The organism is Cupriavidus sp. (assembly GCF_057315035.1).
The window spans coordinates 1-49,480 of sequence record NZ_DBHKYV010000054.1 but is presented as its reverse complement, the minus strand read 5'-3'; the positions used below and the strand labels follow the sequence as shown (position 1 = coordinate 49,480).

Sequence of the window (49,480 nt, the reverse complement as noted above, 5' to 3'; positions counted from 1 at the left end):
ATTTGGTAAGCAGATTGAAGCAGGTGGTCTTGCCCGCGCCGTTCGGTCCGATCAATGCGTGGATCGAACCGCGACGCACCTGCAGATCCACACCGTCAACCGCCGTAAAGCCCTTGAAGGACTTTGACAGTCGCTGTGTTTGAAGAATGAAGTCCGACATGGCTGTTAGAAACTCAAACCGGAGAAAAAGGTGCCCCTCGCTCGCCAAGTGGGCAAGCGTGGACAGACCGCATAAGAAAACGGGGCGATGCACGACCGGACGCGGCCGTGCACGACGATTTCGTCTTAGCCCTTGAGCGGACAGGCGCTCTTTTCCAGAGGCTCGAAGGCCTTGTCCTTCGGGATGACCTTGCGGATCTTGAGCAGATCCCACTCGCCCTTCGATTCGGCCGGCTTCTTTGCCTCGGCCAAGTACATGTCGTGTGCCATCAGCCCATTGGCCAGGATCCGACCATCCTTGGCAAAAAAGTCGTTGACAGGTGTGGCACGCATCTTTGCCATCACCTTGTCGGCGTCCGCACTGCCAACCGCCTGTACCGCCTTCAAGTAATGCGTCACGGCCGAATACATGCCTGCCTGTACCATCGTCGGCATCATCTTGGTCTGAGCGAAGAATTTCTTGCCGAAGGCTCGGGTCTCGTCGTTGTAGTCCCAATAGAAGGCCGTCGTGAACTGCAATCCCTGCGCCGCCTTCAGCCCCATACCCTTCAGGTCGCTATCGAAGATCAGCAGGGGCGCGACCACTTGCTTGCCAGTCAGTCCGAACTCGGCGGCCTGGCGCACGGCGTTCTGGGTATCACGCCCCGCGTTCGCCAGCGCCACGACCTGGGCCTTGGACGCCTGGGCCTGCAGCAGGAACGAGGCGAAGTCCGATGCCGAGAGCGGATGGCGAACCTTTCCTACAACCTTGCCGCCCGACTGCTCGACCACGCTCGCGGCATTTGATTCGAGCGAATGGCCAAACGCATAGTCGGCAGTGATGAAGAACCAGTCTTTCTTCCCTTCTTCCAGGATGGCCCGCGCCGTGCCGTTGGCCAGGGCATACGTGTTGTAGACGTAGTGGACGCCATATGGCGAACACTGTTTTCCGGTCAACTCCGTCGTGGCAGATCCCGCGAAGATGGTTACCTTCTTCTTGCTCTCGCCGAGCTTCTGCAGCGCCAACGCCGATGCCGAGTCGGTTGACTCGATGATCATTTCGACGTTGTTCCTGTCGTACCACTCACGGGCGCGCGTGGATGCGATGTCGACCTTGCTCTGATAGTCCGCAGTAAGGACTTCGATGGGCCGATCCAGTACCTTTCCACCAAAGTCCTGAACAGCCATCTTGACGGCGGCTACCCCGCCAGGACCGCCAATACCTGAGTAGACGCCAGTCATGTCCACAAGCGCCCCAATGCGGAATGGCTCGGCTGCCAACGACTGTTGCCAGCACGCAGCGAATGCGATTGCGGCGCCGAATTGCAGTACGGGTGTTCGCATTGAATGTCTCCAGTTGATCGTTATCGTGAAGGACAGCGCGCGACGACACGCGCTGTCCATACGAGACACTCTGCAACTTCAATGCCAAGCCCTGAAACCCGCAAGCTGTCGAAGAATAGTGGCGATTCCTGTGTCTTTGCAGGTCTGACGAAGACACAGCCGACTACACACATGTCGTCGCCAAAGACACTTGACGAGGATTACTGAAGGGCGGCTACCGCGCCTACGCGCCGACAATCAAGCGCGCCGTTGGCCTGATCAATGAAACCCGTCAAACGCCTGCCGCACGCATTCCGCGAATCTGCTGGCGAGGAAGTTCAGTGGAAAATGGTCTGATGTCACGGCAAAGCTGCGGAACATGACCTCGTGCGAGAAAGGGATCTCGCTGACCGCGGCAAGACCCAACGCGCGGCTTACGATCGGACTGACAATCGACAGCCCAAGACCTTTTCCGACCATCTTGCAGATGGTGGTCGCGTAAGGCGTCTCGATAGCGAGCACCCTGACTCCGGCCGGAAAGTGGCTGTCGATCTCGCGCCGGTTCGCGCTTTCCGCCGGCAGCGAGATAAAGTGCTCGCCAGCGAAGTCTGCGGGTTCCAGGATGGTTTTGCTCGCCAGCCGATGCGAACGCGGCACGATGCCGACCCCGCGCGCCACATTGATTTCCGCAAACTGCAGGCTCGCCAAATCCGTCCGGACCGAGCAGAAGCCGATATCGCAGAACCCGGTAGCGGTCCATTTGGCGACGACTTCCGATCTCCCCGTATTCACCAGCACCGGGAGATCGGGAAAGTGCTGCCGGAAAATCGCCAAGGCATCGGGCAATACGCTTTCCGCAATCGAACCGACCACCCCCACGCGCAGTAACCCCGTGCCGCGCTGCCGAATCGAGTTGGCGCTTTCGTCGAGCGATTCCAGCCCCATGAATGCCCGTTCAACGTCTGCATAAAACGCTTCGGCCTCGGCGGTCGGGAGCAGTTTGGTCCCCACGCGTTGGAACAACTGGAAGCCCACCTTGTGCTCCAGCAGTCCGATCCATCGGCTGATATTGGGCTGGGAGGTGTGAAGCAGCCCCGCTGCCGTGGTCATGGAACGCGACATCATCACGGCGCGGAAGGCCTCGATCTCCTTGAAATTCATCGCGCAGCTCCTGAAAGATGCGGATTGTGGCACGCGTACCGATCGACCTGCACGCCGCAGCAACCCATATCAGAATTGTATAAGAAGCTGCGAGTCCATGATTTGACGTATGGGTTGCAAGAAACCAAACTCGATTCAGGTTTTATCAATGTGAGTTTGATCATGGAATCGAAAGTCAGCCGCCGCCTCAAGCAGCCCCCCGCGCAAGAGGTCATCCAATACATTTTTCAACCCCGTACCACGCGCGAATTCTTCAACAAGAATTTCGATGTGCTGACGCAAATTAATCTTGCCCATCTGGTGATGCTGGATCAGCAGGAGATTCTCGATGAAACTACTACGTCGACGCTTGCCAACGCGCTCCTTAAAATCCGGCAAGACGGCCCCGAAGTCGTGGAACTCGATCCGGCGCGTGAAGACGCCTATTTCAACTACGAAGCGCACCTGATCCGGCTGGTCGGCCAGAACCTTGGTGGCCGCCTGCATACGGCCCGCAGCCGCAACGATATTGGCGCGACCAATGACCGCATTCGCGCACGCGGCTACGTGATGCGGATTTGCACCGCGCTCGTGGCGCTATGCGATGGCGCACTGGACCAGGCTGAGGCCTATGCCAGCCACGTCATGCCGGGCTATACCCATATGCAGGCCGCCCAACCCATCACCTACGGCTACTACTTCTCGGCGTTGGTCGACGCGTGGTCCCGCGACATCGACCGGCTGCTGCATGTTCTGGAAACGCTCGACGGCTGCCCAATGGGCGCTTGCGCACTGGCAGGCACGTCGTTTCCGATCGATCGGACCCTGACCAGTAACCTGCTGGGCTTTAGCCGACCGCTTGGCAACGCGCTGGATAGCGTCGCATCGCGTGACTTTGCGCTTGAGCTCAGCGCGGCGCTTTCAATCATGATGATCACGTGCAGCCGCATGGTGCAGGACTTTTATATCTGGTCGACGCCCGAGTTCGGTTTCCTGACGTTCCCGGACAGCATCGCCGGCACGTCGAGCATCATGCCGCAGAAGAAGAATCCGGTCGTGCTCGAATACCTGCGCGGCAAGACCGCGCACCTGATTGGCCTTACGTCCGCCGCGTTGACCACGGTAAAGTCCACGCACTTCACGCATTCCGGTGACAGCAGCCGCGAAAGCACCCGTACCTGCTGGGAGAGTTGCGAAGAGGCACTGAAATGCCTGGAACTGATGGCGCTGCTTGTGCGGGACGTGCAGCCGGAACGCGAACGCATGGCCTCGCACGCGGCCAATGACTTCTCCGCCGTGACCGACCTGGCCGACCTCCTGGTACGTCAAGCCGATCTTTCATTCCGCGATGCGCACCATATCATCGGCGCCGTGGTACGTCGCGCGCTCGACGAGGGCTTGCCGGCCATCGCCATCACGACCGCCATGATCGACGACGCGACAGAACAGCAAGTCGGACGCCGGGCCAACCTGCCAGCCGACGACGTTGCAAAATGCCTGGATCCGATCTGCAATGTCAATGGACGCCAGTCGTACGGCGCGCCTGCCCCGCAAAGCGTACGCGAACGGCTCGATGCACAGCGATCCGCGCTCCAGGTGCGTTCGGAAACCCTGCAAACCACTGAGAGCCGTATCCGCGACGCGGCTGCGTTGCTCGAGGCGCATACCCGGTCAATCGCCGCCACCGGGCACGCGCAACAAGCCTTGGCCCAAGCCAGCTGACAACGAAAAGGAGGAGACCATGTTCAAGTTCACCGCCGTGTTGGTCGCGGCCATGGCGTGCTGCTCCGTCGTCAGCGCACACGAATATCCCGACAAACCCGTGTCTCTGGTTGTGCCTTTCGCGCCCGGTGGCACCGTCAATCTCACGGCGCGATTGCTAAGCGCACGCATGGCGCAGTTGCTTGGTCAACCTGTAGTCGTGGACAACAAGCCCGGCGCCGGTGGCGCCATTGGGGCGGGATTCGTCGCCAAGGCCCGCGCCGACGGCTACACATTGCTGTACGCGACGATGGGCAGTCAGGTCATTCAACCGCTGATATCCCGCAGCCTGAGTTTCTCGCCATCGAAGGATTTCACGCCAATCGCACTGTTTGCCACGGTGCCCAATGTGCTGGCGGTCTCCGCCAATACCCCGGCGAAGAACATCGCCGAACTGATCCAGTATGCGAAGGCGAATCCGGGCAAGCTCAATATGGGATCGGCGGGCCAGGGATCCGTCAACCATATGATTGGCGAGCTGTTCATGCTGCGCACCGGCATCAAATTTACCCATGTGCCATACAAGGGCGCCGGGCCGGCCACCACCGATCTGCTTGCCGGACAGATCCAGGTTCTCTTTGCCAATCTTCCCGGGCTGCAGCCCTATGTGAAATCGGGGAAGGTCAAGCTGCTTGGTGTCGCCAGTCGACAAAGGAACCCAGCGATCCCCGACGTGCCGACCTTCGCGGAACTTGGCATCAAGGATGCTGAGACCGAGTCGTGGTCAGCGCTGATGGCGCCCGCCGGTACCAACCCGGAGGTCATCAGGAAACTGCAGGACACAGTCAGGTCCATCGCCACGGACCCCGCCATGGTCAGGCAGTTGAACGCGCAAGGCGCGCAACCGTTCTATGGCAACGCGCAGAACCTTGACAAGGTGATAGCCGACGACACGCGGCGCTGGGCCGAGGTCGTCAAGCACGCCAACATCCAATTGGAATAAGGACGCGGGAGCGGCTGCCTATGCGGCATTTGACTTGCGGTAGCGATGTGCCCACTATAGAAGTTGAAGTCAACTTCAAGTCAAGGGTGCTCTGATGGATATTGCCGAAGTCGCCAAAAGCACGGGCGTGCCTGCGTCGACACTACGCTACTACGAGAAGATGGGGCTGATCGCATCACTGAACCCACAGGGCACCCGGCGCCGGTTTGCCGACAACGTGGTGGATCAACTGGCGTTGATCTCACTGGGTCAGGCGGCGGGGCTTTCGCTTGATGAGATCCGGTCGATGTTCTCGTCTAACGGGCAGCCGAACATCGACCGGCAGATGCTGCTGGACAAGGCTGACGAGATCGACGCGCTGATCAAGCGGCTGCGGGCGATGAGCCACGGGCTGCGGCATGCAGCGGCTTGCCCAGCGCCAAGCCATGCCGAATGCCCGACCTTCCGGAAACTGCTCAAGGCCGCAGCGTCCGGCGCCATTGGCAAAGGTCTGGTCAATGTGGAGTTGAAGCGACGGGTTAGGTAGTGCCTGGTTCCGGTCGTGTTATGCCAGGCTGTCCGGGCCCTCGGCCGCCACCACAGTTATTTCCACGCGTAGCCCATCCGTGGCCAGTGCTGCCTCGACAGTGGTGCGGACAGGCGCCTCCGCATGGTGGTCGGCTAGCCACCCCTCCCATACAGCGTTCATCTGCGGAAAATCGCTGATGTCGCGCAAATAGACTGTTGCAGAGAGAAGCCGGCCAGGACTGCTTCCCGCTTCGGCAAGCAGCGCGTGCACGCGTGACAGGACCTCACTTGTTTGCGCGGCGATATCGCCGGTGGCCGACGGACTTCCCTTGGCAGTTTGCCCGCACAGATATACCAGTCCGCCATGACGAACGATCTTGCTCAGGCGGGAATTGGTATGGTGCCTATGAATTGCTGTCACGACTTGTGTACCTTCTGTGATGGTTGATTGGGAGCACTCGCAAGAGCCGCAAGCGAGCCGAGACTTATCGGTTTGATCGGCGCACGAATGCGATAGGCGCCGACCTCATCCGGCGTACGGTGTTGGGTGTTCGCGAGTATCTGGGTCACCGTGATGCCGCACATGCGGCCCTGGCACGGGCCCATACCGCAGCGACTAAAGAACTTGGTCTGGTTTGGCCCTTCACAGCCCAACTTCACCATTTCACGCACACGTCCCGCGGTGACTTCCTCGCAGCGGCAGACAATCGTCTCGTCGGGACACTCGATAAGCCATTCCGGAGGTCGATAGAGTGCATCGAGGAATGGGCGAACGCGCTGTTGATGCCGTAGCGCATGCCGCCAGGACTTCGCGAGCTTTTCGCCCTCTTCCACATCCAGTTTGCCGATTGCCACCGCAGCCCCTATCGCCGCGATAGCGCCACTGGCTTCCGCAGCCAAGGCGCCCGAGATTGCCGCGCCGTCGCCGGCCATTCGAAGGCCCGGCAGCGACGTCTCGCCCCATACGTCAACAGTTGGATGCCACGCCAGTTGCTCGTCGCTCCATGTGTGGTCCACGCGCAAGAGTCTGCTTATCTGCGTATTGGGCACCACGCCGTGATGCAGCAAGACAACATCGGCATCGATGTGTTGCGCCCTGCCACCTTCGACGAACGACACCGCTCGCGCACGTTGACCGTTTTCTGTGGCTTCGATGCGCACATCCTTCGCATGCCTGGCCATCCGCACGCCCGCACGGCGCAGTTTCCACAGCATCCGCAAACCCTTGCCGAGAATTTTCGGACATGTAGCAGCGCTCGCCAGATGCTTCAATGCGCGATGCCGGTTTTCAGCTGGGCTGGTCTCGACGATGCCGGCAATCGCTGCCCCGCCATCCAGCAGCTGGCAGGCCACCAAGAGCAGCAACGGGCCGCTTCCCACCAGCACAACCTTACCGTCAGGCACTTGCGATGCCGTCTTGATAGCAATCTGCGCCGCGCCAGCATTCAGTACGCCAGGCAGCGTCCATCCGGGTATAGGCGAGGGCCGTTCCATTGCTCCCGTAGCAACCAGCAACTGGGGTGCGCGTACGCTGAACGACTGTCCTGACTGCTGCGCGGTAACCGTCAGGTCGTGCGCCACATCCCAGACCAGGGTGCCATGGCGTGCTTCCGCACCGGACTTTGCAAAGCGCTCCGCCAAGGCCTCACCGTGGCGATAGTCCGGACCGAGCAACGCCTTTACCGTGCGGGGCGCTACCGTGACATTCCGATATATCTGGCCTCCGGCGCGAGGCTGTTCATCGAGCACCACAACCCGCAGGCCATACTCTGCAGCGACTACCGCCGCAGACATCCCCGCGGGACCGCTACCAACAATGACGAGGTCATGGGTGAACGCCTCGTTGCTACGCTTCTGATCGATCGAGTGGACGTTGTTCATGCTGCCGTCTCCACGCGCCGTGCGCCTGACGGTAGTCTCACTTGCATCCCTTCACGTACCTCGGCCATGCAGGACTGCACGTTCTGGGCGCCGTCCACCTCCACTACGCAGTCGAAACATGCGCCCATCAGGCATAGCGGAGCGCGTGGTGCTCCGGATACTGCCGTCTTCCGGAACGGTACGACGCCTGCAGCAAGCAATGCCGTCGCCAGCGTCTGCCCCACGCGTGCATATACCTCTTGCCCTTCCACGTAGATGACTACCGTCGCTTGCAGCTCAGTGGGCGCTAGCTTGATTGACTTGAACATCGAAACGCCTTGCCTTGAAATCCCGAACTTGAACCGGTTCGGTGCCGGTACGTATCCATTCCGCGAGGGGCCCGGCATGTGCCGGTGCCAGCGTGATGCCGCTGTGGCAGGTCACGACGAAAGCCCCCGGGCATTCGATGGACTCGTCATAGATCGGATAGCCATCTGGCGTCATGACGCGCAGCGCGCCCCAGGTACGAACCAGGTTGACATTGGCCAGCATCGGGAAGCTGCGCACCGCGCGCGCCGCAATCCGGGCCAGCTCCGGCAACGTGGTGCCATCGTCCATCCCGACTTCTTCCTTCGAATCGCCGATCTGCACTACGCCCTCACCCGTTTGCCGCACGTAATGGCACGGATAGCGCAGAAAGGGTGAGACCCGTTCGCTAACCAGCAGTTGGCCTCGTACCGGCCTCACCGGCGCGCTGAGTCCCACCTGGGGAGCCAGTTCCCGGTTCGCCAGCCCTGCGGCGAGTACCACGCGCGACGCCAAGAACGTACGGTCGCCAGCCACTACTCGAAACTCCCCACCACGCCACTCGATTTTCTCGACTGTCACACCGGTGACCAGCTGGCCGCCAAGAGCCCGGTAGCCCTGAACCAACGCCCGCAACGTACGCAACGGGCTGACATGACCGTCGAGCTCGCAGTAGATTGCACCCACCACGTCCGGTCCGGCCTCCGGGATCAGCCGGCGCAAGCCTGCTTGATCGAGGACTTCGTATGGATAGTTGATGCCGAGTTGCGCGCCCAATGCGGCGAGCTTGCCGGCGGACTCGGCAAGCTGCTTCTCATCGAAGCTCATGCTTATGCCGCCTGGCTGCTGTAGTTCGACATCGATTCCGGTTAGGTCTTGCAGTTCCGTGGCGAGTGATCGCCACGCCCGCGCCGCCTGCATGGTCCAACGTGCATAGGCGGGACGCGTGATCCCCTTGTTCTGAACCCAGACCAGACCAAAATTGCCTCGCGATGCACGAAAGGCGTCATCACTGCCGTCGAGCACACACACCGCGTCTCCGCTGCGGGCGAGCCCATATGCCACGGACAAGCCCACCACGCCTCCGCCGATAACAAGCGTGTCGATATGATCGGTACCCATGACCTATTCCGCCTTGATATTGCGCTCGCGGACAATCTTCTCGAACTTGTCGGCCTCGCTGCGAATGAATGCAGCCACCTCGGCGGGACTCTTTCCCGCATCGGGCTCGATACCGAGCTTGATGAGCTTCTCGCGGAAATCAGGCGCTGCCACCACTTCGCGAATCGCGGTGTTTAACCGGTTGACGATGGGCGCTGGCGTGCCGGCTGGCGCTTGAATCGATTCCCAAGCCACAAGTTCGAAGCCCGGCACGCCAGACTCCGCGATGGTGGGGACATCGGGCACAGCCGACACACGCTTCTTGCTCGACACCGCAATGGCACGGAGCTTCCCTTCCTTCACCAGATTGATGGACGATGCAACCGTCGGCATCATCATCGTCACCTGCCCGCTCATCAGGTCTATCAGCGCCGGGCCGCTTCCCTTGTAAGGCACGTGGATCATGCTGATGCCAGTCCTGGACAACAGCAGTTCCGATGCCAGATGTCCCGCGCTTCCTGGTCCATAGCTTGCATAGGGAAGCTTGCCTGGCTGCGCCTTTGCCATCGAGACCAACTCGGGAATTGATTTGACAGGAACGCTGGCCGGCGTAACCAGCCACAATGGAATGATGCCGAGCAGCGCCACTGGGGCGAAGTCCTTGTAGATGTCGTAGTTCAGCTTCTGAAGCGCCGGATTAATGGCGAACGACGAAGAAACAGACAAGAGCGTGTAGCCGTCCGCAGGCTGGCTCTTCACATACTGGGTCGCAATGATGGAGTTGGCGCCCGCCCTGTTCTCCACCACGATCTGTTGACCCAGCTTCACGCTCAACGCCGCGCCCAGCAGCCGTGCGGTGGCATCCGAGGATCCACCAGGAGGAAACCCGACTACCAGCTTGATCGGGCGGTTCGGGTATGACTGCGTCGGCTCCTGCGCACTCACCGGGAAGCAAGCAAGCAGCGACAACGCGATGAGACCAGCCGATGCCGGCGCGCTGCCCAGGTGGATACGAGACTTCGGCGGCAGCAGGGTCTTGCCATGTTTGAGTTTGAGGGGCATGTTTGTCCGTTTCTCCATACCCTGGTTTGCCGCTAACATGTGCGTCCAGGGTGAATGAATCTTAGAAGCGCTGCCCCTGCATAACAATTCATTCTTTTCAGGCTGCTTATTCCCGAAAGTTATGTATGAAGAAGACCGTCAATCTGCGACAAGTTGAATCCTTCTACTCCGTGATGCGCACGGGTACCGTGGTTGGAGCAGCGCAACTCATGAACGTGACACAACCGGCGGTCAGCAAGGCAATCGGCCTGCTTGAGATGCGCATCGGGTACAAGCTCTTCGAGCGCAGGGGGCGCAAGCTAGTGGCGACGCCCGAAGCCGAGGCGCTATACCGTGAAGTCGAGCCGATCTATGGCAGCCTAGACAGGATTTCGCAGATTGCTGAAGACATCCGTAACCAGCGCGCGGGAGCGCTGCGCATTGCAACACTGCCTTCGATCTCGCAATGGCTTGTGCCAAGGGCCATCACCCGTTTTCTGTCGACCCGGCCCAATGTATCCGTCTACATCGAGAGCCTGCCATCGCGACAGGTGGCGGATCTTGTTGCCACACGTCAGTTCGACGTCGGTTTGATCGAACTGCCACTGTCGCGGCCCGCCATCGCGACGGAGCCACTGGATCCCAGTCCGGCAGTCGCGATACTGCCAGTCGGCCACCGACTCGCCTCGAAGCGGGTGATTTCGGTCAAGGATCTTGCCAACGAGCGGCTGATCCTGCTGTCGCAGCACAGTTTCCTGCGCCACCAGATCGACGACGCGTTCTCGAATGCCGGCGTTGCGGCAAACGTCATTGTCGATACCCCCCATTCACTCGTGGCTTGCGGACTCGTAGCGGCAGGGGCCGGCATCACGCTGGTGTCGCGATGGGCTGCGGAGCTGTTCTCAGGGCACGACGTCGTGGTGCGTCCGTTAAAGGAAGAGCTCGCTTCGCGGTACGCGATCATCTTTCCGAGTCCCGGCCCTCGACTTCTTCTGGCGGAAGCCTTTACCAAGGACTTGAGGGAAGAAATCAGACACGCGAAGCGGCGTTAGAAGCTTTGATCTTGCTTCCGACGAAGTAAAACGGAGACCACAGCGCGCCGCCCCATAGTTTTCTGCAGAAAACGAATTGGCGACCGCGCCGAATGTCTGAATGGGTGCTCATGGCAAGAAGCGCAAACGCAGTAAGCTGGCAAGCGCTACTCATCCAGCTTGATCTTGGCCTGGCTAATCGCCCTGCCCCAGCCGTCGTAAGAGGCCCGCATCACCAGCGAGAATTTTTCCCGATCTGCGGCGCCGCCTGCTTCAAAGCCGTAGCCTTCGACCTGTGTCCGTACGTCCTGACGCGCCCGAATCCGATTCAATTCAGCCGCCAGTCTCTCAACTATTGCCACTGGCGTTCCTGCCCTTACGAACATGCCGATGAATCCTTCGACGTCGAGCCCCGGAATGCCCAATTCGGAGAAGGTTGGGACCGCAGGCATCGACGCAACGCGATGCTTCATGCTCGCGACCCCAAGGACCTTCAGCTTGCCTTGACCCACATATTGATTGACGAGATTGCCTGAGAGCCAGCCGGAGGAGAGGCGACCGCTCAACAGGTCCGGCATCAAAGGTACCTCTCCTCGATACGCCACGTGGTTCAGGGTAATGCCCGTCGCCTGCGCGAGCAATTCGCTGTAGAAGTGCGCCCCACTCCCTTGACCATGCGAGCCAATGCTCAAGGGCGGTTGCGATTGACGCGCGCGCTCGATGAACTCCTTCAGGTTGCTGACCTGCAATGCCCCAGGCACACAAAGATAGGTCGCAGGAGCCGCCACTTGCGTCAGCGGCATGAACTCCCGAAACGGGTCGTAGCGCAGTTTCGGATATAGAAGCGGCACGCGCACCAGTTCGGTACTTGTCATGAGCACGGCGTACCCATCCGCAGGTGCCGACTGAATGGCAGCGATTCCAATTGTCTGGTTCGCCCCAGGCCGGTTCTCAACCACCACTGATTGCTTGAGTGCGTTCCTCAAATGCTCTGCATAGATGCGCGCTACGGCATCAATCGAACTCCCCGCACTGGAGGGAACTACGATCTTCAACGGCTTGTTCGGCCAGGCTTCATTCTGCGCGGCAGCAATTCGGCTAAGTCCAATAGTTGGTGCAAGCGCGAACGCAGCAAGCGCGCGACGGCGAGACAAGGGCATCGTAGGTTCCTGTGGAAAACGCTAAGTTGGTAGCAGAACTAAAACTTCGTTGCTAAGATAGTATGGTTGAACCATAGAACAAATCATGAAAAACCCTTTGATGCTGTGTCAGGGGGATTGAAAAGGAGACAAGCTATGAGCGTGTTCGACGGGCTGCGGGTTCTCGACGTGGCGAGCTACGTTGCGGGACCAGCCGCAGCAACTATTCTTGGAGATTTCGGAGCGGAGGTCATCAAGGTTGAGCCACCGGGACAAGGCGACGGATATCGTAAGACTTCCGCGTTACCAAACCTGCCGAAGAGCGAGCACAACTACGCTTGGGATGTGGTTTCGAGAAACAAGCTGGGGTTGGCGCTAGACCTAAGCAAACCAGCAGGCAAGATAGTGTTGGAGCGGCTTGTACGGAACGCGGACGTGCTTATCACCAACTACCCCGTCGCCGTCCGCGCAAAGCTTGGGCTGGACGCTCAGGCGCTGTTGAAGGTCAATCCACGCCTGATCTTCGCTTCGGTTTCCGGATATGGCGAAACCGGCCCGGAAGCACATCGACTGGGATTCGATGCAACCGCCTACTTTGCGCGATCCGGCCTCACAGATATCACCCGCTCCCATGAAAACGCCGCGCCCAACGCACCTGCGATGGCACAAGGGGACCACCCCACTGCGACTACGCTTTTTGGCGCCATTGTCACGGCCTTGTACCAGCGTGAGCGGACTGGCGAGGGCAGCATCGTCAGTACCTCACTACTGGCCAACGGCATCTGGTCGAACGCTGCGATGGTGCAGGCTGTACTGGCAGGCGCCGAAATTCGCTATCGATTCCCCCGAGATGCGCCACGCAGCGCGCTTTCCAATTTCTACCGGTGTGCAGACGATCGGTGGCTTTCGATCGCCATGGTGTCGGAAGAGAAACTTTGGCCGTTGATGATTGGCCTGATGGAACTTCCGGAGCTCGGCGCTGACCCGCGTTATTCCACTACCGCAGCGAGGCGAGAAAACTCGCGGACACTTACCGCGACGTTCGATGAGGTTTTCGTGCGCCATAGCGCCGCGGAGTGGCAACGACGGTTCGAGGCCGGCGGATTCACAGTTTCAGTAGTCGCACGCATGGCTGACCTCGCAAACGATGAGCAGGCGGTGCATGCAGGCGCCCTTGTGCCGGCAGAAGGAATGGGCGGGACTGACAGAACCGTCGACAGCCCGTTCCGCATTGTCGGCGTAGAAAAGGTGCAGCCGTCGGGGGCGCATGGCGTTGGCCAGCACAGCCGAAACGTACTTCGCAAGAACGGATACACCGACGACGAAATCGACGCCCTGGTCGCTCAAGGGATAGTAGAACAGCAGCAATCACCAACTCCCCAAATGAGTTGACCTTGCTCCGGCTACTCACAATCGATGCTGCACCAATCGGTCAGCCCCGAGAACATCAAGGCATTATCGCCAATCCTGAAGACTCATACATGTCCCTCCTTACCCTACTCCAGAACAGGTTGTCGCTTCCGGCAGTCTGCTCCCCAATGTTCATCATTTCCAACCCTGACCTTGTGATTGCCCAGTGCAAGGCCGGCGTGGTCGGTTCCTTTCCTGCGCTCAATGCTCGGCCCGCGCCGCAGTTGGGTGAATGGCTAGACCGAATCACCACGGAGCTGGCCGAGCATGACGCAAAGCATCCAGACCGCCCGGCGGCGCCGTTTGCAGTCAACCAGATCGTGCATAAGTCCAATGATCGCCTGGAGCACGACCTGGAGCAATGCGTGCGCTACAAGGTGCCAATCGTCATCACCTCGCTAGGCGCGCGAACCGAAATCAACGACGCGGTGCACTCCTATGGCGGCATTGTGTTGCACGACGTGATTAACAACAGTTTTGCCCGCAAGGCTGTCGAAAAGGGCGCTGACGGGCTGGTTGCAGTTGCAGCCGGCGCCGGCGGCCACGCCGGAACGCAGTCGCCTTTCGCACTACTGCATGAAATCCGCGAATGGTTCGATGGGCCGCTACTGTTGTCAGGCGCCATTGCAAGCGGAGACGCAATTCTGGCAGCACAAGCCGCGGGCGCCGACCTTGCCTATATCGGCTCGGCATTCATCGCCACCAACGAAGCAAACGCTCAGGAAGCCTACAAGCAGATGATTCTTGAGAGCGGCGCGGAGGACATTGTGTACTCCAACCTCTTCACTGGCGTGCATGGCAACTACCTACGCGGAAGCATCGAGCGTGCCGGACTAGATCCACTGGCTCTGGCGCAGTCTGATCCATCAAAGATGAACTTCAACTCAGGCGGCAACGTAAAAGCGTGGAAAGACGTCTGGGGCGCGGGCCAAGGCGTGGGTGCCATAAAGCGCGTCGTACCGGTTGCGGAATTGGTGCGCCGCTTTACCGAGGAGTACGCATTGGCTCACCGCCGCCTGGACTTGATCGGCACGGCAGGGGCATCTGTCATGCGCACGGCCGACATCGCCTGACCCTGGGTCCTACTGTTCTGGGCTGTGGCACCGCCGCCGGAGGCGCCGCAGCCCGGGCGCGGGCGACGGTAAGCCTCATTCAGGATTGCGGTACCGCACTACTCCATGCGGATATGGAAGTCCCTGACGGTGCGCTCCCAGCGCGGCAGATCCCGCGCTATTGTCTTGCCAAAATCAGCGGGCCCCGCCGCCACCAACTGAAACGCCCAGTCGCTCTCCACTCGCTTTGCGAACTGAGGTGTACGCATGACCTCCTGGACGGCTGTGGCGAAACGATCGACGATGGCCTGCGGCGTGCCAGCAGGTGCCACGATTCCGACGTACCCCGCAAGGGACGGTCCGGGGATGCCCACCTCGGCAAATGTTGGGACGTCCGGAACAAGGGAGTGCCGCTGTGGACCACAAACGGCCAGAGGCCGAATGCGGCCGGAAGTAACTTGAGCCCGATAGTTGGCCACGGTCACGAAGGCGGTGTCAATCGTCCCGCTCATAACGTCCATCATCGCAGGAGCCTCGCCTTTGTATGGCACCCGCGTGAGCTGCACCTTCGACGTGTCCTGAATCATCGCTGCGTAGATATCGACGCTCGACGCAGGGCCCCACGTACCAACACTGAGCTTTCCCGGTTGAGCACGGTACGCATTCAGGACTTCGCGTACGTCCTTGCCCGGCAACGCCGTTCGGCCAATCCAGAGCGCTGGCGTGTTGATCATATGCGCTACCGGCACGAAGCTGTTCAAAGGATCGTAGTTCGGCTTGGGATGAGCCACCGCGTTAATTGCTAGCGCTGTAGTGGTGATCAGCAGCGTATATCCATCGGCGGGCGCGCGCGCAACCTGCTGCGTCGCCAGCAGCGTAGCCGCACCGGGCCGATTCTCTACCACCACTGGCTGTCCGAGCTTCACACCGACTGCTTCCGCGACCTGTCGCGACATGGCATCGACGGTCCCTCCAGGAGGGAATGGGACCACCAGCGTAATCGGCTTACGAGGGTACGCCGTGCTTTGCGCCAGGGTGCGCAATGGCAGCACGGCAGAAAGCGCCCCGCCAGCAAGGCTAGCAAGCACGCGGCGGCGTACAACGTCTGAAGCTTGGTTCATGCGTTCCTCTCCGAAGGGTAAACCCCAGAGGGCGTCCCCCTGAGTTATCGGCAAGAATACATAGGTTCAACCATTTAATCTTTGGAAGAAACCCTATGCGAGCGCTGCGAGTTCACTCTTACGACTCTGACAACGAGATAGTCGTGGACGACATTCCGATACCCCAGCCCGAAGGCGGAGAGATTCGTGTGCGGGTGCAGGTCTGCGGCATCTCCTACGTGGATCTACTGCTCGCAAAGGGTCACTATCAACTTCGTCCTCCGCTGCCCTTCATTGCAGGAATTGAATTCAGTGGCGTGGTGGATGCCATCGGGCCTGACACGCAAACCTCGCTGAAGCCAGGCGACCCAGTGTGTGGCGTGCGTCAGGGCGCGTGGGCCGATTTCATCTGCGTACCAGCAAACAGGGTTCACGCTTTACGCGAGGGCGTGAACGCAGCAGAAGCCGCTGTCACCACTTCTGCATACAGCACCGCCCTCTACGCACTGAGAGAAAGAGGCTCGCTACGTGCGGGAGAAACCCTGTTGGTACTTGGCGCATCTGGCGGCGTAGGTCACGCGACGGTCCAGCTTGGACGTTGGATGGGAGCGCGAGTCGTGGCAGGAGCATCGACGCAAGTCAAGCGAGATGCAGCCTTGGCGGCAGGCGCACACGAGGCCATCGACACCTCTACCGATTGGAAAGAGGTATTGAAGAAATCGGTTGCTCCGCATGGGGTAGATGTGTGCTTCGATCCAGTAGGCGGTGCGGCAACAGAGACCGCCTTCCGCACGCTGGGCTGGGAGGGGCGGCACCTCATGATTGGCTTCGCCAGTGGCGAAATCCCTTCAATCAGAACAAATCTCCCTATCGTAAAGGGCGCATCGCTGGTCGGAGTAGACGTTCGCCAATTTGGCGAGAAGCGGCCGGAGAAGGCCGTCGCACTCCAGCGGGAATGCGTTGCATTGCTAAACGAAGGTGCGATCCGCCCAAGCATTCGAGCGTCGCTCCCTATCGAACGATTCGCTGACGCGGTCGAAATGGCATCGCAGCGCAGCGCGTGCGGCCGTGTCGTGTTTACTTTCTGACTGGAGAATCCGGTGTCACACTCCTACGCTTACGTTCAGCCAGGCCTGCTGCAATTCGATGGAAAACACGTTCTGGTGGTCGGCGGAACCAGCGGCATTGGCAATGGCATCGCGCATGCATTTCGCACAGCCGGTGCCGACGTGCATGTCTGGGGATCGCGTGCACGCGCCGAAGACTATCGCCCTGAGGACGGGTCGGATCTGGAGGGCCTGCACTTCTCCAATGTCGACGTGTCCGACGCAAATGCCATAGCACGCTGGCGAGCGCCCTTCGATCGACTCGACGTGCTTGTTCTTTCGCAGGGCATTGTCGAATACGGCCGAGCCGAATTCGTAGACGAAACATTCCGACGAGTAGTCGAGGTGAACCTCAATAGCGTCATGAATTGCTGCATGCACTTTCGGGAAGCATTAGCCGCCACTGCCGGCTGCGTCGTCGTGGTCAGTTCAATCTCCGGCTACAAGGCGTCCGTTGGCAATCCTGCTTACGCTGCATCCAAGGCCGGCGCCATCTCGCTGACTCGCACGCTTGGCGCCGCCTGGGCGCCGGATGGGATTCGCGTAAATGGCATTGCGCCCGGTTTGGTGGATACCAAGCTCACCAAGGTGACAACACAGAATCCGCAACGCCTCCAGTCCACACTGCAGCGTATCCCCAGTGGCCGGATGGGCACGCCGCAGGATATAGCCGGCGTCGCCCTGTTCCTGGCTTCCCCACTTGCCAGTTATATCAACGGCCACACCATCCCCGTGGATGGCGGCTTGCATGCATGACGGGCCACTAGCGTCGCACTTGCATTCTCGTCGCATATCGCACGGACAACCATGAAGCAATTCTCAAACCCGGCTGCTGCGTGATCTGCCGGAGTGCTCCGGCACACCCGAAAGGCTTTGCGAAGCCGCCTCTAAACCGAAAGAAAGGACCACCATGGCTTGGGACTTCGAAACAGATTCTGACTACCAACAACTGCTCGACTGGGCAGACACATTTGTACGCGAGGAAGTCGAACCGCTGGAACATGTGCTAACGAGCCCGTATGCGGTGCAGGATCCAATGCGTAACCGCCTGATGAAGCCCCTGCAGCAAAAGGTCAAGGATCAGGGTCTTTGGGCTTGCCATCTAGGCCCAGAATTGGGTGGACCTGGATTCGGCCAGGTCAAGCTGGCACTTCTGAATGAGATTCTTGGCCGCTCTTCATATGCACCGACAGTGTTTGGATGCCAGGCGCCTGACTCGGGTAACGCCGAGATCCTGGCCCACTATGGCACGCCGGAGCAAAAGCGCCAGTTTCTTGAACCTTTATTGAGCAATGACATCGTCTCCTGCTTCGCGATGACGGAGCCGCACGGTGGCTCGGACCCGACGCTAATTCGCACGACGGCTGAACGAGATGGCGACGAGTGGGTGCTCAACGGCCAGAAGTGGTTCGCCTCCACCTCCAACTACGCTGCGTTCTTCATCACGATAGCGGTCACCGATCCCGATGCTCCCCCCCACAGTCGCTTGTCAGCGTTCATCGTGCCGGCGGAGACCCCGGGTCTCGAACACGTTCGAGACGTGCATCTCGCCGGCCGGAGACCAGAAGGCCACGCGCACGGGTACATCGCCTTCAATAACCTGCGGATTCCTGCAGACTGCATGCTGGGCAATCGCGGCGAAGCCTTCAAGGTTGCCCAGACGCGGCTGGGTGGTGGACGAATCCACCACGCCATGCGCACCATCGGCGAGGCTCGCAAAGCGCTAGACATGATTTGCGAACGAGCAGTATCGCGATCGTCCCGCCGTGGCACTTTGGCTGACAAGCAATTGGTGCAAGCCATGGTGGCCGACTCATGGATCCAGCTTGAACAGTTCCGGCTGCTGGTACTTCGCACGGCTTGGCTCATCGATAAGCACAATGACTACAAGCTGGTTCGCAAGGATATCTCCGCTGTAAAGGCGGCCATGCCAAAGGTCCTGCACGACATCGTGTCGCGCGCAATTCAAGTGCACGGGTCACTCGGCGTCAGCAACGAAATGCCCTTCTTTGACCAACTCGTCGCGTCATATGTGATGGGTCTGGCGGACGGACCTACGGAAGTTCATCAAATTACGCTCGCCAAGGAGTTGCTGGCTGCCGTGACGCCGGCCGACGAGATATTCCCGAGCCAGCATCTTCCGACTCTGCGTGACAAGGCACGCGAGCGATATCACGAGGCGCTCCAGTCATGACCCTTCTCTCCGAAAGCAACGAACTTGCGGCGCTGCTCGACCTCGGGCGGTTACGTGACTGGATGGACAGCTGCGGCATCGGCCGCGGCGACCTGGAGCAACCTCAACTGCTTACCGGAGGAACCCAGAATATCCTGTTGCGCTTCGAGCGGGATGGCCAGGCTTACGTGTTGCGCCGTCCGCCTCAGCATCCTCGACCGGACAGCGACATTGCAATGATGCGGGAAGCCAGGGTGCTCGGCGCGCTGGCGGGGACCGCGGTACCGCATCCGGAACTGATTGGGGTATGCGATGACCCCGAGATACTTGGCACAACGTTCTTCGTTATGCGTGCCATCGACGGCTTCAATGCCGGAACCAGCGGATTGCCACCGTTGCATTCTTCACACCGCGACATCAGGCATCGCATGGGCTTGGCAATGGTCGAGGCGATAGCGGCACTCGGGAACCTCGATCCCAATGCGCTTGGATTGCAGGACTTTGGACGACCGAGCGGCTTCCTGCAGCGTCAAGTGGATCGCTGGCGGCGGCAACTCGACAGCTATGAGAAGCATCGGGGCTGGCCAGGCATGGCATGCCTGCCAGCAGTGGAGCCAATCGCTCAATGGCTACGTGCGCAGCAGCCCGCGGAGACTGTGCCGGGCATTCTGCACGGCGACTTTCACCTGTCCAATGTGATGTTCCGACGGGACAGCGGCGAAGTGGCGGCGGTGGTGGACTGGGAGATGTCCACCATTGGCGACCCGCTACTCGACCTGGGCTGGCTACTCGCTACCTGGCCAAGACCCGATGGCTCGAACCACATAACAAACAATATTGCTCCGTGGGGTGGTTTTGCAGTCGAAGCCGAACTTGTCGAACGCTACAGCCAGAAGAGCAACCGTAAGCTGGATGCCTTACGGTGGTACGCCGTGCTCGCTTGCTACAAGCTCGCAATCGTGTTGGAAGGCACGCATGCCCGTGCCTGCGCCGGGCTAGCTCCGGTCGCCACGGGCGAGAAGCTTCACAAAGCGGCCTGCGGGTTGCTGCTGCGTGCCACCGACTGGATCGAGCGATGAAGAGCGCGTTTGCCCTGCCTATCCAGTAGTTCCTGTCGCCGGCGGGGCTGCATGACGCCCCCAAGGCGCATCCTCCTGCTCCCAATTGGGCATTGATAGCGAGAAAACCGGCGCCATGATCCGTCCCCGGCGCCGGCATGGCTAGTGACCGACCATCCCTACGTAGTTCTCAGCCAGGGCTGTAGCGCCTGCCCGTGACGACGTCACGTATCGAAGTTCAGATACCTGCAGTTGCTGATCGAACGGGCTCGCATCCTCGAACCGATGGAGCATGCTGGTCATCCACCAGGAGAAATGCTCTGCTCGCCAAATGCGCTGAAGGGCAGTTGCCGAGTATCCATTCAGTTTGTTTTCCGTGCCGTCCTTGTAGAAGGCATCAAGCCCCTCAGCCAGGATCTTGACGTCGTTTACAGCCAGGTTCATCCCCTTGGCCCCTGTCGGGGGAACGATATGGGCGGAGTCGCCAGCGAGGAACAGTCGACCATGCTGCATGACGTTGGAGACGAAGCTGCGCATGCCCACGATGTTCTTCTGGAAGATGCGGCCTTCCGTTACGCGCCAACCGTCTGCCTGGTCGAGGCGGGCATGCAGCTCTGCCCAGATGCGATCATCAGACCAGTTCTCAACGGAGTCCTTGGGGTCGCACTGAAAATACATGCGCTGAACCGTCGGTGAGCGTGTGCTGATAAGTGCAAAGCCGCGGTCATGGCGCGCATAGATGAGCTCATCACTCGAAGGCGGCGCTTCCACCAGAATCCCAAACCATCCGAACGGATAGAGCCGCTGGTGGTCCTTGCGCACCGATTCCGGGATTGCGTTACGGCTGGGGCCTTGGGAGCCGTCGCAGCCAACAATGAAATCGCAGTGAATCTCGCAGGTGTCGCCGTCTTTCTCATAGCGGATCGAAGGCTTCGTCGACTCGATGTCGTGCAGGACCGTGTTCGAGACGCCAAACACCAGCTTGCCACCCGCCGCAACCCGAGCAGCAACCAGATCCTTGATGACCTCGTGTTGTGCGTACACCGTAATGGCGTGCCCGGTCAGATCGGTCAGATCGATACGGTGGCGCTCGCCTTCGAATGCAAGCTCGAAGCCGTGGTGAAGCGCGCCCTCCGCCACCATCCGACTACCGAGGCCCACTTCCTGTAGCAAGTCCATCGTTCCCTGTTCGAGAACCCCCGCTCGGATGGTCGATTCGATCTCCTCGCGGGTCCTCGTCTCGATCACGACCGAGTCGATGCCTTTGAGGTGCAAGAGGTGCGACAGCAGCAGGCCAGCCGGGCCTGCACCAATGATTCCAACCTGAGTTCGCAAGATCGTCTCCATCCCAGCGATTAATGCATTAAACGGCACATTGACGTGGGAGGCGATTGGGGTAGCCGCCCACACTTCACGAAGTAATCAGCGTAGCAGTCGTCCCGAAAACATGTCAATGGTACAACCAATCAAAAGCAACGCAGGCCAAGACTTGACGGGGGTCAGGGCATTCCCCGACCTCAGTTCGCCTTGACAGGGACGCAAGGTAGCTCGCTATAATCAATGGACCAACCATTGAATTATTAGAAAGATGGAGACAAGAATGCGATACCTGAAGTTGCCCCTGATGGCGGCATGTGCGTTCCTCGCGGGCCATGCCATCGCACAGGATCCCTACCCCTCCCGCCCGATTACCATCGTGGTGCCCTACCCGGCAGGGGGTACCAGCGACATTCAGGTCCGCAAGATCCAGGAACCACTGTCGAAGCTTTTGGGACAGCCTGTTGTGGTTGACAACAAGGCTGGCGCATCTGGCGGCATCGCGGCCATGGCGGTCGCCCGCGCCAAACCCGACGGCTACACGTTCCTGTATGCAAACAATGGGCTGTTGATCGCGCCCCTGCTCTACAAGAAGTCCGGCTACAACCCACTGAAGGACTTCACACCAGTAGGGACAGTCACGTCGGTACCGCTGGTACTTGTCGCCAACAAATCGGTCCCGGCAAAGAACCTCGAGGAATTTCTTCAGTACGCCCGCAAGCAACCCAACGGGGTCCGCTATGCATCCGCCGGCACGGTTTCATATGGTCACCTCGCGACTGTCCGGTTTGGGCAAATGGCGGGGATCAAGGTTGACCACATTCCATACAAAGGCGAAGCCGGCACGACCTTCGCGGCAAAGGCCGGCGAAGTGGACATGCTCCTGACCACTCCGTCGCCGACCATGCTTTCGCAAGTGGGCCCTGGCGGCCTCACGATGCTCGGGGTGGGCACTGAGAAGCCGTCACCGGTTGTCCCAGGCGTGCCGACCATCGGTCAATCTGTACCCGGGTTTACCGCAGAAGCCTGGTTCGGCTTGCTGGCTCCCGCAGGAACACCTGACGCCGTCGTTCAGAAGATCAACGGCGCCATTGCCACGGTAATGGCCGACAAGGGCGTTCAGGATTGGCTGATCAAATCCGGGGCGCTGGCACAACCGTCCACGTCTGCGGCCTTCGCTGCGATCCTGAAGAAGGAAACGGCGCAATGGCAGGACATCATCACCAAGTACAACATCCAGGCTGAATAGTCTTTCACCACGCTATGTCTGAACAACTCGCATACGACCTGGTCGTCATTGGTTCCGGCGCCGCCGGTCTGTCATGCGCCATCACGGCGCGCAAGAACGGCTTGAATGTCGTCGTACTGGAGAAAGAACCTGTCTTCGGCGGTACCACCGCCCTGTCGGGTGGCGTCTTGTGGGTACCGCTCACCCATCATGGTGTGAAGCAGAACCCCCAGGATTCGGTTGAAGCCGTTCAGAAGTTCCTGCGCAGCGAAACCGGGGACTTCTACGACGAGGAAGTTGCGAGAGCGTTTATTGAGGCAGGCCCGGAGATGGTCAGCTTCTTCGAGCGCGAAACGGACATGAAGTTCGTGCCTACGCTGTACCCGGATTACCATCCGATTGCGCCCGGGGGCGTCGACGTTGGACGATCGATCCTTGCCGCGCCGTTTGACATCCGCGGACTTGGCAAGGATATGCCAAGGCTCAAGCCGCCATTGAAGACCATCACCTTCATGGGGATGATGTTCAACTCGTCCAATGCCGATCTCAAGCACTTCTTCCGCGCCACGAAATCCGTCCGATCGTTCCTGTACGTGGCACGCCGACTCGCAAACCATGTCAAGGAAATTGCTCTCTATCGGCGCGCCGTACAGGTGACAAGTGGCAACGCGCTCGCCGCACGCCTTGCCAAGTCCGCGTTGGACCTGAATATTCCAATCCTGACAAACGCCCCAGCGACACGTCTTATCATCGACGGAGACGTCGTCAAAGGCGTCGTAGCGACTACGGCGGACGGTGTGAAGTCGTTCATGGCGCGTCATGGCGTGGTGCTCGCTTGCGGGGGGTTTCCGCATGACCTCAAGCGCATTGGAGCCGCTTATCCGCATCTGCGACGCGGCCATGAACACCTTTCGCCGACGCCGAAGAGCAACACGGGAGACGGCGTAGCGCTGGCGGAATCCGCCGGAGGCCACGCAGACATTCGATATACGTCACCGGCAGCCTGGATGCCCGTGACCAAGGTCGACTTCGGCAATGGGGAAATCGGTGTGTTTCCCCATCTACTGGACCGCTACAAACCGGGCGTAATTGGCGTCCTCGGCAATGGCGCACGCTTTACCAATGAGTCGAACTCTTACCACGACGTTGGCTCGGCAATGATTCAAGCCTGCGCAGGTCTGAAAGAGACCGCCATGTGGCTAATCTGTGACCGCGAGACGCTCGGAAAATATGGGCTTGGGTATGTGAAGCCTGCGCCGATGCCGATCGGACGCTTCATCCGGAACGGTTACCTTTACCGCGGCCGGACGCTCGAAGAACTCGCACATGCCACAGGCATTGACGCCGCGGGATTGGCCGAGACCGTCCGCGAATACAACAAGTCGGCTCAAGCCGGTAACGATCCGGCGTTCGGGCGGGGAACCACATCATTCAACCGCTTTCTGGGTGATCCGGACCATAAGCCCAACCCCTGTGTGGCGCCAGTCAGGAAAGGCCCCTTCTACGCGATCAAGCTCGTCATGGGCGACCTCGGGACCTTCGACGGTCTCTCGACAAGCGTGACGGGAGAGGTCCTCAAGAAGGATGGAACGCGCATCGAAGGGCTCTATGCAGTTGGCAATGATCGCGCCAGCATGATGGGCGGAAACTATCCTGGAGCAGGCATTACGCACGGCCCCAACATGACCTTCGCGTATCTCACTGCGAAGCACATCGCCAAACAGGCGGGCGCCGCATGATGTCAACCGAACGACCGCTCGTAGACCATCGGGTCTACACCATCGCGCTACGGAGAATGCCGGAGTTCATTGAAGTCTTCAATCGACTCGCCATGCCCGTCCTGATGGAAACGCTCGGACATCCCTTGGGTTTCTACACCAGCATGGTTGGCCCTCAGAATCAGTTCGTTCATCTGTGGGCCTACGAGGACCTTGCCGACTACGAGCGCCGTTGCCGCGCCAGGGATACGCATCCCCGCTTCGGCGAATATCTTGCGGCGTCCGGGCATCTCATTACCGCCCAAGAGACGCGCCTGATTCGCATCGCTGACCTACCCGCGGTCACATCGGCTCTGTAAGTTCAGAGAAGTCGCCCAGTCTCCGGCCGTTAGCGGTTGATCGGGAACTCGGCGCAAGCATTCCAACGGCCACCAGCACGCTGGTGACCGCATAATGACTACAACGGAGACAAGAATGGCAATTCGCCCTGATATCACACGTAGAAGTCTAAGTATGGCCATTGGCGCCCTCCTGCTTGGCGTCAACACAATCGGTATGGCTCAGACAAGTACGTTTCCTACCCGACCCATCCGGATGGTCGTACCGACAGCGGCTGGGGGAAACCTGGACATACTCGCTCGCATCCTTGCGGAGCATATGAGTAAATCTTGGGGACAGCAGGTCATTGTTGATTCGAAGCCGGGTGCAAACTCGATGCTGGCAACAACCGCGGTATCACGGTCGCCTGCGGACGGATACACCGTCTTGATGACCCTCAGTGGCTTCGTGCAAAACCTGGTGCTGCAGCCGAACCCTCCGTACAAGGCAAGCGATCTGATTCCGGTCTCGCAGGTAGCCTGGTTCCCTGTCGGCATGGCAGTCAGCGCCAAGCTTCCCGCTACCGATGTAGCCGGCCTGGTCAAACTCGCAAAGGCACAGCCCGACAAGCTTAGCTTCGGTAGTTACGGAATGGGTTCCGGCGGCCACATCATTGGCGAAGGACTCAACAACCAGGCGGGCATAAAGATCAAGCATGTTGCCTACAAGGGCGAATCGCCCGCCTTTACCGATCTGGTCGGCGGGAGCATCGAAGTGGCATATGGCTCCGTAGGCTTCTACGCGCATCAACTGAGCGGTGGAAAGATCCGACTTCTTGCAGTGGCAAGCACTCAGCGGCTGAAGACCTTCCCGGATGTCCCGACGCTCGCTGAGGCGGGATATCCGGAAATCAACATCCCCGGATGGGGTGGAGTGTTCCTGCCCGCCGGTACGCCGCAAGGCATCGTGGACAAGTACAGCCAGGAGGTGCGTCGCATCGTCGCATTGCCGGAGGTCCAGAAAAAGATTCTCGATATGGGATTCGAGCCCACCGGCTCTACGAGTGCGCAATTCGCGAACCTGGTCTCGACCGACATCAAGCGCTGGGGCAAGATCGTCAAGGAGAACAACATCAAGCTCGAGTAACGCCGAGGGTGGCAGACCGTGGTAGAGGGACTAGGGGACGACTCAGTCGACCCCTAGTCCCTACCTTGCCCGAAGTCAGTGGTCAAGCCACACCTTGCCAATGCTCCTGCGACCCTCGAGCGCTGCCAGTGCGAGCGGCGCCTCCGCAAATGAATACCCTTGGCCATTGAGGATCTCCAGGTTCCCAGCCGCGTACGCGTTGTAGACTTCCCTGGTAAGCCGGATAGCCAACGCCATATCGCGCTTTCGCACCTCGCCCCAGAGAACGCCATGGGCTGTTGCGTTGTGGAGCAGCAGCCGGTTTGCTGGGAGCTGCGTAAGCGATCCTCCGGAGAATCCAATTACCAGGTACCGCGCACCGAAGGCCAGGCACCTCAAGCTCTGTGCTCCGGTATCACCACCCACTGGGTCAAATACCACGTCGACACCATTGGGAGCCAGTTGCTTCACGGCTGTCACCCAGTCCGCGGCCAGGTAATCGATTGCCTCGTCAGCACCTAGCCTGCGCACGGCTTGAACCTTCTCGGCGCCTCCCGCTGTTGCAATTACCCGAGCACCCATCCATTTCGCGAGCGCTACGGCGGCACTGCCGACGCCACCGGCCGCGGCATGCACCAGTACTGTTTCACCGGCTCTCAGTCGCGCGACCTCGCGTAGCGCGTAGAGCGACGTTGGATAGTTGCTGCGCAGCGCCAGCGCGGATGCATTGGAGATTCCATTGGAAATCTCCACAGCCTCGGACTTCGACACAAGCGCGTATTCAGCGTACCCGCCAAGATGCGATGAACTCGCGACGCGAGTCCCCACGGCAAGCGGGCCACCTGATGCATTGACTATCGTTCCCGCCACCTCTGAACCCGGCGTAAAGGGCAGAGCCGGCTTGACCTGATATCTCCCCTTGACAATCAAGGTGTCCCCGAACGCCAGCCCGGAAGCCGCTACCCTGATCAGATACTGGTTATCAGACGGCACCGGAACCGGAACGTCCCGTTGAATCATCTCTCCGGAGTCTGAGATCGCTTCCACCTGCCAAGCTCGCATTGTCGCGTTATCCATAAGGTCCCATTCGCAGCGGAATTTCTTAAGCGCATACGGGTCTGCCCGCCCTGGTCCGCCGCTCTCCCAGTTCGCCTCTCACCCCACGCGCACTTATATTATTATGGTTGAACCAATGATATGATCAAGCGAAGAGACTGACAACAATGGAGAAACCATGACAATCAAGGGCAAGGCATGCATCGTTGGGGCCTTCGAGCACCCAACACGGAAAGCGGTAGACAAGACAGTTGCGCAGTTACACGCGGAATGCGCAAAAGGCGCGCTGGAGGATGCCGGTCTCACGCTACAAGACGTCGACGGCTACTTCTGCGCGGGCGATGCGCCTGGCCTTGGTGCCAACAGCATGGCTGACTACCTGGGGCTAACGAACCTCAGACACGTGGATACCACCGACACTGGCGGCTCGGCGTACCTGATTCATGTCGCCCACGCAGCCCAGGCGATTGCCGCAGGTAAGTGCAACGTGGCACTGATCACGCTTGCCGGCAGGCCGCGCACGGAAGGAGGCAGCGGAGTCGGTGTTGGAGCCCGGCTCGTCACCGCGACCACGCCGGATGTTCCATGGGAAATGCCGTACGCCCCCGTGACCGTGAACATGTATGCCCTCGCTGCCGCCAGGCATATGCATGAGTTCGGCACCACGTCGGCGCAGCTTGCGTGGATCAAGGTTGCCGCGGCAGCCCACGCGCAGCACAACCCTCATGCGATGCTCCGCGACCCGGTGACGGTCGAGGACGTACTGGCTTCCCCACTGATCGCCGACCCGCTCCACAAGCTGGATTGCTGCGTCGTCAGTGACGGCGGCGGTGCGCTCGTCGTGACGCGTCCAGAGATTGCTCGCCGGCTCAGTCGTCCCGTCGTCAAGATCCTCGGCGCAGGCGAGACGATCAAGGGCCAGCTCGGCGGTAACGTGGATTTGACTTGGTCGGGTGCAGCGGTATCCGGCCCACTTGCGTTCAATGAGGCAGGCGTCAAGCCCTCAGACATCCAGTACGCCTCCATCTATGACAGCTTCACGATTACGGTCCTGATGCAACTCGAGGATCTCGGATTCTGCAAGAAGGGTGAAGGCGGCAAGTTCGTCGCCGACGGCAATCTCATTTCCGGTGTCGGGAAGCTGCCATTCAATACGGATGGAGGTGGCCTCTGCAACAACCACCCAGCCAACCGCGGCGGCATCACCAAGGTTATCGAGGCGGTTCGTCAACTGCGTGGCGAAGCCCACCCCAAGGTACAAGTCCCGAACTGCGGCCTGGCGCTGGCGCAAGGTACCGGTGGTCTACTTGGCTCCCGCCATGGAAGCGCAACTCTCATTCTGGAAAGGGAATAAACCATGAGCACCCCATACATCGCACGCCCGCTATCCGCTCCTGCGACTGACGTCAGCACGGAGAAATACCAATCCTTTGCGCGTGAAGGGTATCTGAGTTCCCGGCGCTGCAAATCCTGCAACAAATTGCACTGGTATCCGCGCCCGCTGTGCCCCTTCTGTCAAGGTGAGACCGAGTGGGAGCGCCTCTCCGGCTTGGGCACGATCTACAGCGCAAGTGTCACGCGCAAGGCAGGACCCATCGCATACGCCATCGCGTACGTCACCCTGGACGAAGGCCCGACGATGCTGACTAACATCGTTGATTGCGACCTCGACTCAATCCACATTGGGCAGCGCGTAAAAGTCTGCTTCAAACAGGCCGAGGGCGAGGACAACATCCAGGTTCCGATGTTTACTCCCGCCGAGTGAGGAGAACCGATCATGGACACTCTTGAGTTCGAAGTCGTCAACAAGGTCGGCTGGATTCGCTTGAATCGCGCGTCCAGGCACAATCCGTTTGACGCAGAGCTTCGCGGGGACCTTATGTCCGTCCTTGACCGCGTCCGCGACGACCCGGAGATTCGCGTGCTGGTACTCACCAGTGAGCCTGGCGCATTCTGCGCAGGGGGAAACTTGCACGTCCTTCGCGAGCACATGGATGCCGGCCCGGCATATTGGCAACAGCGAATTAAAACCGGCCTGCGCTTCATCCATGACATGCTCAATCTTGGGCGACCAGTGATTGCCGCCGTGGATGGACCCGCCTTTGGCGCCGGCTTCGCACTCGCACTCACGGCCGACATCGTCGTCGCCACACCTCGCGCACGATTCTCGATGGCCTACCTGCGCCTTGGCCTCGTGCCTGACCTGGGGGCCTTGTATCTCCTTCCCAGGGCAGTTGGGCTACAGCGCGCCAAGGAACTCATGTTCTCGACGCGTGAGATCGAAGCCGACGAAGCACAACGCATGGGGCTGGTCATGGAAGTGCATGAGAGCGCGGCCCTGGAGCAGCGGGTGCGAGAGATCGCGGAGAGCCTGACGAACGCCGCACCGACGGCGCTGGCCCTCACCAAAGCGGCCCTCAATGCTTCACTCGATGCCGACCAGCAGACGATGTTTAGCCTGGAGGCGGCAAGTCAAGCCGCGGCTTTCTCTGCGCCAGATCCGCGGGTCGCCATCGAAGCCCTCCTTTCCAAGCGCACACCCCCGTACAAAGGAGTGCCACCCGCGGCGCGCTCCTAGATGGCAGTGAATTTTTCTGTTCAATAAAACCAGATTGGCAGGAGACAAAATGATCACGCGACGTCAGACTCTGGCGGTCCTCGCCTCACTCGCTGCAGGGAAGAGCCTTGCACAGGCTCCTCCGTGGCCCACCAAACCTGTAGTTCTGATACTGCCGTTCCCTCCAGGCGGGCAGACAGACGCAGTGGCCCGGAGTTTGGCAAGGCGACTTGAGGCGACTCTCGGTCAACCGGTAGTCATTGATAATCGCCCCGGCGCAAACTCCCTTATCGGTACCCAACTTGCGTCGCGTGCGCCTGCCGACGGTTACACGCTTCTCTTCAACATGACCGCGCTGGTAAGCAATCCCATCTTGCTTCCCAATGCTCGATATGACCCGTTGAAGGAATTCGTTCCGATTGCGCGGCTGTATGAGATTCCCGCTATCTGGGCCGTCCCCCCGAAATCCGCAACGACTCTCGAGCAGTTTATCGCCCTGGCGAAGAAGTCCAGGGATCCCCTTAGCTTCGCGACTACGGGACACGCATCCAGCTCTCACTACTTCGGCGAGATGTTTGCTCGTGCCGCTGGCATCAGGTTGAATCACGTTCCCTACAAAGGCGAGAGTCCGATTGTTCCCGACCTGATCGGCGGTCGACTGGATGCTGCAGTGGTCTCCAGCGCCACGGCATTGCAGTATGGCAAGGACGGTCGGATTCGCAATCTTGCCGTATCGGGTGCTCGACGCTGGAAGGCGCTCCCGGACATTCCAACGTTCCTCGAACTCGGGATTCCCGGCATGACGACCGAGACCTATGCAGGGATCTTTGCTCCGTCTGGCTTGCCGAAACCGATTGCCGAGAAGCTGCACACCGCGGTGGTTGCAGCCATGCAATCTCCTGAGTTCCAGCGGCAGATGCTGGAAAACGGCCTTGAAGTCGCACCGACGCTTACACCAGAACAGTTCGCGGCGCTGATGCGAAAGTCCCGTAGTGAGTGGCTGGCCATCAAGGAAGCGAGCGCCATCCGTATCGAGTAGTTACCGCCTCAAAAGACCAGCTTGCGAAGCAGTTGCATTGCTTCCAGGAGCAATGCAACTGCTTTTTTCCTTATCGCGACCGTCCGCGCCGCACCCAAAGCAAAAAAGGGCGTCAAACAACGACGCCCAAAGCATGAATTCCGCAGTACGACCTAGAAGATGTGCCTGATACCTAGTGCCGCGCCAACCTGGCTGGTCTTGCCTGGGGCCAACAGATAGGCACCGCCCGTGGACGTGGTTGCGAGGCCGCTGAATGCCAGCCCTGCGTTCTTGGCGTAAGCGGTAGTCAGATACACGTTCGTCCGCTTCGAGAAGTCATAACTGGCCATGAAACTGACCTGATAGGGGCTGTATCGATCAATCTCGGGCCCGCGAAACTGCGACCGTACTTCATGCACCTTGTCGTAGTAGTAGGCCAGCATAAGGTTGACCTTCGGCAAGACCTGGTAATTCAAGCCAAGCCAGTAGAAGTCGTCCCGAAGCGCCACAGATCCGTCCGAGTACTCGTTACGGCCCCACCGGTAGCCACCGGACAGGCGAAATGGTCCAAAGTTGTAGCCCGCTGCAATGGCGGCTTTCCGGAAGTTGCCAACCCCGGTATCCCCCAACGCCGTGGCGGTCGGATAGAACTGGTCATAGGCGATCGCAACGCCGAAATCCCCCGGTGCGTACTCGAACGCCGCGCCATAGCCGGCGTTAGCCCGGAACTGTCCTGGTGTTTCGCCGGCACCCAGCACACCATTGCCGAAGCTCCAATGCGCGCGCGCCGTCACCGCGCCCTTCTGGATAACGTAGTTCACACTGTTGTCATTGCGCAGGTTCGAGCCCGTCATCACGCTCAAAGGCTCGTACATCGGCGCGTAGGCGGTCGGTGAGTAGTTGCCCAGCCCGCGGAACAGTGAACCGTACTGGCGACCCAGGGTAATCTGGCCAAACTGAGCGCTGGTCAGGCCTACGAAGGTCTGCCGGTCGTACAGCTTGCTGGCATTGAACTGCGCCCCCGTGTCATTCGAGAAGCCGCTTTCAATCGTGAAGACCGCACTCAGGCCTCCGCCGAGGTCCTCTACACCACGCATCCCCCAACGGTTGCTTGCAAAGCCGCCAGTGCTCGTCCGGACTACGCTGCCTGCGGCACCAGACGTCGTCCCAAGCTTGTTGACGTACTCGATGTTGGTGTCGATCACCCCGTACAACGTCACGCTCGCATAGGCATTTCCTGCTCCGGTGGTCAGTCCGAGAACAGTCAAACCGAGCAACAATCTCTTCACCTTGTCTCCTCCGATTTCTTTTCATGGATTCCCGCGAGATCAAACGTCTCGCTGAGGTGCATGGACGCGCTTAAGCGCCTTTGCATGTGGTCGCCTTCCACGCAAGGACGGATTAAAGACCATTGGTTGAACCATAGGAAATTATGGAAAACCCGATGCGCAAGCAACATTGGATGAAAAGCTTCAAGGCGCCTTGCAGACGCAGCGAAATGATGCTTTCATATTGGTTGAACCACTGATACGATGCGTCAATACATGGTCGGTCGGTTGTGGTACGACACAGATCCTTTGCGTATTTGTGATGTCCGGACGGCGACCTGGTTCAAGGGGCCCAGCATGACAACCGACAGTTCCTCAGCGGCGCAAGCAATGCGACGCCTTGCATCCGAGATTGGTCTTCCAAACGAAGCGACAAAAGTCACGAGGGCCTCTCTGCTGAAGGACCTCCGCGGTCTGACCAGGGACATCGTCGGAGAATCGTCGACGATGACCCTGCAGCAGCGACACCATGCGTTGTCATGCGCCGTTCTTGACTCCATGTCCGACGGCGACTATCGAAGCTCAGTCCTTCTCATGGCCGTTGGTACCGAGCTCTCCATGACCTGGCCGACAGATGTCATCCAGCCGCTGGTGAAGAAGGTGGACGATCAGAACCACCTCTTCCGTCACCTCTTCTGGACGGTAGTCAGGCGAAGCCAGAGCAGCCTCAGCGCACTTTAATAACTCACAGGTTCAGGAGACAGACACGGTGGGAAAGTGGATCAACTCGGATGAGTTCGTGAAGTTTTCAGTCGATAACGGCGTGGCACGGGTTCAGCTATGCAACCCCGCTACTCGCAACGCTCTTTCTCAAGAGATGCTTGTGGAGTACCGGGCAGCACTTCTGGAAGCCGACGACCTGCGCTCGGTCTGCGTCATCGTTGTTGAGGGTGCCGGTGAAGATTTCTGCGCCGGCTATGACATGAAACGCTCCTACGCGCGATACGAAGCAGAGGGGAAAGCCGCATCGAACCCCTACCGCTCGGGTAGCGCCACGTTCGACGACGACTGCTGGAAGCTCGAGCGAACGCAGGAGCTTCTGCGAACGCCCTTTGATGTTCACAAGCCCGTTATCGCCAAAGTGCATGGGCACTGTGTTGCCGGCGGCACGGATCTGGCGCTCTACTGCGACATGATTGTGGCTTCAGACACCGCCCGCATCGGGTTCCCCGCCACACGGGCAATGGGCTCGCCGCCAAACCATATGTGGATCTACAACGTTGGTCCACAGTGGGCCAAGCGACTGCTTCTCACGGGCGATATCGTGCTAGGGAAAGATGCCGCGAAGCTTGGATTGGTGCTCGCTTCGGTGCCCGCTCCTGAACTGGAAGACGAGGTGATGCGCCTTGCCACCAGCATCGCTTCCCTCGACGCCGAGCTACTGGCTTGCAACAAGCGGATCGTCAACCTCGCTCTGGAAGTTGGCGGTGCCACGGTACTCCAGCGGCTCGCCGCGGAGATGGATGCCCGGGCCCACCTGACTGACGCCAAGCGGAAGTTCGACGATGACGTCAAATCTCTTGGCTTCAAGGCTGCGGTGAGAAAACGGGATGAGCCTTTCGGCACTGGTATAGCCAGCCCGACCTGGTAGGTAATCTGCACGCCAGTCTTTGCCCGCAGATCCAAAGCCGGCATCCATGGCGTGGCCATCGATGCCGGCCGGGTCCGGGACATTCCGCCCAACGGCCCGCTAGCGGATCTCACCGCAGCCGCTTCTCCAAATCGCGAGCAATGAGTTCCTTCATGATCTCATTGGTACCTGCCAGGATCCTGTGGATGCGTACGTTCTGATAGAGACGCGCAACCGGATACTCCAGCATGTAACCAGCGCCTCCGTGCAACTGCACGCAATCGTCCACGACTTCTCCGCAAGCATCGGTCACCCACCACTTGGCCATGGCGGCAGTACTCCCATCCAGCGCCCCTTCCAGCAGCTTGCTGGCACAGTGATCGAGTAGCGTCCTCGCCAGAGTCAGCTTGGTCTCACACTCTGCAAGCTTGAACCTCGTATTCTGCATCGAAAGAAGGTTCACCCCGAACACCTGCCTCGTGGACGTGAAGTTCAACGTTTCTTCGATCGCACGTTCCATGCAGGCCATCGAAACGAAAGCTGTAATGACCCGCTCCCGACTCAGTTCCTTCATGAGCTGTTTAAATCCTTGTCCCTCCTGGTCGCCCAGGAGGTTCTCGCATGGGACACGGACCTCGTCGAAGAATAATTCGGCAGTGTCTTGAGAGTGCAGTCCCACCTTGGAAAGCGTACGACCGCGGCGGAACCCTTCAACCTTGTCGGTCTCGACCACAATGATCGAGATACCCCGCGCGCCCTGACTCGGGTCTGTTTTTACAACCACGCAGATCAGGTTGGCCGTACTACCATTCGTGATATACGTTTTCGCGCCATTGATGACATAGTGGTCGCCGTCCCTGCGTGCCTGAGTACGAATGCTCTGTACGTCGGAACCCGCCGCTGGCTCTGTAATTGCCAATGCTGCCACCAGCTCCCCGCGCGCCATTTTCGGTAGCCACTGCTGCTTTTGCGCCTCCGAGGCGAAGTTCCTGATGTAGTGGGCGACAATGCCACTGTGTACGGAATTGCCGAGGCCCGGACAGAGAGTGCGCGCTTGTTCCGCGAAGATGACTGCCTCATGAAGGAAGTTCCCTCCGCCGCCACCATACTCCTCCGGAATGCCTACACAAAGAAGTCCTGCTTCACCGGCTTTGTACCAGACGTCGCGATCGACGCATTGTTGCCTCGCCCATCGATCCTCGTTGGGCAACAGCTCAGTTTCGTAAAACCGCCGCGCGTTATCACGCAAGATCTCCAGCTCATCATTCTTCCAGACTGACGTTCCCATTGTTCTCACCTCCTAGTTTGCTTGAGCACTGACTTCGTTGGCTTGCTCCTGCATGCGGCGCCAATCGATTTTCCCGGTTGGGGAGCGAAGAAGGCGATCCGTGAACACCACTTCGCGCGGACACTTGTAGGTAGCCATATTGGCTCTGGCCCAGCTGATGAGATCCTCGGCGGTCAGTTGATGGCCGTCGCGCAACACGACGACAGCGCGGACAGACTCACCCCGGCGGGGGTCTGACACCGAAATTACGCAAGCCTCCTGAATTGCAGGATGGCCATGCAGAAGCGACTCGACTTCGGTCGGCCAGACTTTGTACCCGCCGACGTTGATCATGCGTTTCAGCCGATCCACAAGAAAGTAGTACCCCTCGGCATCACGCACCACGAGGTCTCCGGTTCGCAACCATCGCTTCCCGTCGCGCATCACGAAAGAAGTCTGATTCGCCTCGTCGTTGTTCCAGTATCCGCCGGGACTGATCTGATCGCCCGCAATCCAGAGTTCCCCGCTTTCCTTGGTACACCCGTCTGCATACGACTCCAGCGTCACGGGGTCGACAACCATCGCACTGACTCCTGCCGTGGGTATTCCCAGGCACTGTCGCTTTGGTCGTTGGGGCGGTGTTGCCATGACCATGGCCGCCGTTTCCGTCATGCCATAGCCTTCGATGTAATGGATGCCGAGTTCTTGCGACAAGCGCCGATTTACGGTTTCCGGCAGCGCAGCTCCGCCGCCGGTGATACAGACCAGGCTGTCGAAGGCACGCTCGCTGATGCTGGGCTGCCCCAGCAAGTCGAGCAACATGGGCGGCGTGGCGCCCCAACGGTTCACGCGATAGCGAGGAATGAGTTCAGCGGCCTTCCTTGCATCCCAGCGTGGCAACAGAACGCAAGTCGCGCCCAGATATACCGATGTATTCACCAGGGACTGCAGCCCAAGCATGTGGAACATCGGGCTGGCCCCCAGAATCACGGTTTCAGACGTGTCACCTCGCCAGTTTCCCGTGGTGACGGCGCCCGTGAGGATCGAGCGGTGCGTGTGAGTGCATCCTTTAGGGTGTGCCGTCGTGCCAGATGTATAGGCGATCAGGCACAGATCATCGGGGGAGGCCTCGGCCGGCCAAGGTAGCAGGTCCCCGGATAGCGCCTCCGTCCATCCGGTAACCGCCGGGTGCGTTGGCAACCGAGGGGGGTCGACAAACCAGTCCGGCGCATCTCCATCGCTCGCCCCGGGCAGCGCTTCCCGATACGCGAAGAGCAGAACCTGATCGACGCCCGTGGTGGTAAGTCCCTCCAACTGAGGCCACATTTCCTGTCCGGCAATCACGTACTTTGCGCCGCTGTCCTCAGCGAGGTGCGCAAGCTCGGCACCTTTACACATGGGATTCGCCAGCACCGCCACGGCGTCCGCACGCAGAATTGCGTGATACGCAATGACGAATTGCACGGACGATTGGGCGCTCAAAAGTACCCGTTCACCTCGCCGAACGCCTGCACGCTGCTGCAGCCAGGCCGCCAACCGCTGAGTTTGGGCAAGCAGGTTGGCATAGGTGATCTCGTGTCCATAGACCACATATGCGGGTTTATCCGGAAATTTCAGCGCAGACACTTCAAGGCACTGAGTTAGCGTCAGATGGGGGACGTACTGGGTGAAAGGCAGCCCTTTAGGCCAATAGGGTGACGGGTTGTGGTGCTCAGTCATCGCTCTCGCTCTCTTTTGTAGTTCGTCATCGCCGTGTCGGCGCGTGTCTCCTTCTGCCGCAATCCTAGCTTAGCGTGTTTATAGGTTCAACCATTAGAATTTGCTTGACTGAACGTTTCGGCAACACATAGCATTTGGTTCGACCATTGTTCGGAATTGCCGATCACGATGCGATAGTCAGAGAGCAAAAATCCATGAGACAAGCGCAAGACATCTTTCTGCCGCGCGCCCTGGAGGGCAAGGTTGCCCTCGTAGCGGGCGCCTCCAGCGGCATCAACCTTGGCATCGCACAACGCTTCGCCGAAGCCGGGGCGAATGTCGTCATCCTCAGCAGGAGCGAGGAGCGGATCACTGCCGCAGCCAAGACCATTACCGACGCTGGCCATCAAGCGTTCGGGCGAGCAGCGGACGTGCGGAACTATGAATCAGTCGAGGCGGTTTTCAGGGAAGCGGTCGAACGTTTTGGGCCCATCGACATCGTCGTGTCCGGAGCAGCAGGGAACTTTCACGCGGCGGCCGCGCAGCTCTCGGCTAACGGCTTCAAGACCGTTATCGACATCGATCTGATTGGCAATTTCAATGTCTTGCGCGCCAGTTTCGACTATCTGAAGAAGCCCGGTGCGTCACTGATGTCGATCACCGCACCCGGTGGCACTCATCCGTCAGTGTTCCAGGTTCACGCCAATTCTGCCAAGGCGGGCATCAACATGACCATCAAGTGTCTCGCCATGGAATGGGGACCGGCTGGGGTTCGCGTGAATGCCATTTCCCCGGGGCCTATTGCGGGCACGACGGGCATGGCAAAGCTGGCGGCGTCGCCGGAGCGCGAGCAGCAGATCAAGTCTCGTCTCGCCCTTCGTGACTATGGATCACTGCAAGACATTGCCGACACCGCACTCTTCCTGGCGAGCGATAACGCCAGGTTCATCACCGGGGCCATCATCGACTGCGATGGTGGCAGCGCGCTCGGCGACGCGTCGCCCGACGCGCTCACCGCAACGACTCCGCGCTGATCAACCCCTGACCACGGCCGCTGAAGGAACAATATGAACGAAGCCTACATTTTCGATGCATTGCGCACCCCGCGTGGTAAGGGACGGATCGATGGCAGCCTCTATGAGGTGAACCCGGTGGACCTCCTTGCTGGTCTCATGCAAGAACTGCAGCGTCGCCACGACCTTGATACCGCGCAGGTTGAAGACGCACTCATCGGTTGCGTGATGCCCTACGGCGAGCAGAGCGGTTGCATCGCAAAGACCGCGGCCCTCCGCGCCAACTGGGACTGGCAGGTTCCGGGCGTTCAACTCGACCGATACTGCGGCTCAGGACTGGAGGCCATAAACATCGCCGCCGCAAAGGTTCGTTCCGGGTGGGAGGACCTTCTCGTCGCTGGCGGCGTGGAATCCATGTCCCGCGTTTCCATGGGTGGCGCACCTGGTCCGCGTGATACGAAGCCGGACATGGTGTTCCAACTCAAACCGGTACCGACCGGCGTTGCGGCTGACTTGCTGGCAACGCTTGACGGCCACACGCGCGAGGATGTGGATCGCTACGCGCTGCGGTCACAGCAACGCGCTGGACATGCTCGCGACCAAGGGTACTTCAAGCGCTCCATCGTACCGGTGAAAGACCTGAACGGACTGACCATCCTGGAGCAGGATGAGCTGATCCGCGCCGACACGACACTTGAAAAGCTCGGCGCGCTCAAGGCATCGTTTCAGGCCATGGGAGAAATCGGCGGTTTTGACGCACTTGCGCAAATGAAGTATCCCGAAGTCGAACGTGTCCGCCACGTCCATACCGGTGGCAATTCCTCCGGCATCGTGGACGGAGCGTCTTTGTTGCTTGTCGGATCCGAGCGCAAAGGCCGCGAACTGGGATTGACGCCTCGCGCGCGAGTCGTCTCTGTTGCCGCCGTGGGCGCCGAGCCCACCATCATGTTGGCAGGGCCAGCGCCGGCTACCCGACTTGCCTTGAAAAAGGCAGGCCTGCGCATCGAAGACATCGACCTTATCGAAATCAATGAAGCGTTCTCGTCTGTCGTGTTGCGATTCATGAGCGAAATGCAGGTCGACCCTGAAAAAGTGAATGTCAACGGCGGTGCCATTGCGATGGGCCACCCGCTGGGTGCAACCGGAGGCATGCTGGTCGGTACGTTGCTCGACGAGCTTGAGCGACGCGGTTTGAAGCGTGGCCTCATCACACTCTGCGTTGCCGGCGGCATGGGCATTGCAACCATTATCGAACGCGTCTGAGGAAGAACCATGAGCTCCATCCAGTACCAAAAGGACCAGGACGGCATCGTTACGCTAACCATCGACATGCCCGGCCAGACGGCCAACACCATGAACGCGGTGTTTCGTGCCGACTTCGCTGCCATCGCGGAGCGTCTGGAATCCGAACGCGACGAGATCTCGGGCGTCGTACTTACGTCGGGGAAGAGCACATTCTTTGCAGGCGGCGACCTTAACAGTCTTCTGGCGGTCGGCCCCGATGACAAGGCGGCGCTCTATCAGCGTGCGACCGACATGAAGGCTGCCATGCGACGCATCGAGCTGCTGGGCAAACCCATCGTGGCTGCGATCAACGGCAGTGCACTCGGCGGAGGTTTCGAACTCTGCCTGGCATGTCACGCCCGGTTTGCACTGGCCGATCCCAAGATCCTGCTCGGCTTGCCTGAGGCGAATCTTGGCCTGCTACCGGGGGGTGGCGGCATTGTTCGCCTGGTCCGTCTGCTCGGCCTGGAAGCCGCAATGCCGCTGCTCGTCGACGGGACATCCTTCTCCCCGGAGCGAGCCCTGGAACTGAAGCTCGTCAATGGGCTCGCCAACGATGCCATCGAATTGATGGCCAAGGCTCGCGCATGGATCGTCGCCAACCCGGAATCCCGTCAGCCATGGGACAACAAGGGCTGGCGCCTGCCTGGCGCCACCGAACTCGCGCCGGCGTCGTTGACCTTCTTGCGCACCGCCCCGGTCGCGCTGATGAAGAAGACGCGTGGTTGCTATCCGGCCCCGCTTGCGATTCTTTCCGCGGCCACCGAAGGCGCCGCCGTTGATTTCGATACTGCAAGCCGAATCGAAACCCGCTACCTTGTTGGACTTGCCACGGGTCCGGTGGCCAAGAACCTGATCAGCACCTTCTTCTTCCAGATGAACGAGGTCAAGTCAGACAAGGGGCGCCCCGCCGGCATCCCTCCCGCAAAGTTCAAGCGGGTAGGCATTCTTGGCGCTGGCATGATGGGCGCGGGTATTGCCTACGTCAACGCAAAGCGCGGTATCCAGGCCGTTCTCAAGGACGTAACCATCGAGCAAGCCGAGAAAGGCAAGGCTTATTCGGCGAAGCTACTCGACAAGAGCGTCAGCAAGGGCACGTTGTCGGAGGCTGAGCGGGACCAGATTCTGGAGCGCATTCTGGCCTCTGCCGAAGCCTCTGAACTCTCCGGCTGTGACCTCGTCATTGAAGCTGTTTTTGAGAAACGCGAGATCAAGGCCGCGGTGACCCAGGAGGCTGAAAAGTATCTGGGTGAGACAGCCATGTTCGCATCCAACACTTCCACATTGCCGATCTCTGGCCTCGCGGAAGCCAGTGCCCGTCCGGACAACTTCATCGGCATGCACTTCTTCTCACCGGTGGATCGCATGCCGCTGGTGGAAATCATCAAAGGCACGAGGACGTCAGCTCAAACACTGGCGCACGCCATCGATTATGTGAAGCAACTTGGCAAGACGCCGATCGTTGTGAACGATTCCCGCGGCTTCTTTACAAGCCGCGTCTTCGGAACCTTTACCAAGGAAGGCGCCGCTATGTTGGGCGAGGGCGTCCCACCTGCAGTCATCGAGAATGCTGCATTGAGTGTCGGGATGCCCGTAGGGCCGCTGGCCGTCATGGACGAGACATCCATGGCGCTTAGCCTGTCGGTCAAACGCCAGACAGAAGCAGATCTCGCGCTCGAAGGCAAGGTCATGGCAAAGCATCCCGGATGGGACGTGATCACCCGCATGGCTGAAGGCCTCAACCGCCCCGGCAGAGCGGGCGGTGGTGGCTATTACGAGTACCCCAAGGACGGCCCGAAGCATCTTTGGCCGGGCCTGGTTGCGGAGTTTGGCAAGCCGGGGGTCTCCGTACCCCTGGAAGATCTGCGCGACCGCATCCTCTATATTCAGGCGCTTGAAGCCATCCGAATCATGGAAGAAGGCGTGGTGGAAACCGCGCGCGATGCCAATATCGGGTCGGTCTTCGGGATCGGGTACCCGCGCTGGACTGGTGGCGCCATCCAGTTTGTGAACATGATTGGCCCGCGCCGCTTCGCAGAGCGTTCCGCGGAGCTCGCGGAACGCTATGGCGAGCGTTTCACCCCGCCACAGTTGCTCCTGGAGAAGGCGGAACGGAATGAACGCTTCGCGTAAAGGAGAGTCTTCCATGACCTGGGAATCATTCGACCTTACCGTCAACGACCAGATTGCCCATCTGGTCCTTAATCGCCCGGAGAAACGCAATGCACTCTCGCGCGCCTTCTGGACCGAACTGCCCCAGGCGATTCAAGCCTTGGACAACGAGGCTCAAGCACGCGCGCTCGTTATCTCGTCGACGGGCACGTACTTCAGCAGCGGCATCGACACCTCGATGTTTGGGTCGTTCAAGCCGCACACGGACGGTCCGGACGCGGAACGCCACGCCCGCATACAGGGTCCCCTGGCGCGCTATGAAGGAATCGTAGCTTTCCAAAGAAGCTTCAGCGCGCTTGAACAATGCCGGATACCCGTTATCGCCGCTGTTCAAGGCGGCTGTATCGGGGGCGGACTGGACCTGTTGGCGGCCTGCTGCATCCGTTATGCCACGCGCGACGCGTTCTTCTCGATCTATGAAATCAATGTGGGAATGCCGGCGGACATGGGAACACTTCCGCGGCTGACCCGATTCCTGCCAGAGGGTGTGGTTCGGGAACTCGCATACACCGGACGCCGCATGGAAGCCGCTGAGGCACACCATCGCGGTCTGGTGAACGAGGTTTACGCTGACCATGCCTCGCTCCTGGAGGGCGCCATGGACATCGCCCGGCAAATCGCATCAAAGGCGCCGCTGGCGGTTTCGGGAACCAAACGGCTCATCACCTATGGGCGAGACCATAGCACCGTAGATACACTGGACCAGGTCGCGCTATGGATCGCCGGCATGAACCCTGGCGAGCAAGTGCTGGAGGCAGCAAAAGCCAATGCCAACCGTGTTCCCGCAAACTTCGTTGGCCTTCCGGTCCGCCGATAACGCGCACGAACCGCGCTGGGTGGGCTTACCAGAACGTTGACTGGAAGATCCACCCTACCCGCGGCACTATCCTTGGCACCCTATCCCTGGCACCGCTGCCCTTGGCTCCATACTGATCCTCATGACCCCAAAAAAGGTGGCGGCCGATAGCCCGGCAAGGTCGGCAAGCGAGAGCATTTCCCTTTGCTATCTACTGCTTTTGCTGCATCCAGCCCGTGCGAAGGGGCATGACATTGACGAGTTGCTGCGCAGAGAGGGACTTCCAGCCTCGCACGTCGCTGCAATCGACCACACCGTAACGATGATCCAGTTCGGACGCGTTCTTCGTCGTTTGCGAAGGGCACTACGCGACGAAATGATGTCGCTATGCCAACGACCAGTCCGCCCGGGCACTTTCTCGCTCATTGTGCGCCAGATGCTGCAAACGACGAACCTTGGGGACGCGCTCCGGCTCGGCTGTAGCCTGTACCGTCTCGCATTTGACGATTTCGCCCTGCGACTGCGCATATCGGGAAGCCAGGCCCATCTTGAAGTTGTCGACCACACGCCGGCAGGAACCTATCGAAGCACAGGTCATCTGGTGATGCTCTACGGCGCGATCGGGTTGATGTCATGGATGGTCCAACGCCCGATCGCGGTGCATGAGGTCGCCCTGCCGCCCTCTTTCCCCAGTTTCGCGCCAGCAGATGTCCTTTTCCAGGCCCCGGTATGCATCGCCGACGTAAGCCGAATCGTGTTCGACGCCGCCTATCTTGACGAGCCAGTCGTAACGGACATCAAGGGGCTTCGTTCGTTTCTTCTGCTATGGCCGATACGAAGGATGGCGCCATACAGCGAAGACCTGCCGCTAGCTCTTCAGGTGCGCAAGCGCCTGGGCCATTGGGATATCGCCCACCTTCCTGCACTGGACGAAATAGCCTCAACGATGGGATTGACGGGCAAGACGCTGCGCCGCCGCCTGTTCCACGAAGGACAAAGCTACCGTGCCATCGTCGATTCGATGCGGCGAGATGCTGCGGTAAGGCTGTTGGACCAATCCCGGTTAAGTGTCGCGGAAATTGGCCATCGACTGGGATTCTCTGAGCCTAGCGCCTTCCATCGCGCATTCAGGCGATCGACTGGCCTGACACCGGTCCAGTACCGGCGCCAAGACCATGAGCCTGGCACTTAGGCTGCGCTGTAGCCCCCATCAACCGTCAACTCGGTCCCTGATACAAACTTCGACTCATCGGCGCAAAGAAACGTGATGACATTGGCAACGTCCTCCGGCTGAGCCCACCTGCCAAGTGGTGTCCGATGGGCCACCATATCGGTGGCCGCATCGAGGGAAGGGAATGGCACCCCATGAGTCATCATGTCTTGCATGGAACCGATGCCGAGCGGGGTCTCCACCAGGCCGGGGTGAACAGAGTTGACCCGAATTTTCGACTTCCCGAACTCCACGGCCAAGGCCTTGCTCATCAGCCGGACCGCCCCTTTGGAAGTACAGTAGGCCGCATGCATGCTACCGCCCTTCTGTCCCAGTATGGACGACAAGTTAACGATCGACGCGCCCCCGAACTTGCCCGCAGTCGTGGCCAGCAATGGGAACGCAGCCTGGCAGCCTAGCCACACGCTATCGACGTTGACCGCTTGCTGGCGGCGGTACAGAGCGAAATCGGTCTCGGCAAACGGCCGCACCACCATGAGTCCGGCACTGTTGACCAGGCCATCGAGCCGACCGGCCTCGGTTTCGATGTGCTTTACAACGTCTCGCCACGACCCCTCGTCGGTGACATCATGAACCACGCTCTCAGCGACGCCGCCCGTGGCCCGGATGTCCGCCGCAGTCTGCTCCGCGCCCGCTTCGTTGATATCGGCTACATAGACTCGCGCGCCGGCCGCTGCAAGCGCTTTGCTGGTTTGACGACCGATGCCGCTGGCTGCGCCAGTTACCAGAACCACTTTATTGTCGAGTTTCACTCTGGTCTCCTTTGAAAGTGTTGTGATTCGCCGGCGCGTTAGTCCGCACGCCGCGTCGCGATGGTCTGCGGCACGGTGTAGCTCGCAAGGCCTTCCACTCCGTTCTCAACGCCAATGCCGGATTGCTTGTGCCCTGCCATTGGCGTATGCGGCGTAACGGCCTGGATCTGGTTGATCCAGACCGTCCCTGTCTGCAACTGCTTTGCGATGCGCATCGCCAGGTCCTCATCACGACACCAGATGGACCCGGCGAGCCCGTACTCCGACTTATTGGCGCGTGCCACGACCTCTTCGACAGTGCGGAATTTCAACAGCGGCAGAATCGGACCAAAGGGCTCCTCCATGACGATTCTTGCGTCGTCAGGGGGGTTGTCGACCAAGGTGACCGGGAAGAAATAGCCGGGGCCGTCTGGAATATCTCCCCCCGTCAGTAACGTATGCCCTTGGTCCTTGCAGTCCTGGAGCAATGCGCGAAGCCGCTCAAACTGGCGATAGTTCTGCACTGGGCCAAGCTCGACACCTTCACGGTTTCCGGGCCCCATTGAAGTCTTCTGCGCAAGTCTTACGAAGGCCTGGGCCATGCGGTCGTAGATTGACTCGTGAATGAAGACGCGCTTGGCAGCGATGCAGATCTGCCCGCTATTGACGAACGCACCCCAGAACAGCTTCTCGGCCACGGCCTCGACATCGACATCCGGCATCACGATCGCCGCGTCGTTACCGCCGAGTTCCAGCGTAAGACGCTTGAGCGTTCCCGCTGCGCTCTCCATGACCCGCTTTCCCGTCGCAGTCGATCCCGTGAACGAAAGCTTGTCAAACCCGCTGTGCTCCGACATCAGCGGGCCCAGTTCATCGCCTCCGCTAATTACGTTGAGTACGCCGGGAGGCAGTACGTCGCGCAGAAGCTCTCCAAGGCGCAGCGTCACGAGTGGCGTAAACGGCGATGGCTTCAGGACCAGTGTGTTTCCGGTCAGCAAAGCCGGTGCGATCTTCCAGGCCGCGAGCACCACTGGATAGTTCCACGGCACCATCGCACCTACCACGCCCATCGGAACCCGACGTATCGCCACGTATGCCTGATTGCTGTCCTGCAGCACGGTATCTGGAAGGGTCATTTGGGCGACTTCCGCGAACCAGTAGGCGGCACTGGCGATCTCGGTCCTGGCTCGTCCGATCGGCTTGCCCTGTTCCAGAGTCAAGAGCGCAGCCAACTCCTCCTGATTGGCCGTATAGACCGCAGCCACTTTCCTTAGCAACTCCTGGCGTGCGGACCATGTCAACGCGGCCCAGGCAGGCTGGGCCGCGCGTGCCGTCTGGACCGCCGCATCAAGCTCACCCCCTTGACAGGCCGGCGCGCGTGCAAACGACGCTCCGGTAGCCGGGTTGACAACGTCGATCGTGCCCTCCGTCGTAATCGCATGCCCACCAATGGTCATCGTGAAGAGTTGGGAGATCATGCTACGGCCTCTTCGCGAACGCATTGAGGATCCACCATTGGCTTGGCTCGAATGTTCAAGGTCTTCATGCCACCAACCTGATTGCTGGCGATGAACTCTGGTTCACCAACGAGTTCGATACTGCTGGTGCGCGCGAGCAGTTCGGTGAAGAAAGCACGCATGCTGGCTCGCGCCAGGTTCTGACCGAGACACGCGTGTATGCCAAAGCCAAATCCCACGTGCTTGTTAGGGGAGCGATCGACACGGAAGCTGAGAGGCTCCTCAAAGACTTCCTCATCAAAGTTCGCGGCGTGATAGATCAATGCCACTTCATCACCGGCTCGAATCGTCTTGCCACGCAACTCGAAATCCTTGGTGGCGGTCCGTACGAAGTGCTTGACCGGACTACCATGACGGAACATCTCCTCGATAGCCGTAGGCATCAGTTCCGGGTGTGCGCGCAGACGCTCCAGCTCACCTGGCTGACGGAGCAGGTAGTACAGCCCGCTGCACATGGATGAGCTGGTAGTATCGTGCCCGGCCGTCGCAAGGATCACGTAGTAGGAAACCGCCTCCATCAACGGCAGGGGCTGTCCATCCACTGTCGCATGTGCAATCAGCGAGCCCAGGTCCTCCTTGAGAGGTGCCGCCCGACGTTCAGCAAGCATCTTGCCGAAATAGGAGAAGTACTCCTTTGCCACGGCTCCCTTGCCGCTTGCATCGGGATCGTCTCGACGGAGCGTCGGATCCTTTGGCGCAAGGAACTGTTGCGTCAGCCTGAGCAGGTACGCATGGTCTGCTTCGGGAACCGCCAGCAACGTCATCACAATCTGCAGTGGATACCAGACCGCAATCTCGCCGCAGAATTCGCAATCGTCATTCTTGTCGAGTAGCCGCCCGACCAGAGCACGCGCCCTATCCTGAATCACGGCGTCGAGCCGTTTGATATTCGCGGGCATGAAATAGGATTGCGTCAGCCCTCTATACTTCTTGTGGTCGGGATCATCCATGTGGATCATCGTCCTGACGAGCTTGCCGTTCGTCGCCGCCGTTTCTTCGTTCCGGATGCGAAGTTCCACATCGTTCAGCAGGAAGCTTTTCGGTGAGGCAATAAAGATATCGGGATGCTTCCCGATTTCTATGACATCCGCCTGCTTGGTAACCGCCCAGAACGGAGGGTGACCCGGCGCGGATGTCCAGTGCAAAGGGTCTTCGCGCCTCACCTGCGCGAACACCTCATGCATACGCTCCGGATTGGAATAGAGTTCATGGCTCGCCAACTCGGCATCGATGTCTGAGATTGTCATTCTTGTCTCCTCAACGTTCCTGTTAAATTCAAAGGTCAAGCAACAGCTCCGACGTCTGGGCCCGCGAGCAACACGGCATGAAGCAGTCGTTGCGCGCCCTGTCTTCTTCGGTCAAGTAGTGATCTCGATGATCCGGAGTTCCATCCAGGACCGTCGTCACGCAAGTTCCGCAGATGCCCTGCTCGCAGGACATTGAGAGCGGGATGCCAGCTTCGAGCAACGCCGCGGCTGCACTCATCCCACACGGCACATGCACGCGCTTGCCGCTCGACGCCAGGACCAGGTCGAAGGAACTGTCGCTACGTGCTTCATCGGCATCCGATACGGGGGCGGTAAAGAACTCTCGATGGAGGCGGTGCTCGTCCCAGCCCAAGCCCCTGGCCGTTGACAAGACGTGCTCGATGAATCCCGCAGGACCGCAGACATACACGTGGGTGTCGCCATCTCTTCCCGTCAGCACTTCCCTGGCGTCAAACTGCAGAGCTTCCGGCCCGGAATCGTGGTAGATGTGCGATCGTGCCGAGAAACGCGAGCCATGAATCCGCGACAGAAAAGCCGTCTTTTCCGCCCGCCGCGAGCAGTAGTGCAGTTCAAACTCAGCGCCGGCGGTGGCCTGCGCCTCGGCCATTGCGAGAATGGGCGTAATCCCGATTCCTCCGGCGACAAGCAGGCTTCGCACAGCGCTACGCACCAACTCGAACTCGTTACGCGGCACGCTGACTCTGATCAATCGGCCAGGTACGAGGGTCTCGTGCATCGCTGCAGAACCGCCTCGCGAATCGTCGCTGAGGAGCACCGCAATGAGATACCGGTGACGTTCGACCGGATCGTTACACAATGAGTAGGCTCTGGAGAGACCAGGCAAGATATCCACAACAATATGGGCACCGGCAGTGAATGAGGGCAAGGACGCTCCCTCCGGGTGCACAAGCTCGAACGAATCGATGCCTTCCGCCTCACGCGCTCGTCGAGCGACCATTAACTCAAGCGTCGCTGCCTCAATCTGACTCATGTTGTCTCCTCTTTCTCGCTATCTCTGCGTCGTCACATGGTGGAGCGCAGCGTGGGGATAGCTTAGAGTTCTCTACAGAGGACGGCGATGACCGAATCGGTCAAGTTTATTATCCGAAACGCCAAACCTGGCATGTTCGGACACCCCATTTAGGGCGGGACACTGAGCGGCTTGGCCTTGCGCGATCAGGCGGAGATGACCTCACAGTTTGCGAGGTGCTTTGTAAAACAAAAAGGCGCGTTGCCTGCCATCGGGAACGCGCCTGTTTGATCGGAATGCCAGTTGATGAAATCAGTGAGAGGGTGATCCGAGTACAGTCTCCTTGTGCTCCAACAGCCAATCCCGAAGTCTCGTCGCTGGCCTTCCGGTCAGATACTCGACGATATCACTCTTCCTCCAAAGGGTCTCGTTGTCTTGCTCGAACTGGCTGTAGGCCAGGAAGTAAGCGCCGAAGTCATGCCTGGGCACCAGATCGGCAGCGACGTCAAGAAACGCCTCGTCACTCCCGTCGTAGCGAATGGGCGTTTCCCAAACTTCGCTCATGAGTCCTGCGAGCTCGTCGAACCAGAGCACATCGAACCCGTTGTCGAGGTGATAAGTCTTCCGGATATGCCGCTGGTTATTCGAAAGCAGCAGCGCGGCGCCACAAGCACCAATGTCACGTGTGTCGATCCATGCCATGCGGCGGTTCTTCGGCACAATCAGACTGCGTGCATGGCGCAGTGGTGAATTCATCAAGGGGCTCGCCAGGTTCTGCATGAAGTAGGCGGCAACGTTCAGATACGTGATGGGCAACCCGCTACGGTCCAGGACGGATTTGGCGCGCAAATGTTGAACCGCCGCTCCACCACCGAACCTCTTGAGACTATCCGGTACTTCATCGAGCGTCATTCCAGGAGGATCCCCCAGGAGTCGGACAATCTGTACCAGATCCCTATTCTGCCGGGCAGCGTAGACAAGATTCGTCATTGCCCTTTCTTCATCGCAGAAGTTTGGCGTGACAACAAAGACGCCGCTCGCCTTATGTAATGCCGTCTCCAGTGATGAAAGATCGTAATAGTCGGCTAGCACCACTTCGGCGGCCGGGAAGTCGCGCTCCAATCCCGCACGGTGCTCATTGTTTCGAACCACGAGACGAAGATGGACATCTGGCGCATTGTCTGCCACGTATCGGGCAAGGGGGCGTCCAATGTAGTTGTTCGCGCCAAACACGACCACCGTAGACATCTTGGGCTTGGTACAGGCTCCACGCATGGGCACCTCATGAAAGATCGGGTTCAACAACGCGCCACCCGCGGATCCAGGGGCAGCGAGATCAAGGTACTTACAGTGCGCCCACCAGCTCGGGGATCACGGTATTCAGGTCACCCACCAGGCCGTAGTCCGCCACCGAGAAGATCGGGGCTTCAGCGTCCTTGTTGATCGCGACGATCACCTTGGAATCCTTCATGCCAGCCAGATGCTGGATCGCGCCCGAGATACCCACGGCGATATACAGCTGCGGTGCCACGATCTTGCCGGTCTGGCCCACCTGGTAGTCGTTCGGCACGAAGCCGGCGTCGACTGCCGCGCGCGAAGCGCCCAGCGCGGCGCCCAGCTTGTCGGCCAGCGGCGTCAGCACCTTGGTGTAGTTCTCGCCCGAACCCACGCCACGGCCACCCGAGACGATGATCTTGGCGGCGGTCAGTTCCGGACGGTCGCTCTTCGTCACTTCACGCGACACGAATTGCGAGATGCCCGCGTCGGCCACGGCCGGCAGCGTTTCCACTGCAGCCGAACCACCTTCGGTGGCAGCCGGATCGAACGCCGTGCCACGCACAGTGATCACCTTGATCTTGTCGGCCGACTTCACCGTGGCAATCGCGTTGCCTGCGTAGATCGGACGCTCGAACGTATCGGCCGAATCCACCTTGGTGATGTCCGACAGCTGCGCCACGTCCAGCTTGGCGGCCACGCGCGGCAGGATGTTCTTGCCCGAGGCGGTGGCCGGGCCGACGATGTGCGAGTAGACGTTGGCCGCATGTGTCACAAGCGCCAGGATCTGGTCGCCCACGTTTTCGGCCAGGCCGTCTGCAAAGTACGGTGCGT

Annotated in this window: 46 protein-coding genes; 25 read left to right on the top strand and 21 right to left on the bottom strand. The window is 59.7% G+C overall.

Going from position 1 to position 49,480, the window contains the following annotated elements; genetic code table 11:
• From ACO550_RS36205 to ACO550_RS36195, 3 genes are all read right to left on the bottom strand, one after another.
• A partial coding sequence (locus tag ACO550_RS36205) for an ATP-binding cassette domain-containing protein (protein ID WP_315597333.1) occupies positions 1 to 160 on the bottom strand: 160 nt, incomplete at its 3' end.
• Between the two features lie 125 nt (positions 161 to 285).
• Positions 286 to 1,482 carry an ABC transporter substrate-binding protein gene (locus ACO550_RS36200; protein WP_315597331.1) on the bottom strand — a complete coding sequence of 399 codons (1,197 nt, stop codon included), beginning with the start codon at positions 1,480 to 1,482 and terminating at the stop codon, positions 286 to 288.
• Positions 1,483 to 1,740: 258 nt separating this feature from the next.
• Entirely contained in the window at positions 1,741 to 2,622 is an 882-nt protein-coding gene (locus ACO550_RS36195) for a LysR substrate-binding domain-containing protein (RefSeq protein WP_315597330.1), read from the bottom strand.
• A 162-nt stretch (positions 2,623 to 2,784) separates the two neighbouring features.
• Here ACO550_RS36195 and argH point away from each other — a divergent pair, with 162 nt between their 5' ends.
• The 3 genes from argH to ACO550_RS36180 all read left to right on the top strand — a co-directional run bounded on the left by argH (position 2,785) and on the right by ACO550_RS36180 (position 5,831).
• Entirely contained in the window at positions 2,785 to 4,323 is a 1,539-nt protein-coding gene (argH, locus tag ACO550_RS36190) for an argininosuccinate lyase (protein ID WP_315597329.1), read from the top strand.
• Positions 4,324 to 4,342: 19 nt separating this feature from the next.
• Positions 4,343 to 5,305, top strand: coding sequence for a tripartite tricarboxylate transporter substrate-binding protein (locus ACO550_RS36185; RefSeq protein ID WP_315597328.1), 963 nt, complete (start codon positions 4,343 to 4,345; stop codon positions 5,303 to 5,305).
• Positions 5,306 to 5,399: 94 nt separating this feature from the next.
• On the top strand, positions 5,400 to 5,831 hold the full coding sequence (locus ACO550_RS36180; protein WP_315597327.1) for a MerR family transcriptional regulator: 432 nt from the start codon (positions 5,400 to 5,402) through the stop codon (positions 5,829 to 5,831).
• Positions 5,832 to 5,849: 18 nt separating this feature from the next.
• Here the strand turns inward: ACO550_RS36180 and ACO550_RS36175 are convergent, their stop codons facing one another.
• The 5 genes from ACO550_RS36175 to ACO550_RS36155 are packed head-to-tail and all read right to left on the bottom strand — an operon-like array spanning position 5,850 to position 10,141.
• Positions 5,850 to 6,233, bottom strand: a complete 384-nt coding sequence (locus ACO550_RS36175; protein ID WP_315597326.1) for a Rid family hydrolase — start codon at positions 6,231 to 6,233, stop codon at positions 5,850 to 5,852.
• Entirely contained in the window at positions 6,230 to 7,693 is a 1,464-nt protein-coding gene (locus ACO550_RS36170) for an NAD(P)/FAD-dependent oxidoreductase (RefSeq protein WP_315597325.1), read from the bottom strand. The genes ACO550_RS36175 and ACO550_RS36170 overlap by 4 nt, the downstream gene beginning before the upstream one ends.
• Positions 7,690 to 8,001, bottom strand: coding sequence for a 2Fe-2S iron-sulfur cluster-binding protein (locus ACO550_RS36165; protein WP_315597324.1), 312 nt, complete (start codon positions 7,999 to 8,001; stop codon positions 7,690 to 7,692). The genes ACO550_RS36170 and ACO550_RS36165 overlap by 4 nt, the downstream gene beginning before the upstream one ends.
• A complete protein-coding gene (locus ACO550_RS36160) occupies positions 7,970 to 9,100 on the bottom strand; it encodes an FAD-dependent oxidoreductase (RefSeq protein ID WP_315597323.1) in 1,131 nt (376 codons plus the stop codon). The genes ACO550_RS36165 and ACO550_RS36160 overlap by 32 nt, the downstream gene beginning before the upstream one ends.
• Positions 9,101 to 9,103: 3 nt before the next feature.
• The gene (locus ACO550_RS36155; protein ID WP_315597322.1) at positions 9,104 to 10,141 is read right to left on the bottom strand and encodes a tripartite tricarboxylate transporter substrate-binding protein; all 1,038 of its coding nucleotides are present in this window, start codon (positions 10,139 to 10,141) and stop codon (positions 9,104 to 9,106) included.
• Positions 10,142 to 10,266: 125 nt separating this feature from the next.
• On the opposite strand from ACO550_RS36155, the gene ACO550_RS36150 reads away from it, so the two are divergent.
• Complete coding sequence (locus tag ACO550_RS36150; protein ID WP_315597321.1) at positions 10,267 to 11,172, top strand: LysR substrate-binding domain-containing protein; 906 nt, start codon at positions 10,267 to 10,269, stop codon at positions 11,170 to 11,172.
• A 146-nt stretch (positions 11,173 to 11,318) separates the two neighbouring features.
• Here the strand turns inward: ACO550_RS36150 and ACO550_RS36145 are convergent, their stop codons facing one another.
• Positions 11,319 to 12,311, bottom strand: coding sequence for a tripartite tricarboxylate transporter substrate-binding protein (locus tag ACO550_RS36145; protein WP_315597320.1), 993 nt, complete (start codon positions 12,309 to 12,311; stop codon positions 11,319 to 11,321).
• A gap of 135 nt (positions 12,312 to 12,446) precedes the next feature.
• Between ACO550_RS36145 and ACO550_RS36140 the strand changes: the two genes are divergently transcribed.
• Positions 12,447 to 13,682: a CaiB/BaiF CoA-transferase family protein gene (locus tag ACO550_RS36140; protein WP_315597319.1), complete on the top strand. Its 1,236-nt coding sequence runs from the start codon at positions 12,447 to 12,449 to the stop codon at positions 13,680 to 13,682.
• An 89-nt stretch (positions 13,683 to 13,771) separates the two neighbouring features.
• Positions 13,772 to 14,773 (top strand): nitronate monooxygenase, encoded by a 1,002-nt coding sequence (locus ACO550_RS36135; RefSeq protein ID WP_315597332.1) that lies wholly within the window; start codon positions 13,772 to 13,774, stop codon positions 14,771 to 14,773.
• Between the two features lie 98 nt (positions 14,774 to 14,871).
• Here ACO550_RS36135 and ACO550_RS36130 read toward each other — a convergent pair whose 3' ends face one another.
• The gene (locus tag ACO550_RS36130; protein ID WP_315597318.1) at positions 14,872 to 15,873 is read right to left on the bottom strand and encodes a tripartite tricarboxylate transporter substrate-binding protein; all 1,002 of its coding nucleotides are present in this window, start codon (positions 15,871 to 15,873) and stop codon (positions 14,872 to 14,874) included.
• Positions 15,874 to 16,016: 143 nt separating this feature from the next.
• Here ACO550_RS36130 and ACO550_RS36125 point away from each other — a divergent pair, with 143 nt between their 5' ends.
• From ACO550_RS36125 to ACO550_RS36110, 4 genes are all read left to right on the top strand, one after another.
• Entirely contained in the window at positions 16,017 to 16,940 is a 924-nt protein-coding gene (locus tag ACO550_RS36125; protein WP_315597317.1) for a zinc-binding dehydrogenase, read from the top strand.
• Between the two features lie 75 nt (positions 16,941 to 17,015).
• Positions 17,016 to 17,714 carry an SDR family oxidoreductase gene (locus tag ACO550_RS36120; protein ID WP_315597316.1) on the top strand — a complete coding sequence of 233 codons (699 nt, stop codon included), beginning with the start codon at positions 17,016 to 17,018 and terminating at the stop codon, positions 17,712 to 17,714.
• 154 nt (positions 17,715 to 17,868) lie between these two features.
• Positions 17,869 to 19,152 (top strand): acyl-CoA dehydrogenase family protein, encoded by a 1,284-nt coding sequence (locus tag ACO550_RS36115; RefSeq protein WP_315597315.1) that lies wholly within the window; start codon positions 17,869 to 17,871, stop codon positions 19,150 to 19,152.
• Positions 19,149 to 20,210, top strand: a complete 1,062-nt coding sequence (locus tag ACO550_RS36110; RefSeq protein WP_315597314.1) for a phosphotransferase family protein — start codon at positions 19,149 to 19,151, stop codon at positions 20,208 to 20,210. Before ACO550_RS36115 ends, ACO550_RS36110 begins: the two co-directional genes overlap by 4 nt.
• A gap of 141 nt (positions 20,211 to 20,351) precedes the next feature.
• Here the strand turns inward: ACO550_RS36110 and ACO550_RS36105 are convergent, their stop codons facing one another.
• Positions 20,352 to 21,524, bottom strand: coding sequence for a 4-hydroxybenzoate 3-monooxygenase (locus ACO550_RS36105; protein ID WP_315597313.1), 1,173 nt, complete (start codon positions 21,522 to 21,524; stop codon positions 20,352 to 20,354).
• Between the two features lie 265 nt (positions 21,525 to 21,789).
• Between ACO550_RS36105 and ACO550_RS36100 the strand changes: the two genes are divergently transcribed.
• The 4 genes from ACO550_RS36100 (at position 21,790) to ACO550_RS36085 (ending at position 25,916) form a co-directional block, all read left to right on the top strand.
• On the top strand, positions 21,790 to 22,755 hold the full coding sequence (locus ACO550_RS36100; protein WP_315597312.1) for a tripartite tricarboxylate transporter substrate-binding protein: 966 nt from the start codon (positions 21,790 to 21,792) through the stop codon (positions 22,753 to 22,755).
• 14 nt (positions 22,756 to 22,769) lie between these two features.
• A complete protein-coding gene (locus tag ACO550_RS36095; protein WP_315597311.1) occupies positions 22,770 to 24,473 on the top strand; it encodes an FAD-dependent oxidoreductase in 1,704 nt (567 codons plus the stop codon).
• Positions 24,470 to 24,811: an NIPSNAP family protein gene (locus tag ACO550_RS36090; protein ID WP_315597310.1), complete on the top strand. Its 342-nt coding sequence runs from the start codon at positions 24,470 to 24,472 to the stop codon at positions 24,809 to 24,811. The genes ACO550_RS36095 and ACO550_RS36090 overlap by 4 nt, the downstream gene beginning before the upstream one ends.
• A 94-nt stretch (positions 24,812 to 24,905) precedes the next feature.
• The gene (locus ACO550_RS36085) at positions 24,906 to 25,916 is read left to right on the top strand and encodes a tripartite tricarboxylate transporter substrate binding protein (protein WP_315597309.1); all 1,011 of its coding nucleotides are present in this window, start codon (positions 24,906 to 24,908) and stop codon (positions 25,914 to 25,916) included.
• 75 nt (positions 25,917 to 25,991) lie between these two features.
• Here ACO550_RS36085 and ACO550_RS36080 read toward each other — a convergent pair whose 3' ends face one another.
• Entirely contained in the window at positions 25,992 to 26,915 is a 924-nt protein-coding gene (locus ACO550_RS36080) for a zinc-binding dehydrogenase (RefSeq protein WP_315597308.1), read from the bottom strand.
• Positions 26,916 to 27,129: 214 nt separating this feature from the next.
• Between ACO550_RS36080 and ACO550_RS36075 the strand changes: the two genes are divergently transcribed.
• The 4 genes from ACO550_RS36075 to ACO550_RS36060 are packed head-to-tail and all read left to right on the top strand — an operon-like array spanning position 27,130 to position 30,547.
• Positions 27,130 to 28,305 carry a thiolase domain-containing protein gene (locus ACO550_RS36075; protein WP_315597307.1) on the top strand — a complete coding sequence of 392 codons (1,176 nt, stop codon included), beginning with the start codon at positions 27,130 to 27,132 and terminating at the stop codon, positions 28,303 to 28,305.
• 3 nt (positions 28,306 to 28,308) lie between these two features.
• Complete coding sequence (locus tag ACO550_RS36070; protein WP_315597306.1) at positions 28,309 to 28,716, top strand: Zn-ribbon domain-containing OB-fold protein; 408 nt, start codon at positions 28,309 to 28,311, stop codon at positions 28,714 to 28,716.
• A gap of 12 nt (positions 28,717 to 28,728) precedes the next feature.
• Positions 28,729 to 29,529, top strand: coding sequence for an enoyl-CoA hydratase-related protein (locus ACO550_RS36065; RefSeq protein WP_315597305.1), 801 nt, complete (start codon positions 28,729 to 28,731; stop codon positions 29,527 to 29,529).
• Between the two features lie 49 nt (positions 29,530 to 29,578).
• The gene (locus ACO550_RS36060; RefSeq protein ID WP_315597304.1) at positions 29,579 to 30,547 is read left to right on the top strand and encodes a tripartite tricarboxylate transporter substrate-binding protein; all 969 of its coding nucleotides are present in this window, start codon (positions 29,579 to 29,581) and stop codon (positions 30,545 to 30,547) included.
• A gap of 152 nt (positions 30,548 to 30,699) precedes the next feature.
• On the opposite strand, the gene ACO550_RS36055 is transcribed toward ACO550_RS36060, so the two are convergent.
• A complete protein-coding gene (locus ACO550_RS36055) occupies positions 30,700 to 31,815 on the bottom strand; it encodes a porin (RefSeq protein WP_315597303.1) in 1,116 nt (371 codons plus the stop codon).
• 336 nt (positions 31,816 to 32,151) lie between these two features.
• Here ACO550_RS36055 and ACO550_RS36050 point away from each other — a divergent pair, with 336 nt between their 5' ends.
• Both ACO550_RS36050 and ACO550_RS36045 read left to right on the top strand, forming a co-directional pair.
• The gene (locus ACO550_RS36050; RefSeq protein ID WP_315597302.1) at positions 32,152 to 32,535 is read left to right on the top strand and encodes a hypothetical protein; all 384 of its coding nucleotides are present in this window, start codon (positions 32,152 to 32,154) and stop codon (positions 32,533 to 32,535) included.
• Positions 32,536 to 32,563: 28 nt separating this feature from the next.
• Complete coding sequence (locus ACO550_RS36045; RefSeq protein ID WP_315597301.1) at positions 32,564 to 33,445, top strand: crotonase/enoyl-CoA hydratase family protein; 882 nt, start codon at positions 32,564 to 32,566, stop codon at positions 33,443 to 33,445.
• A gap of 109 nt (positions 33,446 to 33,554) precedes the next feature.
• On the opposite strand, the gene ACO550_RS36040 is transcribed toward ACO550_RS36045, so the two are convergent.
• Together ACO550_RS36040 and ACO550_RS36035 are read right to left on the bottom strand one after the other, a co-directional pair.
• Positions 33,555 to 34,712, bottom strand: a complete 1,158-nt coding sequence (locus tag ACO550_RS36040; protein ID WP_315597300.1) for an acyl-CoA dehydrogenase family protein — start codon at positions 34,710 to 34,712, stop codon at positions 33,555 to 33,557.
• 12 nt (positions 34,713 to 34,724) lie between these two features.
• A complete protein-coding gene (locus ACO550_RS36035; RefSeq protein ID WP_315597299.1) occupies positions 34,725 to 36,410 on the bottom strand; it encodes an AMP-binding protein in 1,686 nt (561 codons plus the stop codon).
• A 194-nt stretch (positions 36,411 to 36,604) separates the two neighbouring features.
• Between ACO550_RS36035 and ACO550_RS36030 the strand changes: the two genes are divergently transcribed.
• The 5 genes from ACO550_RS36030 to ACO550_RS36010 all read left to right on the top strand — a co-directional run bounded on the left by ACO550_RS36030 (position 36,605) and on the right by ACO550_RS36010 (position 42,846).
• On the top strand, positions 36,605 to 37,423 hold the full coding sequence (locus ACO550_RS36030) for an SDR family oxidoreductase (RefSeq protein ID WP_315597298.1): 819 nt from the start codon (positions 36,605 to 36,607) through the stop codon (positions 37,421 to 37,423).
• A 33-nt stretch (positions 37,424 to 37,456) separates the two neighbouring features.
• The gene (locus ACO550_RS36025) at positions 37,457 to 38,665 is read left to right on the top strand and encodes an acetyl-CoA C-acetyltransferase (protein ID WP_315597297.1); all 1,209 of its coding nucleotides are present in this window, start codon (positions 37,457 to 37,459) and stop codon (positions 38,663 to 38,665) included.
• Between the two features lie 9 nt (positions 38,666 to 38,674).
• A complete protein-coding gene (locus tag ACO550_RS36020) occupies positions 38,675 to 40,819 on the top strand; it encodes a 3-hydroxyacyl-CoA dehydrogenase NAD-binding domain-containing protein (protein ID WP_315597296.1) in 2,145 nt (714 codons plus the stop codon).
• 13 nt (positions 40,820 to 40,832) lie between these two features.
• Positions 40,833 to 41,675 carry an enoyl-CoA hydratase-related protein gene (locus tag ACO550_RS36015; protein ID WP_315597295.1) on the top strand — a complete coding sequence of 281 codons (843 nt, stop codon included), beginning with the start codon at positions 40,833 to 40,835 and terminating at the stop codon, positions 41,673 to 41,675.
• A 121-nt stretch (positions 41,676 to 41,796) separates the two neighbouring features.
• A complete protein-coding gene (locus tag ACO550_RS36010; RefSeq protein ID WP_315597294.1) occupies positions 41,797 to 42,846 on the top strand; it encodes a helix-turn-helix domain-containing protein in 1,050 nt (349 codons plus the stop codon).
• Here ACO550_RS36010 and ACO550_RS36005 read toward each other — a convergent pair.
• The 6 genes from ACO550_RS36005 to ACO550_RS35980 all read right to left on the bottom strand — a co-directional run.
• Complete coding sequence (locus ACO550_RS36005) at positions 42,843 to 43,637, bottom strand: glucose 1-dehydrogenase (RefSeq protein WP_315597293.1); 795 nt, start codon at positions 43,635 to 43,637, stop codon at positions 42,843 to 42,845. The two genes, ACO550_RS36010 and ACO550_RS36005, sit on opposite strands and share 4 nt — an antisense overlap.
• Before the next feature lie 38 nt (positions 43,638 to 43,675).
• Positions 43,676 to 45,094, bottom strand: a complete 1,419-nt coding sequence (locus ACO550_RS36000; protein ID WP_315597292.1) for an aldehyde dehydrogenase family protein — start codon at positions 45,092 to 45,094, stop codon at positions 43,676 to 43,678.
• Positions 45,091 to 46,380: a cytochrome P450 gene (locus tag ACO550_RS35995; RefSeq protein WP_315597291.1), complete on the bottom strand. Its 1,290-nt coding sequence runs from the start codon at positions 46,378 to 46,380 to the stop codon at positions 45,091 to 45,093. Before ACO550_RS35995 ends, ACO550_RS36000 begins: the two co-directional genes overlap by 4 nt.
• A gap of 28 nt (positions 46,381 to 46,408) precedes the next feature.
• Positions 46,409 to 47,392 (bottom strand): 2Fe-2S iron-sulfur cluster-binding protein, encoded by a 984-nt coding sequence (locus tag ACO550_RS35990; protein WP_315597290.1) that lies wholly within the window; start codon positions 47,390 to 47,392, stop codon positions 46,409 to 46,411.
• 291 nt (positions 47,393 to 47,683) lie between these two features.
• Entirely contained in the window at positions 47,684 to 48,673 is a 990-nt protein-coding gene (locus tag ACO550_RS35985; RefSeq protein WP_315597289.1) for an SDR family oxidoreductase, read from the bottom strand.
• Between the two features lie 43 nt (positions 48,674 to 48,716).
• On the bottom strand, positions 48,717 to 49,480 hold a 764-nt coding region (locus tag ACO550_RS35980), incomplete at its 5' end, for an electron transfer flavoprotein subunit alpha/FixB family protein (protein WP_315597288.1).

What these genes read in the sequence shown, in the direction of transcription:
- ACO550_RS36200 (WP_315597331.1), bottom strand. Translation starts at nt 1,482, where the DNA reads ATGCGAACACCCGTACTGCAATTCGGCGCCGCAATCGCATTCGCTGCG.
- ACO550_RS36195 (WP_315597330.1), bottom strand. Translation starts at nt 2,622, where the DNA reads ATGAATTTCAAGGAGATCGAGGCCTTCCGCGCCGTGATGATGTCGCGT.
- argH (WP_315597329.1), top strand. Translation starts at nt 2,785, where the DNA reads ATGGAATCGAAAGTCAGCCGCCGCCTCAAGCAGCCCCCCGCGCAAGAG.
- ACO550_RS36185 (WP_315597328.1), top strand. Translation starts at nt 4,343, where the DNA reads ATGTTCAAGTTCACCGCCGTGTTGGTCGCGGCCATGGCGTGCTGCTCC.
- ACO550_RS36180 (WP_315597327.1), top strand. Translation starts at nt 5,400, where the DNA reads ATGGATATTGCCGAAGTCGCCAAAAGCACGGGCGTGCCTGCGTCGACA.
- ACO550_RS36170 (WP_315597325.1), bottom strand. Translation starts at nt 7,693, where the DNA reads ATGAACAACGTCCACTCGATCGATCAGAAGCGTAGCAACGAGGCGTTC.
- ACO550_RS36165 (WP_315597324.1), bottom strand. Translation starts at nt 8,001, where the DNA reads ATGTTCAAGTCAATCAAGCTAGCGCCCACTGAGCTGCAAGCGACGGTA.
- ACO550_RS36160 (WP_315597323.1), bottom strand. Translation starts at nt 9,100, where the DNA reads ATGGGTACCGATCATATCGACACGCTTGTTATCGGCGGAGGCGTGGTG.
- ACO550_RS36155 (WP_315597322.1), bottom strand. Translation starts at nt 10,141, where the DNA reads ATGCCCCTCAAACTCAAACATGGCAAGACCCTGCTGCCGCCGAAGTCT.
- ACO550_RS36150 (WP_315597321.1), top strand. Translation starts at nt 10,267, where the DNA reads ATGAAGAAGACCGTCAATCTGCGACAAGTTGAATCCTTCTACTCCGTG.
- ACO550_RS36145 (WP_315597320.1), bottom strand. Translation starts at nt 12,311, where the DNA reads ATGCCCTTGTCTCGCCGTCGCGCGCTTGCTGCGTTCGCGCTTGCACCA.
- ACO550_RS36140 (WP_315597319.1), top strand. Translation starts at nt 12,447, where the DNA reads ATGAGCGTGTTCGACGGGCTGCGGGTTCTCGACGTGGCGAGCTACGTT.
- ACO550_RS36135 (WP_315597332.1), top strand. Translation starts at nt 13,772, where the DNA reads ATGTCCCTCCTTACCCTACTCCAGAACAGGTTGTCGCTTCCGGCAGTC.
- ACO550_RS36130 (WP_315597318.1), bottom strand. Translation starts at nt 15,873, where the DNA reads ATGAACCAAGCTTCAGACGTTGTACGCCGCCGCGTGCTTGCTAGCCTT.
- ACO550_RS36115 (WP_315597315.1), top strand. Translation starts at nt 17,869, where the DNA reads ATGGCTTGGGACTTCGAAACAGATTCTGACTACCAACAACTGCTCGAC.
- ACO550_RS36110 (WP_315597314.1), top strand. Translation starts at nt 19,149, where the DNA reads ATGACCCTTCTCTCCGAAAGCAACGAACTTGCGGCGCTGCTCGACCTC.
- ACO550_RS36100 (WP_315597312.1), top strand. Translation starts at nt 21,790, where the DNA reads ATGCGATACCTGAAGTTGCCCCTGATGGCGGCATGTGCGTTCCTCGCG.
- ACO550_RS36095 (WP_315597311.1), top strand. Translation starts at nt 22,770, where the DNA reads ATGTCTGAACAACTCGCATACGACCTGGTCGTCATTGGTTCCGGCGCC.
- ACO550_RS36090 (WP_315597310.1), top strand. Translation starts at nt 24,470, where the DNA reads ATGATGTCAACCGAACGACCGCTCGTAGACCATCGGGTCTACACCATC.
- ACO550_RS36085 (WP_315597309.1), top strand. Translation starts at nt 24,906, where the DNA reads ATGACTACAACGGAGACAAGAATGGCAATTCGCCCTGATATCACACGT.
- ACO550_RS36080 (WP_315597308.1), bottom strand. Translation starts at nt 26,915, where the DNA reads ATGATTCAACGGGACGTTCCGGTTCCGGTGCCGTCTGATAACCAGTAT.
- ACO550_RS36075 (WP_315597307.1), top strand. Translation starts at nt 27,130, where the DNA reads ATGACAATCAAGGGCAAGGCATGCATCGTTGGGGCCTTCGAGCACCCA.
- ACO550_RS36070 (WP_315597306.1), top strand. Translation starts at nt 28,309, where the DNA reads ATGAGCACCCCATACATCGCACGCCCGCTATCCGCTCCTGCGACTGAC.
- ACO550_RS36065 (WP_315597305.1), top strand. Translation starts at nt 28,729, where the DNA reads ATGGACACTCTTGAGTTCGAAGTCGTCAACAAGGTCGGCTGGATTCGC.
- ACO550_RS36060 (WP_315597304.1), top strand. Translation starts at nt 29,579, where the DNA reads ATGATCACGCGACGTCAGACTCTGGCGGTCCTCGCCTCACTCGCTGCA.
- ACO550_RS36050 (WP_315597302.1), top strand. Translation starts at nt 32,152, where the DNA reads ATGACAACCGACAGTTCCTCAGCGGCGCAAGCAATGCGACGCCTTGCA.
- ACO550_RS36040 (WP_315597300.1), bottom strand. Translation starts at nt 34,712, where the DNA reads ATGGGAACGTCAGTCTGGAAGAATGATGAGCTGGAGATCTTGCGTGAT.
- ACO550_RS36035 (WP_315597299.1), bottom strand. Translation starts at nt 36,410, where the DNA reads ATGACTGAGCACCACAACCCGTCACCCTATTGGCCTAAAGGGCTGCCT.
- ACO550_RS36030 (WP_315597298.1), top strand. Translation starts at nt 36,605, where the DNA reads ATGAGACAAGCGCAAGACATCTTTCTGCCGCGCGCCCTGGAGGGCAAG.
- ACO550_RS36025 (WP_315597297.1), top strand. Translation starts at nt 37,457, where the DNA reads ATGAACGAAGCCTACATTTTCGATGCATTGCGCACCCCGCGTGGTAAG.
- ACO550_RS36020 (WP_315597296.1), top strand. Translation starts at nt 38,675, where the DNA reads ATGAGCTCCATCCAGTACCAAAAGGACCAGGACGGCATCGTTACGCTA.
- ACO550_RS36015 (WP_315597295.1), top strand. Translation starts at nt 40,833, where the DNA reads ATGACCTGGGAATCATTCGACCTTACCGTCAACGACCAGATTGCCCAT.
- ACO550_RS36010 (WP_315597294.1), top strand. Translation starts at nt 41,797, where the DNA reads ATGACCCCAAAAAAGGTGGCGGCCGATAGCCCGGCAAGGTCGGCAAGC.
- ACO550_RS36000 (WP_315597292.1), bottom strand. Translation starts at nt 45,094, where the DNA reads ATGATCTCCCAACTCTTCACGATGACCATTGGTGGGCATGCGATTACG.
- ACO550_RS35995 (WP_315597291.1), bottom strand. Translation starts at nt 46,380, where the DNA reads ATGACAATCTCAGACATCGATGCCGAGTTGGCGAGCCATGAACTCTAT.
- ACO550_RS35990 (WP_315597290.1), bottom strand. Translation starts at nt 47,392, where the DNA reads ATGAGTCAGATTGAGGCAGCGACGCTTGAGTTAATGGTCGCTCGACGA.